General features: G+C 71.7%; 58 protein-coding genes, 1 tRNA gene and 1 riboswitch (2 of these 60 cut by a window edge). Of the genes, 30 read left to right on the top strand and 29 right to left on the bottom strand.

Annotation, left to right across the window (positions count from 1 at the left end; all coding sequences use genetic code 11):
* On the top strand, positions 1–395 hold the end of the coding sequence (locus FH610_RS35825) for an NAD(P)H-quinone oxidoreductase (RefSeq protein ID WP_139579667.1). The gene continues 568 nt to the left of window position 1, outside the view; only the last 395 of its 963 coding nucleotides appear in the window; its start codon lies beyond the left edge, outside the window; the stop codon is at positions 393–395.
* Between the two features lie 58 nt (positions 396–453).
* Entirely contained in the window at positions 454–981 is a 528-nt protein-coding gene (locus tag FH610_RS35820) for a bacterial proteasome activator family protein (RefSeq protein WP_041952877.1), read from the top strand.
* A 19-nt stretch (positions 982–1,000) separates the two neighbouring features.
* Here FH610_RS35820 and FH610_RS35815 read toward each other — a convergent pair whose 3' ends face one another.
* Entirely contained in the window at positions 1,001–1,798 is a 798-nt protein-coding gene (locus tag FH610_RS35815; RefSeq protein WP_139579666.1) for an HAD family hydrolase, read from the bottom strand.
* Between the two features lie 240 nt (positions 1,799–2,038).
* Here FH610_RS35815 and FH610_RS35810 point away from each other — a divergent pair, with 240 nt between their 5' ends.
* Positions 2,039–2,242, top strand: a complete 204-nt coding sequence (locus FH610_RS35810) for a cold-shock protein (RefSeq protein WP_041952879.1) — start codon at positions 2,039–2,041, stop codon at positions 2,240–2,242.
* A gap of 349 nt (positions 2,243–2,591) precedes the next feature.
* Here FH610_RS35810 and serS read toward each other — a convergent pair whose 3' ends face one another.
* The 7 genes from serS to FH610_RS35775 form a co-directional block, all read right to left on the bottom strand.
* On the bottom strand, positions 2,592–3,857 hold the full coding sequence (serS, locus tag FH610_RS35805) for a serine--tRNA ligase (protein ID WP_139579665.1): 1,266 nt from the start codon (positions 3,855–3,857) through the stop codon (positions 2,592–2,594).
* A 38-nt stretch (positions 3,858–3,895) separates the two neighbouring features.
* Complete coding sequence (gene pheA / locus FH610_RS35800) at positions 3,896–4,816, bottom strand: prephenate dehydratase (RefSeq protein ID WP_139579664.1); 921 nt, start codon at positions 4,814–4,816, stop codon at positions 3,896–3,898.
* Between the two features lie 88 nt (positions 4,817–4,904).
* Positions 4,905–5,324, bottom strand: a complete 420-nt coding sequence (locus FH610_RS35795; RefSeq protein ID WP_139579663.1) for a DUF4446 family protein — start codon at positions 5,322–5,324, stop codon at positions 4,905–4,907.
* A 22-nt stretch (positions 5,325–5,346) separates the two neighbouring features.
* Entirely contained in the window at positions 5,347–6,600 is a 1,254-nt protein-coding gene (locus tag FH610_RS35790) for a glycosyltransferase 87 family protein (protein ID WP_139579662.1), read from the bottom strand.
* 2,103 nt (positions 6,601–8,703) lie between these two features.
* Positions 8,704–10,164 (bottom strand): polyprenol phosphomannose-dependent alpha 1,6 mannosyltransferase MptB, encoded by a 1,461-nt coding sequence (gene mptB, locus FH610_RS35785; RefSeq protein ID WP_240809394.1) that lies wholly within the window; start codon positions 10,162–10,164, stop codon positions 8,704–8,706.
* A gap of 99 nt (positions 10,165–10,263) precedes the next feature.
* Positions 10,264–11,001, bottom strand: coding sequence for a glycosyltransferase family 2 protein (locus tag FH610_RS35780; RefSeq protein WP_205826313.1), 738 nt, complete (start codon positions 10,999–11,001; stop codon positions 10,264–10,266).
* A 13-nt stretch (positions 11,002–11,014) separates the two neighbouring features.
* Positions 11,015–11,365 (bottom strand): STAS domain-containing protein, encoded by a 351-nt coding sequence (locus FH610_RS35775; RefSeq protein WP_030511009.1) that lies wholly within the window; start codon positions 11,363–11,365, stop codon positions 11,015–11,017.
* Positions 11,366–11,589: 224 nt separating this feature from the next.
* On the opposite strand from FH610_RS35775, the gene FH610_RS35770 reads away from it, so the two are divergent.
* The 8 genes from FH610_RS35770 (at position 11,590) to FH610_RS35735 (ending at position 18,257) form a co-directional block, all read left to right on the top strand.
* Positions 11,590–12,027: a hypothetical protein gene (locus FH610_RS35770; protein ID WP_231532205.1), complete on the top strand. Its 438-nt coding sequence runs from the start codon at positions 11,590–11,592 to the stop codon at positions 12,025–12,027.
* A gap of 168 nt (positions 12,028–12,195) precedes the next feature.
* Positions 12,196–12,666, top strand: a complete 471-nt coding sequence (locus FH610_RS43070) for a hypothetical protein (protein WP_161628156.1) — start codon at positions 12,196–12,198, stop codon at positions 12,664–12,666.
* 10 nt (positions 12,667–12,676) lie between these two features.
* Positions 12,677–14,233, top strand: coding sequence for a multicopper oxidase family protein (locus FH610_RS35760; RefSeq protein ID WP_139579659.1), 1,557 nt, complete (start codon positions 12,677–12,679; stop codon positions 14,231–14,233).
* A 284-nt stretch (positions 14,234–14,517) separates the two neighbouring features.
* Positions 14,518–14,715, top strand: a complete 198-nt coding sequence (locus FH610_RS35755; RefSeq protein ID WP_041952886.1) for a hypothetical protein — start codon at positions 14,518–14,520, stop codon at positions 14,713–14,715.
* Between the two features lie 175 nt (positions 14,716–14,890).
* On the top strand, positions 14,891–15,445 hold the full coding sequence (locus FH610_RS35750) for a MauE/DoxX family redox-associated membrane protein (RefSeq protein ID WP_139579658.1): 555 nt from the start codon (positions 14,891–14,893) through the stop codon (positions 15,443–15,445).
* A 2-nt stretch (positions 15,446–15,447) separates the two neighbouring features.
* Positions 15,448–15,924: a S26 family signal peptidase gene (locus FH610_RS35745; protein WP_205826312.1), complete on the top strand. Its 477-nt coding sequence runs from the start codon at positions 15,448–15,450 to the stop codon at positions 15,922–15,924.
* Positions 15,925–15,951: 27 nt separating this feature from the next.
* A complete protein-coding gene (locus tag FH610_RS35740) occupies positions 15,952–16,479 on the top strand; it encodes a TlpA family protein disulfide reductase (RefSeq protein WP_139579657.1) in 528 nt (175 codons plus the stop codon).
* On the top strand, positions 16,476–18,257 hold the full coding sequence (locus FH610_RS35735) for an ABC transporter ATP-binding protein (RefSeq protein WP_139579656.1): 1,782 nt from the start codon (positions 16,476–16,478) through the stop codon (positions 18,255–18,257). The genes FH610_RS35740 and FH610_RS35735 overlap by 4 nt, the downstream gene beginning before the upstream one ends.
* A gap of 112 nt (positions 18,258–18,369) precedes the next feature.
* Here the strand turns inward: FH610_RS35735 and FH610_RS35730 are convergent, their stop codons facing one another.
* From FH610_RS35730 to FH610_RS35720, 3 genes are all read right to left on the bottom strand, one after another.
* Positions 18,370–19,485 carry a sensor histidine kinase gene (locus FH610_RS35730; RefSeq protein ID WP_139579655.1) on the bottom strand — a complete coding sequence of 372 codons (1,116 nt, stop codon included), beginning with the start codon at positions 19,483–19,485 and terminating at the stop codon, positions 18,370–18,372.
* Complete coding sequence (locus tag FH610_RS35725; protein WP_139579654.1) at positions 19,482–20,195, bottom strand: response regulator transcription factor; 714 nt, start codon at positions 20,193–20,195, stop codon at positions 19,482–19,484. Before FH610_RS35725 ends, FH610_RS35730 begins: the two co-directional genes overlap by 4 nt.
* 97 nt (positions 20,196–20,292) lie before the next feature.
* Entirely contained in the window at positions 20,293–20,841 is a 549-nt protein-coding gene (locus tag FH610_RS35720; protein WP_139579653.1) for a nitroreductase family protein, read from the bottom strand.
* Between the two features lie 271 nt (positions 20,842–21,112).
* Here FH610_RS35720 and FH610_RS43360 point away from each other — a divergent pair, with 271 nt between their 5' ends.
* From FH610_RS43360 to FH610_RS35705, 4 genes are all read left to right on the top strand, one after another.
* Positions 21,113–21,280, top strand: coding sequence for a hypothetical protein (locus FH610_RS43360; RefSeq protein WP_167538815.1), 168 nt, complete (start codon positions 21,113–21,115; stop codon positions 21,278–21,280).
* 1 nt (position 21,281) lies between these two features.
* Entirely contained in the window at positions 21,282–21,563 is a 282-nt protein-coding gene (locus tag FH610_RS35715; protein ID WP_205826311.1) for a DUF6412 domain-containing protein, read from the top strand.
* Positions 21,564–21,636: 73 nt separating this feature from the next.
* Entirely contained in the window at positions 21,637–22,299 is a 663-nt protein-coding gene (locus FH610_RS35710; RefSeq protein WP_139579652.1) for a YidC/Oxa1 family membrane protein insertase, read from the top strand.
* Between the two features lie 25 nt (positions 22,300–22,324).
* The gene (locus tag FH610_RS35705) at positions 22,325–22,834 is read left to right on the top strand and encodes a GNAT family N-acetyltransferase (protein ID WP_139579651.1); all 510 of its coding nucleotides are present in this window, start codon (positions 22,325–22,327) and stop codon (positions 22,832–22,834) included.
* 9 nt (positions 22,835–22,843) lie between these two features.
* Here the strand turns inward: FH610_RS35705 and FH610_RS35700 are convergent, their stop codons facing one another.
* Both FH610_RS35700 and FH610_RS35695 read right to left on the bottom strand, forming a co-directional pair.
* Positions 22,844–23,296, bottom strand: a complete 453-nt coding sequence (locus FH610_RS35700) for an ATP-binding protein (protein ID WP_310738906.1) — start codon at positions 23,294–23,296, stop codon at positions 22,844–22,846.
* Positions 23,297–23,445: 149 nt separating this feature from the next.
* Positions 23,446–25,419 carry a sensor histidine kinase gene (locus tag FH610_RS35695; protein ID WP_276607726.1) on the bottom strand — a complete coding sequence of 658 codons (1,974 nt, stop codon included), beginning with the start codon at positions 25,417–25,419 and terminating at the stop codon, positions 23,446–23,448.
* 104 nt (positions 25,420–25,523) lie between these two features.
* Between FH610_RS35695 and FH610_RS35690 the strand changes: the two genes are divergently transcribed.
* Positions 25,524–26,084, top strand: a complete 561-nt coding sequence (locus tag FH610_RS35690; protein ID WP_139579650.1) for a methylated-DNA--[protein]-cysteine S-methyltransferase — start codon at positions 25,524–25,526, stop codon at positions 26,082–26,084.
* Positions 26,085–26,285: 201 nt separating this feature from the next.
* Here FH610_RS35690 and FH610_RS35685 read toward each other — a convergent pair whose 3' ends face one another.
* On the bottom strand, positions 26,286–27,626 hold the full coding sequence (locus FH610_RS35685; protein ID WP_139579649.1) for a purine-cytosine permease family protein: 1,341 nt from the start codon (positions 27,624–27,626) through the stop codon (positions 26,286–26,288).
* Positions 27,617–27,733, bottom strand: a riboswitch (TPP riboswitch). Its footprint overlaps the gene before it by 10 nt.
* Positions 27,734–27,788: 55 nt before the next feature.
* Positions 27,789–28,112, bottom strand: a complete 324-nt coding sequence (locus FH610_RS35680) for a rhodanese-like domain-containing protein (protein WP_139579648.1) — start codon at positions 28,110–28,112, stop codon at positions 27,789–27,791.
* Between the two features lie 194 nt (positions 28,113–28,306).
* Here FH610_RS35680 and FH610_RS35675 point away from each other — a divergent pair, with 194 nt between their 5' ends.
* The gene (locus tag FH610_RS35675) at positions 28,307–29,185 is read left to right on the top strand and encodes an alpha/beta fold hydrolase (protein ID WP_139579647.1); all 879 of its coding nucleotides are present in this window, start codon (positions 28,307–28,309) and stop codon (positions 29,183–29,185) included.
* A 24-nt stretch (positions 29,186–29,209) separates the two neighbouring features.
* On the opposite strand, the gene FH610_RS35670 is transcribed toward FH610_RS35675, so the two are convergent.
* The gene (locus FH610_RS35670) at positions 29,210–30,088 is read right to left on the bottom strand and encodes an Fpg/Nei family DNA glycosylase (RefSeq protein ID WP_139579646.1); all 879 of its coding nucleotides are present in this window, start codon (positions 30,086–30,088) and stop codon (positions 29,210–29,212) included.
* Between the two features lie 22 nt (positions 30,089–30,110).
* The gene (locus FH610_RS35665) at positions 30,111–30,716 is read right to left on the bottom strand and encodes a TenA family protein (RefSeq protein ID WP_139579645.1); all 606 of its coding nucleotides are present in this window, start codon (positions 30,714–30,716) and stop codon (positions 30,111–30,113) included.
* 43 nt (positions 30,717–30,759) lie between these two features.
* Here FH610_RS35665 and FH610_RS35660 point away from each other — a divergent pair, with 43 nt between their 5' ends.
* Positions 30,760–31,410 carry a GOLPH3/VPS74 family protein gene (locus FH610_RS35660; RefSeq protein WP_139579644.1) on the top strand — a complete coding sequence of 217 codons (651 nt, stop codon included), beginning with the start codon at positions 30,760–30,762 and terminating at the stop codon, positions 31,408–31,410.
* Between the two features lie 52 nt (positions 31,411–31,462).
* Here the strand turns inward: FH610_RS35660 and FH610_RS35655 are convergent, their stop codons facing one another.
* Positions 31,463–32,716 (bottom strand): LCP family protein, encoded by a 1,254-nt coding sequence (locus tag FH610_RS35655; RefSeq protein WP_205826310.1) that lies wholly within the window; start codon positions 32,714–32,716, stop codon positions 31,463–31,465.
* A gap of 254 nt (positions 32,717–32,970) precedes the next feature.
* Between FH610_RS35655 and FH610_RS35650 the strand changes: the two genes are divergently transcribed.
* Positions 32,971–34,455, top strand: coding sequence for a hemolysin family protein (locus FH610_RS35650; protein ID WP_139579643.1), 1,485 nt, complete (start codon positions 32,971–32,973; stop codon positions 34,453–34,455).
* Positions 34,452–35,456: a hemolysin family protein gene (locus FH610_RS35645; protein WP_139579642.1), complete on the top strand. Its 1,005-nt coding sequence runs from the start codon at positions 34,452–34,454 to the stop codon at positions 35,454–35,456. The genes FH610_RS35650 and FH610_RS35645 overlap by 4 nt, the downstream gene beginning before the upstream one ends.
* Positions 35,457–35,907: 451 nt before the next feature.
* On the opposite strand, the gene FH610_RS35640 is transcribed toward FH610_RS35645, so the two are convergent.
* Positions 35,908–35,990 (bottom strand) — tRNA-Leu (locus FH610_RS35640).
* 157 nt (positions 35,991–36,147) lie between these two features.
* Here FH610_RS35640 and FH610_RS35635 point away from each other — a divergent pair.
* The 7 genes from FH610_RS35635 to pknB all read left to right on the top strand — a co-directional run bounded on the left by FH610_RS35635 (position 36,148) and on the right by pknB (position 44,939).
* Entirely contained in the window at positions 36,148–36,888 is a 741-nt protein-coding gene (locus tag FH610_RS35635) for an FhaA domain-containing protein (RefSeq protein ID WP_139579641.1), read from the top strand.
* Between the two features lie 17 nt (positions 36,889–36,905).
* On the top strand, positions 36,906–37,370 hold the full coding sequence (locus tag FH610_RS35630) for an FHA domain-containing protein FhaB/FipA (protein ID WP_139579640.1): 465 nt from the start codon (positions 36,906–36,908) through the stop codon (positions 37,368–37,370).
* A complete protein-coding gene (locus FH610_RS35625; RefSeq protein ID WP_139579639.1) occupies positions 37,367–38,641 on the top strand; it encodes a Stp1/IreP family PP2C-type Ser/Thr phosphatase in 1,275 nt (424 codons plus the stop codon). The genes FH610_RS35630 and FH610_RS35625 overlap by 4 nt, the downstream gene beginning before the upstream one ends.
* A 26-nt stretch (positions 38,642–38,667) precedes the next feature.
* Positions 38,668–40,017: an FtsW/RodA/SpoVE family cell cycle protein gene (locus FH610_RS35620; RefSeq protein WP_139579638.1), complete on the top strand. Its 1,350-nt coding sequence runs from the start codon at positions 38,668–38,670 to the stop codon at positions 40,015–40,017.
* Positions 40,014–41,471, top strand: a complete 1,458-nt coding sequence (locus FH610_RS35615; protein WP_139579637.1) for a peptidoglycan D,D-transpeptidase FtsI family protein — start codon at positions 40,014–40,016, stop codon at positions 41,469–41,471. The genes FH610_RS35620 and FH610_RS35615 overlap by 4 nt, the downstream gene beginning before the upstream one ends.
* Positions 41,468–42,955, top strand: a complete 1,488-nt coding sequence (locus FH610_RS45375; protein ID WP_276607725.1) for a serine/threonine-protein kinase — start codon at positions 41,468–41,470, stop codon at positions 42,953–42,955. The genes FH610_RS35615 and FH610_RS45375 overlap by 4 nt, the downstream gene beginning before the upstream one ends.
* A 67-nt stretch (positions 42,956–43,022) precedes the next feature.
* Positions 43,023–44,939 carry a Stk1 family PASTA domain-containing Ser/Thr kinase gene (gene pknB / locus FH610_RS35605; RefSeq protein ID WP_139579636.1) on the top strand — a complete coding sequence of 639 codons (1,917 nt, stop codon included), beginning with the start codon at positions 43,023–43,025 and terminating at the stop codon, positions 44,937–44,939.
* A gap of 203 nt (positions 44,940–45,142) precedes the next feature.
* On the opposite strand, the gene FH610_RS35600 is transcribed toward pknB, so the two are convergent.
* On the bottom strand, positions 45,143–45,721 hold the full coding sequence (locus tag FH610_RS35600) for an anthranilate synthase component II (RefSeq protein ID WP_041952911.1): 579 nt from the start codon (positions 45,719–45,721) through the stop codon (positions 45,143–45,145).
* A gap of 195 nt (positions 45,722–45,916) precedes the next feature.
* Between FH610_RS35600 and FH610_RS35595 the strand changes: the two genes are divergently transcribed.
* A complete protein-coding gene (locus tag FH610_RS35595; RefSeq protein WP_139579635.1) occupies positions 45,917–46,162 on the top strand; it encodes a cell division protein CrgA in 246 nt (81 codons plus the stop codon).
* Between the two features lie 131 nt (positions 46,163–46,293).
* On the opposite strand, the gene FH610_RS35590 is transcribed toward FH610_RS35595, so the two are convergent.
* On the bottom strand, positions 46,294–46,500 hold the full coding sequence (locus FH610_RS35590; RefSeq protein WP_139579634.1) for a 4-oxalocrotonate tautomerase family protein: 207 nt from the start codon (positions 46,498–46,500) through the stop codon (positions 46,294–46,296).
* 65 nt (positions 46,501–46,565) lie between these two features.
* Positions 46,566–47,300 carry an SDR family oxidoreductase gene (locus tag FH610_RS35585; RefSeq protein ID WP_139579633.1) on the bottom strand — a complete coding sequence of 245 codons (735 nt, stop codon included), beginning with the start codon at positions 47,298–47,300 and terminating at the stop codon, positions 46,566–46,568.
* A gap of 113 nt (positions 47,301–47,413) precedes the next feature.
* On the opposite strand from FH610_RS35585, the gene FH610_RS35580 reads away from it, so the two are divergent.
* Complete coding sequence (locus FH610_RS35580; RefSeq protein ID WP_139579632.1) at positions 47,414–48,127, top strand: TetR/AcrR family transcriptional regulator; 714 nt, start codon at positions 47,414–47,416, stop codon at positions 48,125–48,127.
* On the opposite strand, the gene FH610_RS35575 is transcribed toward FH610_RS35580, so the two are convergent.
* A complete protein-coding gene (locus FH610_RS35575) occupies positions 48,120–48,983 on the bottom strand; it encodes a rhomboid family intramembrane serine protease (RefSeq protein WP_139579631.1) in 864 nt (287 codons plus the stop codon). The two genes, FH610_RS35580 and FH610_RS35575, sit on opposite strands and share 8 nt — an antisense overlap.
* A gap of 122 nt (positions 48,984–49,105) precedes the next feature.
* Positions 49,106–49,639, bottom strand: a complete 534-nt coding sequence (locus FH610_RS35570; RefSeq protein ID WP_139579630.1) for a peptidylprolyl isomerase — start codon at positions 49,637–49,639, stop codon at positions 49,106–49,108.
* A gap of 140 nt (positions 49,640–49,779) precedes the next feature.
* Between FH610_RS35570 and FH610_RS35565 the strand changes: the two genes are divergently transcribed.
* The gene (locus tag FH610_RS35565; RefSeq protein WP_139579629.1) at positions 49,780–50,280 is read left to right on the top strand and encodes a hypothetical protein; all 501 of its coding nucleotides are present in this window, start codon (positions 49,780–49,782) and stop codon (positions 50,278–50,280) included.
* Positions 50,281–50,338: 58 nt separating this feature from the next.
* Here the strand turns inward: FH610_RS35565 and FH610_RS35560 are convergent, their stop codons facing one another.
* From FH610_RS35560 to FH610_RS35540, 5 genes are all read right to left on the bottom strand, one after another.
* Positions 50,339–52,603, bottom strand: a complete 2,265-nt coding sequence (locus tag FH610_RS35560) for a HelD family protein (RefSeq protein WP_139579628.1) — start codon at positions 52,601–52,603, stop codon at positions 50,339–50,341.
* 448 nt (positions 52,604–53,051) lie between these two features.
* Entirely contained in the window at positions 53,052–54,227 is a 1,176-nt protein-coding gene (locus FH610_RS35555; RefSeq protein ID WP_139579627.1) for a zinc-dependent alcohol dehydrogenase, read from the bottom strand.
* Positions 54,224–54,700, bottom strand: coding sequence for a hypothetical protein (locus FH610_RS35550; RefSeq protein WP_205826309.1), 477 nt, complete (start codon positions 54,698–54,700; stop codon positions 54,224–54,226). Before FH610_RS35550 ends, FH610_RS35555 begins: the two co-directional genes overlap by 4 nt.
* A gap of 125 nt (positions 54,701–54,825) precedes the next feature.
* Complete coding sequence (locus FH610_RS35545; protein WP_139579626.1) at positions 54,826–55,209, bottom strand: STAS domain-containing protein; 384 nt, start codon at positions 55,207–55,209, stop codon at positions 54,826–54,828.
* Positions 55,209–55,238, bottom strand: the 3' portion of a protein-coding gene (locus FH610_RS35540; RefSeq protein WP_139579625.1) for a PP2C family protein-serine/threonine phosphatase. The gene runs 1,515 nt beyond the window's last position; 30 of the gene's 1,545 nt are visible here — the last part of the coding sequence; the start codon falls outside the window, past its right edge; it ends in the stop codon at positions 55,209–55,211. Before FH610_RS35540 ends, FH610_RS35545 begins: the two co-directional genes overlap by 1 nt.

Raw genomic sequence — 55,238 nt, 5'->3', positions numbered from 1 at the left:
ACTACCGCGAGGAGGACTTCGCCGAGCGGTTCGAGGGCCGGGCCGACGTCATCCTCGACATCATCGGCGCGAAGTACCTGCCCGGGAACCTGCGCGCCCTCGCCACCGGCGGCCGTCTGGTCGTCATCGGCATGCAGGGCGGCGCGAAGGGCGAGCTCGACCTCGGCACGCTGCTCGCCAAGCGGGCCTCGGTCCACGCGACCGGGCTGCGCAACCGCCCGGTCGACGACAAGGGCGTGATCTGCCGGGGCGTGGTGGACAACGTGTGGCCGCTCGTCGCCGCCGGAGCCGTACGGCCCGTGGTGCACGAGCGGATCCCCCTCGACCAGGCCGCCCGCGCCCACCGGACCCTCGAAGAGGGTGAACACATCGGAAAGCTCCTGCTGGTCAGGTGAGTTAGGTTGATGGGGTGAGCACGGTGTGCCCCGGCGAATCAGGAGTTGTAAGCGATCGATGAACGCAGACGAGAGCACGCCGCAGATCGTGGTCGTGGGGCCGCAGGGCCTCTCGGTCTCCGGCGGCAACGGTAAGGGCGAGCACGAGGAGCGGTCCGTCGCCGACCTGGTGGAGCAGCCCGCCAAGGTGATGCGGATCGGCAGCATGATCCGCCAGCTGTTGGAGGAGGTGCGGGCGGCTCCCCTCGACGACGCCAGCCGCAAGCGGCTCAAGGACATCCACCAGAGCTCCATCAAGGAGCTCGAGGAGGGTCTGGCCCCCGAACTGGTCGAGGAGCTGGAACGGCTGTCCCTGCCGTTCAGCGACGAGAGCGCGACCCCGCCGAGCGACGCGGAGCTGAGGGTCGCGCACGCCCAGCTCGTCGGCTGGCTGGAGGGCCTCTTCCACGGCATCCAGACCACGCTGTTCGCCCAGCAGATGGCCGCCCGGGCGCAGTTGGAGCAGATGCGCCGCGCACTCCCCGGCGGCATGGGCCAGGCCGCACAGGACGACCAGGGCCACCGCGCGGGCGGTCCCTACCTGTAGATCCCCGACACCCGCCGACTCAGAACAGGGTTTCGAGCACGACCGCCACACCGTCGTCGTTGTTGGCCGCCGTCACGTGATCGACGGCGGCCAGCACGTCGGCGTGGGCGTTCGCCACGGCGTACGACGTGCCGGCCCAGGTCAGCATCGGCAGATCGTTCGGCATGTCGCCGAACGCGACCACCTCCGCGGGCTTGATCCCCCGCTCCTCGGCCAGCGTCGCCAGCGCTGTGGCCTTCGTCACACCGAACGCGCTCATCTCGATCAGTGCCCGCCCGCTGGAGTGGGTCGGGGTCACGATGTCGCCGACGATCTCCAGCACCCCGCGGTGCAACTCGTCGGGGTCCATCGAGGGGTGCTGCGCGAGCAGCTTGGCGCACGGACGGGACGTCAGCGCCGCGATGGCCACCATCCGCCCATAGGCCAGCTCCCGGGCGTCCCAGCGCCCCAGCGCGTAGTCGGACTCGTGCGCGAAGCCTCCCTCGTACTCCACCGAGAACGTGAGGTCGGGCACCTGCCGCCGCAGCCGGGCGACGCACTCTTCGAGCACGTCGGAGTCGATCAGGTGCGACTCGACGATCTCCTCGGTGTGGAGGTCGTACACGAGCGCGCCGTTCGCGCAGATGGCGAGCCCGCGGTGCCGTACGGCTCCCGCGACGGTGTGCATCCACCGGGGCGGCCGCCCGGTCACGAAGACGAGGGTGCCGCCGGCCTCCTCCACCCGGGCGAAGGCGGCGGCGGTACGTGGAGAGACTGTTCCGTCGGTGCGCAGAGCGGTGCCGTCGAGGTCCGTGGCGACGAGGCGGGGGCAGGTCATGACAGGTTCCAGTGTGCACCGAGATAGGCCATGCCATGCCCTCGGCCACACCTCGGGCGAGAAATCTCCCCCGGACGTGGAACACCAACGGGCTACATAGTGTTAGATGTGAAGGCGTTGTATTAGCTGTTCCCGTAGCGAAAACCAGTTTGACTGTATGAGCCACCCGGGGAGCTGTGCGACACACCCGGGGTCCACGAGGTGTGGTCCCCAAGATTCACTTCCTTAGGGAGAGCAGTAATGGCTCAGGGAACCGTCAAGTGGTTCAACGCTGAGAAGGGCTTCGGCTTCATCGCACCGGACGGCGGCGAGCCCGACGTGTTCGTGCACTTCTCCGCCATCACGGGCAGCGGCTACCGCAACCTGGAGGACGGCCAGCGGGTCGAGTTCGAGGTCATCGCCGGTCCGAAGGGTCCGCAGGCGTCGAACGTCCGTGGTCTCTGACCTGACCTGACGAAGGCGGGGTTCGCCGTGGCGAGCCCCGCCTTTCGCATGTCCGGGGGCGTCCGGCCGTAAGCGTGGGGCGGACCCGTGGAAGGCCTGCGCGCATGAAAGTTTCACGCGCGGAGGCCTTCTGCGCACTCGGACGCCGTCCGAACCGAGAGATTTACATCACATCTGACGGGCCCTGCCGTCAAAGGTGCCGATTGCACTTCTGCCGGACATCTAAGGCATTCGATGCCAGCCGAGCGCCGCCGCCGCAACCCGCCACAGAACGTCACCGTGAGACACGAAGACCTCCGGACGCGGTGGGCGGCACCACGCCGGAGGTCCTCGATCGGGGCCTGTGGATCTACCGGGACAGCGGCTCCAGGACGTCGAGCCCCACGTACGGCCGCAGCGCCTTGGGGACGACCACCGAGCCGTCGGCCTGCTGGTGGTTCTCCAGGATCGCCACGATCCAGCGGGTGGTCGCGAGCGTGCCGTTGAGCGTCGCCACGTGGTGCGGCTTGCCGTCCTCGTCCTTGTAGCGCACCTTCAGGCGGCGGGCCTGGAAGTCGGTGCAGTTGGAGGTCGAGGTGAGCTCGCGGTAGCGGCCCTGCGAGGGAATCCACGCCTCGCAGTCGTACTTGCGGGCCGCCGAGGTGCCGAGGTCGCCCGCCGCCGTGTCGATGACGCGGTAGGGCAGCTCCACCTTCTCGAGCATCTCCTTCTCCCAGGCGAGCAGCCGCAGGTGCTCCTCGTGGGAGTCCTCCGGCCGGCAGTAGGAGAACATCTCGACCTTGTCGAACTGGTGGACCCGGATGATGCCCCGGGTGTCCTTGCCGTACGACCCGGCCTCGCGCCGGAAGCAGGACGACCAGCCGGCGTACCGCATCGGCAGCGACGCCCGGTCGAGGATCTCGTCGGAGTGGTAGGCCGCCAGCGGCACCTCGCTGGTGCCGACCAGGTAGAGGTCGTCCTCGGGCAGGCGGTAGATCTCCTTGTCGTGGGCGACGTGGAATCCGGTGCCCTGCATCGACTCGGGCTTCACGAGCACAGGGGTGATCATCGGCGTGAAGCCCGCCTCGATCGCCTGCTGCATCGCCATGTTGAGCAGCCCGAGCTGGAGCCGCGCGCCGACGCCCCTCAGGAAGAAGAAGCGGGCGCCCGAGACCTTCGCGCCGCGCTCGATGTCGATCGCACCGAGCAGTTCGCCCAGCTCGACGTGGTCGCGGGGCTCGAAGTCGAAGACGGGCTTCTCGCCGATCTCCTCCAGCACCACGTAGTCGTCCTCGCCGCCGGAGGGCGCGCCCTCCTCGACGATGTTCGGGACGGTCATGAGCAGCTCGTCGAGCTCGCTCGCCAGCGCGGCGGCCTCGGTCTCGGCCGCCTTCACCTGCGCGGCCAGTTCCTTCGCGCGGTCGAGCAGCGCCTGGCGCTCGTCTCCGGACGCGCGGGACACCGACTTGCCGATGCTCTTCTGCTCGGCGCGCAGCGACTCGAAGGTGTTGAGCGCGGCACGGCGGCGCTCGTCGAGCGACAGCAGGGTCTCCACGATCGAGTCGTCCTCGCCGCGGACGCGCTGCGACGCCCGGAGCCGGTCAGGGTCCTCACGAAGGGTTCGCAGGTCAATCACGGCTCAAAGGCTACCGGAGCCTGTGCGGCTCCCGCCCGTCAAGCGAGACCGGCGCGGATCTTTCCGAGCCATTCGGCGGCCTCGGCGAAGTCCGCGTCGGCCGTACCCTCCTTGATCTGCGTCGGAACCCGGTCGGCCCGCGGATAGCTGCCGAGGAAACGCAGGTCGTCGCAGAGCCGGTGGAGCCCGGCGACGGCCTCCCCGACCCGGGCGTCGGCGATGTGCCCCTCGAAGTCGAAGTGGAAGAAGTAGCGGCCGATGCCGTCGCCGGTGGGACGCGACTCGATGCGGGTCAGGTTGACCCCGCGCACCGCGAACTCGCTCAGCATCTCCAGCAGCGCGCCCGGGTGGTCGTCGCGCAGGAAGGCCACGAGCGAGGTGCGGTCGGCGCCGGTCGGCTCGGGCAGCCGCCCGGGGCGGTTCACCTTGATGAACCGGGTGACGGTGTCGGAGCGGTCGCCGATGTCCGAGGCGATCGCGTCGAGCCCGTAGTACTCCCCGGCGATGGCCGGGCTGATCGCCGCGTCGTACGGAGACTCGGGAGAGGCGACCTCCTGCGCGGCGGCGGCCGTCGACGAGGCCGCGATCACGACGGCGCCGGGCATCTCCCGCTCGATGAACCCGCGGCACTGGGTGTGGGCCGCCGGGTGGGTGATGATCCGCTTGATCTGGGCCAGCTCGGTGCCGGGCCGCACCAGCAGGGAGAACTCGACCGGAAGCAGCCACTCGCCGGTGATGTGGAGCGGCCTCCCCCCGGCCAGCTCGTCGAGGGTCTGGGTGATCGCCCCCTCCACCGAGTTCTCCAGCGGGACCACCGCGCCGTCCGCCTCGCCGTTGCGGGCGGCGTCGAGCGCGGCTCCGACGTTGGCGCAGGGCAGGCGCTCGGCATCCGGCTCCAGGAGCCGCAGGGCCGCCTCACAGAAGGTGCCCTGAGGCCCCAGGTACGCGAGCTTCGACATGTCCCAAGGGTATCCGCAGGTAGGTGTGGCGGGCATGCGGAGACACTCCTGCGCCGACCGGCTTCCGCCCGTGCACCGCCGTCCCGGCTCAGCGGGGGAGGCGTTGCGGCTCGACCTCCGGCCCGATGCCGAGCCTGGCGGCCCGCACGGCGTGCTCCTCCTCCGGCGACATCGGCTGCAGCCCCTTCCCTCCGCGTACGGCACGGGCGTACGTGCGGGTCTCGGTGCGTCCGTTGATGGACGTCAGCACGACCCCGTCGCCGAAGCCGTTGATGAGCGCGAGCGAGAACGACAGCCTGCCGGTCATCTCGTCGAGCGCGTCGTACCGATACAACGCCACGTCGCGGATCGCCCTGCTGTCCACCGGGCCCTCGACGGCGGCCCGCCGATCCAGGGCGTCCAGGCACACCCGCACGGAACGGCGGGCGGCGCGCAGCGCGATCAGGCCGACGGCCACGCCGGTCACCCCCGCCAGGACACCGGCCATCTCCACAACGGTAACCAGCACGGCACCGAGCGTAATGAATTGGTCAAGTGGCCGCAGCGGGAACGGCGACAGCGGCCCGCCGCCGGGGCAACCAGGATCCGAGGAGCCAGACGAGGCCGATCGCGCCGAGGCCGAACGCGTTCTGCACGATCTTGCCCGCTACCGGGCTGAGCACGGGGATCTCCAGCGCCTTGAGCGTCACGCCCCACCACGGGATGGGCAGCACGTAGTAGAGCCACACGCCCGCCGCGACCAGCAGCCGGACCCGGTCGCGCCCGGGCCCCGCGAGGGCCGCGAGCACGACCACGACCCAGGCGATGTGGTGGATCCAGGCCACCGGCGACAACAGCACCGCCATCAGTCCCGTGAGCGCCACCGCGGTCGTGACGTCGCCGTCCAGGTACGCCCGCCGGGCGCGGCGGAAGCCGTACCAGCCGATCACTGCGACGGCGGCGAGCCAGAGCACCGTGGTCAGCCAGCCGGGCAGGTAGAGCCTGAGCAGCATGCCGCGCAGCGACTGGTTGGTGGTGGCGGCGTTCGCGCCGAGGCGCTCGGAGTCGAGCAGCGCCCCGAACCAGAAGTCCCGGGCGTCGTCGAAGATCACCAGGAACGGCAGCAGCGTGAGCAGGGCCGCCGTGAACACCGCCATGAAGAAGGCACGGCGCTGCCTTGTGTCCCCCTCCCGGGCGGGGAAGGCGGTGATCGCCAGGTAGACGAGGAACACGCCGGGGGTGAGCTTCACCGCCGTGGCGAGGCCGATCAGCATCCCGCGCGGCCACCACGGCCTGCGCGCCACGCAGTCGAGCAGGCACAACGCCAGGAGGAACAGGTCGACCTGGCCGAACCTGAACTGATCCCTGATCGGCATGAGATAGGTGCACGCGGCGCACAGCACGGCGAACAGCAGCGGCGCGGCCAGGGCGCCGCGCACCCCGTCCAGGAAGGCCCGGAAGGCGTGCCGGACCGTCACGGCGAGGACGGCGACGATGGCGACCGTCCACACCCACTGCGCGACCGGCCACGACATCATGGCGAGCGGCACCGCCAGCATCGCGGCCACCGGCGGATATGTGAACGGCAGCAACTGGGGAGCCGGCGTGATCACGTCGTAGACGGGCAGACCCCGCAGCAGCGCCCAGCCGCCCGTACGGTAGACGTCCAGGTCCACCAGACGCTGGTCCTCGGGGTTGGTCAGCCAGTAGGCGATCAGCGGCGACGCCGCGGCGGCCAGCGCCACCAGGGCGAGCGCCCACGCCCAGGCGGGCCGGCGGGCCCCCGCGATCCGGCCAGTCGTCATGACCAGGCAGGCTACCGTGGACCGTGTCCGCACCGTTATCGATCATGAGGGAGCTCGGGACAGTGCCACCTGGATCAGCGACGGCTCCGGGCCCGGCGGCCCGAGCCGCGGCGGGGCTCTTCGCGTCGATCCTGGTGCTCGTCGTGGCGGCCCTCGTCCTGCCCGCCGCTCCCGCGTCGGCTTCACAGCAGGGCGCAGCGGTGACGGGCCGGGTCGTGGTGATCGGGGTGCCCGGCCTCCGCTGGGACGACCTCGACCCGCGGCGGACCCCCGCGCTGTGGGAGCTGGCCGCCCGCGGCTCCAGCGCGTCGCTGTCCACGAGGACGGTCCCTCCCGAGGGGCTGCCGGTGACCTGTCCGGCCGCCGGCTGGCTGACGGTCTCCGCGGGCCAGCGGGCGGGAGCTCCCGGCACCGGGTGCGGGCCCCTTCCCGAACCCGTCACCGGCGCCGACGGCACGGCGGCGATCCCGAACTGGTCCGAACTGGTCGCCGTGCAGCAGGAAAGTCCTTTCAAGGCCCGGCTCGGGCTCCTCGCCGACGCCGTGAACGCCGCCGGGGGAAAGATCGCGGCCATCGGCCCGGGGGCCGCCCTGGCCGCCGCCGACCGGTCCGGCAGGATCGCGACGTATGCCGCGACACCCGCCGCGCTGCCCGATCTCACGCCGTACGCCCTCGTGGTCGCCGAGGCGGGGGAGATCACCGGGGCCCAGCCCGACGACCCGGCCGACGACGGGCGAGGACAGGCGCGGCGGGCGGCCGTGAGCGCGGCCGACCGGACCGTCGCCGAGGTGCTCGCCAAGGTGCCCGCCGGTTCGACCGTGCTCGTGGCGGGGCTGTCCGACTCCCCCGGCCGCGGCGAGGGTTCCATCGCCCACCTGCACGTCGCGATCGCCGCTGGCGGGCCGTACGGGCACGGGTGGCTGACCGCCGCCTCGACCCGGCAGCGGGCGCTGGTCACGATCACCGACGTCACGACGACGGTCACGCACCTGCTCGGCCTCCCCACTCCCGAGGGCGCGGTCGGCAGGGCGTGGTCGGGCGGAGGCGCGGCGCCGCCGGTCAGCGAGGCGGCCCCCGGGCTCGCCGACGCCGACCTGGCGAGCCAGGTGCTCAGGGAGGTCAGGGAGCCGTTCTTCATCACGCTGGTCGCCGCGCAACTGCTCTTCTACGGCCTGGCCGCGCTCGTGATCAGGCGCCACCGGCGGATGCTGACGACCACGCGGGTCGTCGCGACGGTCAGCGGCGCGCTCCCGGTGTCGATCTTCCTGGCGCAGCTCGTGCCGTGGTGGGGCTTCACGCACCCGATGCCCGCCCTGCTCGGCACGATCCTGGGCTTCGCCGTCCTGGTGGCCGGGCTCGCGTACGCCGGGCCGTGGCGCCGCCACGTGCTGGGGCCGCCCGCCGTGGTCGCCGGGATCAGCTCGCTCGCGCTCCTCGCCGACGTGGTGACGGGCTCGCGGCTGCAGGTGAACGCGGTGGCCGGCTACGAGCCCGTGACCGGCGGCAGGTTCTACGGCTTCGGCAACATGGCGTTCGCCGTCTACTCGACGGGCACGATCCTGCTCCTGGCGGCCGTCGCCTGCGCGCTGCGCCGCCGGCCGAGGCTCGCCGTGGCCGTCTGCGTGGCGTACGGCCTGCTTGCTATCGCCGGGGACGGCTGGCCGACCTGGGGCGCGGACTTCGGCGGGGTGCCGTCGTTCGTCCTCGGCGTGGCGGTGTGCGTGCTGATGGTCACGGGCAGGCGGGTGTCGGTCCTCCGGCTGGGACTGGTCGCCGTGGCGGGGGTCGTGCTCATCATGCTGATCGCGGTGGCCGACTGGCTGCGCCCCGCCGACCGGCGGACCCACCTCGGGGCGTTCGTCCAGCAGATCATCGGCGGCGAGGGCGGCTCGGTCGTCGGGCGCAAGCTCGGGGCGATGCTCCACACGCTGGGCAATCTCCCGCTGACGCTGCTGTCGGTGGTCGCGCTGGCGTTCCTGTTCCTCGTGCTGGCCCGGCCGTCCCGGTGGGGCGCGCCCGCGCTGAGCCTGGCCTACGAGCGGGCGCCGGAGCTGCGGGCGGGGCTGTTCGGCGCGCTGACCGCGGCGTTCACCGGGTTCCTGATCAACGACTCGGGGATCGCGATTCCGGCGATGGCCCTGACGGTCGCGGTGCCGCTGACGCTGGCGGCGTCCGTACGCGCGCTCCAGACCACGCCGCCCACCACAGCAGCGCGATCGTCAGCGCCAGCAGGAGCGACGGCGCCACCCAGCCCCTGACCACGTCGACGAGCCACCCCAGGTCGTCCGGCTGATCCGCCTGACGCGCGGGCAGGTAGGCCGACGCGAGCACGGCGAGCCGGGCGACCAGGAACGCCTCCAGGCCCGGCCAGGCGACCAGGGCCAGCAGCGCGAACCCCAGCCCGTCATACCAGGGCAGCGCGTACGGCGTGGCGAACAGCCAGGCCACGGCGACGGCCAGGGCGACCACCGGCCCCTCGCGGCCGGCCGCAGGACGTCCGCGCAGGAGGAGGGCGGCGAGCGCGGCCAGCAGGAGCAGCGACCCGGCCTGAATCCAGGCCCGGTAGGCCCCGGGTCCGAACACCCCCTGCAGCGCCCTTTGGGCCAGCTTCCACGGCGTGGCGAGCGAGACCGACTTGCTGGCGTTGACGAGCTGATCGAGCGAGTGGGGCCCGGCGAGCAGGTATGCCACGAGCACGGTCAGCGCCGCCGTCCCGGCGACCAGGGCGAGCCGCCGAGGGCTCCTGCGCAGCTCCCACGCCGTGCCCAGCGCCACCAGGCCCACGGTGGCCTTGACCGCGACGCCCAGGCCGAGCGGCACGCCCCGGCGGGCGACCAGCCCGGCCACGACGAACGCGATCGCCACGGTGTCGAGGTGCATCCCGGCCACGAGCTCGTAGACGATCAGCGGGTTGGCCGTCCACAGCAGAGCCGCGCGGCGCTGCCCTACGGGATCGCCGGCGGTGGCGCGGTGGAGCAGCAGGCCGGTGGCGACGAAGGCGGCGGCGTTGACCAGGGCCATCACGAAGACCGTCAGGCGGACCGACTCGCCCCCGACGTGGCTCGCCAGCGCCTGTACGGCCGTCGCGACCGGGCCGTACACGCTGGGCGTCCTGGTCCACTCCTCCACCCGCCCGACGACGGGATCGGCGGGAAGGTCGGCGGGCACGGTCGCGTACGGGTCGTAGCCGAGGGCCGCCATCCGGCCGTACGCCGCGTAGTTGAGGTGGTCGGCCGACCCGGAGGGCGGCAGGAACGCGAGGACCGCGGCGGCGGCGCACCCGGCGACGACCAGCGTGCGCGCCCGCGGCATCCGGTCGGCGTACGCGAGGCCGGCGGCCAGGCCGACCGTGCCGAGGACGAGCGCCGCGGCGGCCAGCGCGACGACGAGATGACCGTCGGGTGCGAGACCGAGCGAGTAGGGGGGCTGCCAGGACCGCCCGGGCAGGTCGGGCACCATCGAGGACGGCCCGAGGACGCCGATCGTGATCGTGAGGACGACCGAGAGGCCGCCGGCGGCCGGGGCCAGCCGGGCGGCGATCCGTGCGCGCCCCCGCGAATCCACCTCAGAATTCCACCACATCAGCCCGCCGTCACCGGCCGGCCGCCGTGCCCGGCGGCAGCGGCCGCGCCTCCGGGCGCGGCACTCGTACGACGCTGAGGCTCAGCGGCGCGGCGGGCGGAGGGCGGCGCGCGCCTGGTCCACCGCGGGTTCGCGGGCGGCGAGGGCCAGGCCGACGTCGCGGAGCTGCTTGGCCCTGTGCAACTGGGAGCGCCAGTCTGTGCCGGTCGCCCGGTGCGACATCTCGACCTCGGCCTCGATCACCCGGAAGCCCTTCCTGAGCAGATCGACGGTCATGCCGGTCTCGACGCCGAAGCCGTGGGCGAGCGGCCGGGCCGCCTCGAACGCCGCCCGGGTGAGGCATCGCTGCCCGTTGAGCGGCTGGGTGGCCTCCCAGCCGGTGAGCCGCTTGATGCCGTCGCGGGCCAGCCGTACGACGATGCCGTGGCCGCCGAGCTTCACCCTGGTCGCGAACTTCGCGATGGTCATGTCGGCCTCGCCCGAGCGCACCGGCGCGATCAGCGGGAGGGCCGCCGCCGCCGTCTCGCCCAGGTCGGCGTCGAGGAACAGCAGGTGCCGGGGATGGTCCTCGTCCAGGAGGCGCACGGCCTCGGCGCCGCTCTCCATCGCCGCCGCCTTGCCCCGGTTGCGGCTGTGCCGTACGACCCGGGCGCCCGCCGCCCTGGCCACCCGGCCGGTCTCGTCGGACGAGCCGTCGTCGACCACGACCACGAGATCCACGCCGGGCAGCTTCAGGGCGGCGGTCACGGTGGCGCCGATCCGGTCGGCCTCGTCCTTCGCCGGGATCACCACCGCGGTGTCCGGCTCGGGTACTGCCATCTCCCCCATGCGCCTAGCCCTGATGCTCGGCCGTGAGCAGGTCGGCGGGCACCGTGTCGTGCACGGTGAACACCGAGTCCAGACCGGTGACCTGGAGAATCTTGCGTACCGCCGGTCTCGGCGCCGCCACCTCCAGCGTGCCGCCCCGCTCGCGCAGCCGTTTGAGCGCCGACAGCAGCACGTTCATGCCCGTGGAGTCGCAGAACTCCACTCCGGACATGTCGATGACCACCCGATCGGGCCCGGTCTCCAGCAGACGGGTGAACTCCGCCTGCAGCCGGGGCGCGGTATATAGGTCGATTTCGCCGAAGACGGCCATGACGGCCTGACCGGCGTGGGATTGCGTCGCGACTTTGAGCTCCACGAGGCGCACACTAGCGTCGTCCCGGCCCCGGGTCACGCTCCATCGGATTCGTCGAAGAGTCGTCCGCCCTTTGTCCCCGATTCCGGCCCCACGTAAACGCCGAGTGCGCGAAGCTTGACGCTATGCGACACCGGCGTCGCCGGATGGAGGGCCCGGAACCTCCGCGTCTTGGTCGTCACTTCGCAAAGGAGGGCGGGCGCCGAGCACAGCGGGCCCGAGAGCAGATGAACAGTGAAATACCCGAGGATCCACAGCGGCGCGTGCTGCGCGAGCATCTGGAGACCATCCAGGTGCGCACGGAGAAGGCCTCGTCGTGGCGCGACGCGGCCGAGCCGCTGCGCGGCCTGGTCAACCGCGAGGGGTACGTCCCGGTCAGCGCCCGGTTGGCGGCCGAGGACCTCGACTTCCTCGCCGAGGCGCGCGAGGAGCTGCTGAGCTTCTCCGAGCTCGGCATCCGGCTGCTCGATCTGCACCAGCCCAGGGACGCGGGCGGCATCTCGAGCGACCCGGCCAACCCGATCCTGCGGTGCCGGAGCTGTATGTGGCGCTGGCCGTGCCCCACGTTCCGGGCCATGGCGGAGGCGTTCACCCCGCGCCAGCGGGAGGCCGCACCGGACGTCCCCTCCTGGCGCGGCCAACTGGAGCACCAGCGCGACCTGTGACCCGGGCGGCCAGAGCCGCGCCGAGCTGGGCTCTCGTGCCGGGGTCCGGCGACGCCAAGAGTTACAAGTCATCATTAAGTGTTCTCCATGGAGGCGTCCCTACCTTCCTCTGTGTAAGGGCCGGCGCGCGCAGACGTGCGCCGGCCGACACAGGAGGGGAAGAGCGTCATGAAACTGGTCTACAAGGTCCTGGCCTCACTCGTCGCGGCCGAGGTCGCCGTGCAGGCGATGATGGTCGTGCTCGGCGACGCCGGGCTGTTCAAGTACGTCGAGCAGGGCGGCGTGATCGACAAGGCGAGCGCGGAGAGCGGAGGGATGGACTTCCCCGAGTTCTTCGCCTTCATGGTCCACGGCATCAACGGGATGATGGTCATCCCCGTGATCGCCCTGCTCCTGCTGATCTCCTCGTTCTTCGCGAAGGTCCCCGGAGCGGTCAAGGGGGCCGTCCTCGTGGTCCTGCTCGTCGCCGTCCAGGTCTCCCTGGGCCTCCTCGGCCACCAGATCCCCGCCCTGGGCGCCCTGCACGGCCTCAACGCGCTGCTGCTGTTCAGCGCGGCCGTCCACGCCGCGCTTCGCGGCCGCGGGGCGGCGGCGGGCGCGACCGCCCAGCCCCACGCCCGTGTCGAGACCGCCGTCTGAGACATCTCGCATGGACGCGACTCGCCGTCGCGGCGCCCGCCTCCGGCTCGCCCTGGCGGGCGCCGCGACCATCGCCCTGCTCGGCCCGCTGGCCTGGATGTGGCAGGACAGTCTCATGCCCGGGGCGTACTCCGTCATGGACATGGGGTACGCGGACTACGGCGGCGCCCTCACCCACATGGCCGCCGACACCTCCGCGCACTCGGAGCACATGCACTCGGAGCAGAGCGGGCAGCCGGAACACAGCGGGCACTCGGCGCACACGGCGTCGGCGCGCAGCCTGACCTCGCTGACGGCCGATCCGGACCACGCGGCCGACGTCTCGATCACCCTGGTCGCGCGCAGGCAGCGGTTCCGGCTGGCCACCGGCCGCCCGGTGGACGGGTACACGCTGAACGGCACCTCGCCCGGCCCGGTCATCCACGCGACCGTCGGGCAGTTGGTGCAGGTCCGCCTGGTCAACGAGTCGGTGCCGGACGGCATCACGCTGCACTGGCACGGCGTCGACGTGCCCAACGCCGCGGACGGGGTCGCCGGTGTCACCCAGGACGCGGTCGGCGTGGGCCGGTCGTTCACCTATCGTTTCGTCGCCGGCCAGGCCGGCACCTTCTGGTACCACTCCCACCAGGTGTCCCACGAGCAGGTGCGCCGCGGTCTGCTGGGCGCCCTGGTGGTGACCCCGGCGGCGCGACCGCCCGCGGGCACGGCCGACGTCGTGGCGCTGCTGCACCTCTACGACGGAGCCCGCACGATCAACGGGCGTGAGGGAGACGTCCGCACCGAGGCGCGCCCCGGCGAACGGGTGCGCGTGCGGGTGATCAACACGGAGAACGGCCAGACGCCCATATGGGTCGGCGGCGCCCCGTTCCGGCTCGCCGCCGTCGACGGCACCGACCTGCACGACCCCGCTCCGGTACGGGACACCGCCGTGACGGTCACGGCGGGAGGCCGCGCCGACATCGAGGTGACGATGCCCGAGGACGGCTCGCCGGTGCGGGTGCACGTCGGCGGCCCGGCCGGCGTCGTGCTCGGTTCGCGGTCGTACGACGTGCCCGCCGTCCCCCGGCCCGCGACCTCGCTGGACCTGCTCCACTACGGCACGCCGGCGCCGCTCGGGTTCGACCCGGACCGGCCCGATCGGCGGTTCGACTACGAGATCGGGCGCCGCCCTGGCTTCCTCGACGGACGTCCGGGGATCTGGTGGACGATCAACGGCCACATGTTCCCCGACGTGCCGATGTTCGTCGTCGCGGAGGGCGACGTGGTGCGGGTGCGCATCGTCAACGACAGCGGCGAGCCGCACCCGATGCACCTGCACGGCCACCACGCGGTGGTGCTGAGCCGCGACGGCGTGCGCGCGACGGGCGGCCCCTGGTGGGTGGACTCGCTCGAAGTCGGCACCGGCGAGTCGTACGACATCGCCTTCGTCGCCGACAACCCGGGCATCTGGATGGACCACTGCCACAACCTGCCGCACGCCACGGAGGGTCTCGTCGCCCACCTCATGTACGAGGGAGTCACCACGCCCTTCACCGTGGGCGGGACGGCCGGGAACGAGCCGGAGTGACTCCCGGCCGAGGCGAGCCCCGCGAAGGCCGCCCCACACCACGACCTGGTCTCGTGATGTGGAACGGTCCGGCCTGCGGCCGTGAACCTTTCATGACAGGCGATGTCACCCGCGCCGGATCGGGTTCCGGTGCGGGCGGCGCCCCGCATGTCACCGCGCCGGGATCCCTGACTGCGAGAGCCACCGGACCACATCGCGACGTCTCATCGGTTGATCTCCGTCGCCGCGATGAGAACGTGAGGACGGCTGCTCGCATGATCAGCCCGCGAAGGGAGGAGTCTCGCATGGTTCGCACGTTCCAGTCCTGGGGCGACCGCCTGCTGGCCCGCCTGGTGCCGAGGACCGAGGCGTCGGCCGCCGTGCCGTGCTGGTGCCCGGGCTACAGCCAGGCCGGCCCGAACTGCCCCTGCAACAACGGCGTACGGCAGGTGTGCTGCTACGGCGGCAACTACGGCTACTACTGCTACAGCCAGGCCTGCTGAGGTTCCGGCGCGGCGGGTCACGCGCGGGCGACGCCCGCGCGCGGCCTCGGCCGATCCGGCCCGAGGAGGGTGTTGCGGGCGAGGTCGGCGGCGCGCCCGTCCGGTCCCTGCCGCCGGGTCACCTCTCGGCGATCACGTGTGGTGCGCGGCGGAGTCCGAGCCGAAGGGGGAATCCATGAACTACCTGCTCCTCGCCTGCCGGATGGCCATCGGGCTGACGTTCCTGGTCTCACTCGCGTCGAAGCTGCGCGGGCGGGAGTCGTGGCTGCGGTTCGCCGACGCCACGGCGCGGCTGCTTCCCGCTCATACGGGGGCCCTGCGAGCGGAGCGGCGCCACGCGCTCGCGACCGTGGTGGCCGTCGCGGAGGGGGCCGTCGTCGTGCTGATGACCGTCCCGGCCACGGCGTCCGCCGGCTTCGCGGTGGCGCTGGCCGCGCTGGCGGCGTTCTCCTTCGTCATCCACGCCGCGATCCGCAGGGGGCTCGCGGTCCCCTGCCACTGTTTCGGCGGCAGGAAGCTTCCGGTCGGGCCCGCCGACCTCGCCCGCAACGCCCTCCTCGGGCTGATCGCCCTCACCGGCCTGGCGCTGACGGTCCTCGTTCCCGTACGCGGGCCGGCCGAGTTCGCGGGAGCGGCGGTCGCGGCCCTGGCCGCGCTCCTGGTGACGGTCCTGGTCGTGCTGACGGGAGAGATCGCCGACCTGTTCGGGCTCGCCCGGGAGAGCAGGTAGCGGTGACCGACCCGGTCCGGGGGCGGCTGATCCTCCTTCCTGTCGTGGCCGTGGCGCTCTCCGGTCTGGCCGTGGTCGCCTGGCTGCGCCGGCGGTTCGTCCTGGTCGAAGTGTCCGGCACGAGCATGCGGCCGAGCTTCCGCACGGGAGATCGCGTCCTGGTGCGGCGTGTCCCATCCCACGGCGTACGGGTGGGCGAGGTCGTCGTGATCGAGGCGCCGCGGCCGCGCGGTCACCAGCCGGGGCCGGAACGGAAATGGCACATCAAGCGGATCGCGGCGGTCGGAGGCGATCCGGTGCCCGCACGGGTGGCGGACGCGCCCGCGCTCCGGGGCGCCGACCGAGTGCCCGTCGGCCACCTGGTCGTGCTGGGCGACGACCCGCGCTCGAGCCTCGACTCGCGCCAGCGCGGCTTCGTGCCCGCCGACCGGGTCCTCGGAGTGGTCCTGCGGCGGTTGCCGCCGGACGGCAGTCGCTGAAAATCACGGCCCAAGCAGGGAGATCTCATGCCGTTCCTCATCGCCTACGTCGCGGTCGTCGGGGTCTTGTGCGCCGTGGACCTCGTCCTGTCCGTGGGCGTCATCCGAAGGCTCCGTGAACACTCGGAGGCGTTGGCGGCGTTGCGCCGCGGGCCCGAGGTCATGGCCCCCGCGGGGTCGGCCGTCGGCCCGTTCACCGCCGTGACCACGGACGGGGAGACGGTGTCCGACGACACCCTCCCCGGGACGCCCACGCTCGTGGGCGTCTTCTCGCCGGGCTGCCCCGCCTGCGCCGAACGCATGCCGTCGTTCGTCGACGCCGCCAAGAACCGCGCGGGCGGGAGGTCGTCGGTCCTCGCCGTACTGGCCGGCCGCGAGGAGGACGTCGCGGCGGAGCGTGCCGCGCTCGAACCCGTCGCCCGCGTGGTGATCGACGGCTCCGGCGGCGGCCTCACGAGGGCGCTGTCGGTGTCCGGGTTCCCCGCCTTCGCGCTGGTCGACGCCTCCCGCACGATCCTCGCGAGCGGCACCAGCATGGAGGGCCTGGGCGCGTGAAGGCCGTCTGGGCGGCCGTACGGCTGGCGTGGCAGGCGGGCAGGGCGAGGCTGGCGGCCTACGGCGCGCTGATCGCGGCCGGCGCGGTGGTCCCACCGGCCATCGCCTGGCTGACCAAGGCCGTGCTCGACCTGGTCGCCCACGGGACGGCGACCCCGGCGTCGATCGCCTGGCTCGGCGCCGCACTCGCCGCCTGCGGGACCACGGCGGCCGTCGTCCCCCAGATCACCCTGTATCTGCGGGAGGAGATCGGCCGGAGGATCGGCGTCGTCGCGCAGGACCGCCTGTTCCTCGCCACCGAGCGGTTCGTCGGCCTGGCCAGGTTCGAGGATCCCGCCTTCCTCGACAGGTTGCGGCTCGCGCTGCAGTACGGCGGCGGCACGCCCGGCATGGTGGTCATGGCCGCCTTCGGGATCGTCAGGTCGCTGCTGGCCGGTGTGGGCTTTCTCGGCGCTCTCGCCCTGATCAGCCCGTGGATGGCCGTCCTGGTGGCGGCCACCGCCGTGCCGGGCCTGGCGGCCGAGGTCTGGCTGTCCCGGCGCCGTGCCGCGATGCTGATCGGCATAGGCCCCAACGAGCGCAGGGAGTTCTTCTTCCAGGACCTCCTCCTGAGCGCCCAGGCCGCCAAGGAGATCAGGCTGTTCGGCCTCGCGGGCCACCTTCGCGGCCTGATGCGCGAGCAGCGCACGGCCGCCGACGCCGAGCGCCGCCGCTCGGACCGCCGGGAGACGGCCGTCCAGAGCGTCATGGGGGGCGCGAGCGCGCTGCTGGCGGGGGCGGGTCTGGTCTGGGCCCTGCTGGAGACGCTGGGCGGAGGACGGACCGTGGGGGACGTCTCGCTGTTCGTCGCCGCCGTCGCCGGAGTCCAGGCGTCGATCACCGGTCTCGTCGGCGAGATCGCGACGATCCACCAGCAGGCGCTGCTCTTCGGCCACTACCTGTCGGTGCTGACGGCCCCGCCGGACCTCCCCGTACGGCCCGAGCCGGGATCGGTGCCCGGGCTGCGGCGGGGGATCGAGTTCCGCGACGTCTGGTTCCGCTACTCGGCCGAGCACGAGTGGGCCCTGCGAGGCGTCTCGTTCACCATTCCGTACGGACACTCGGTCGGTCTCGTCGGCCGCAACGGCGCGGGCAAGAGCACGGTGGTCAAGCTGCTGTGCCGGATGTACGACCCGGAGCGGGGTGCGATCCTCTGGGACGGCGTCGACCTCAGGGATGTCGATCCCGCGCGGCTGCGGCGGCGGATCGGCTCGGTGTTCCAGGACTACATGACCTACGACATGAGCGCGGCCGACAACATCGGCCTCGGCGACCTCGACGCGATGGGGGACCGGGAGCGGATAACCGCGGCGGCCGTCCGGGCCGGAGCCGACGGCTTCGTCGGCGCGCTGCCCCGCGGCTACGACACGCTGCTGTCGCGGATCTTCCTCGACGGCGGCGAGGCGGGCGTCCACCTGTCCGGCGGTCAGTGGCAGCGTCTCGCGCTGGCGCGCGCCTACCTCAGGGGCGGACGCGACCTGCTGATCCTGGACGAGCCCAGCTCGGGCCTGGACGCCGAGGCCGAACACGAGATCCACAGCGGGCTGCGGCGGCATCGGGCGGGACGGACCAACCTGCTCATCTCGCATCGTCTCGGCTCGATCCGGGAGGCCGACCTGATCGTGGTCCTGGACGAGGGACGGGTGGCCGAGCACGGCTCGCACGGCGACCTGCTGCGCCTCGGCGGCCTGTACGCGAACCTGTTCGCGATCCAGGCGGAGGGGTACCAGGTCGGCTGACGCGGCCACCCGGACCTGCGGGCCCATGCCCGGCATCCCGCCGGCGGCGTTCCCGATCACGCCGTGAACGCCGGAACTCGCCGAGCGGGCGACCCGCCCGGGAAAGGCGCTGTCAGGCCAGTGGCAGCGTGATCGTGAACAGGCAGCCGGGGCCCTCGTTGACCACGCCGATCTCGCCCTCGTGGGCCTCCACGATGCCGCGCGCGATCGCGAGGCCGAGCCCGGCGCCGCCGTCGGGGCCGGGCGTCCGCGCCGCCTCGCCGCGGAACGCGACGTCGAAGACCCGGGGAAGGTCCTCCTCCGGGATGCCGCCGCAGCCGTCCAGCACGGACAGGCGGGCGGTCGTCCCTTCCGCCACCGCCCGTACGACGACCGTGCCCCCGGCGGGCGTGTGGCGGATGGCGTTCACCACCAGGTTGCGTACGGCCCGGCCGAGTTGCCCGGCGTCCGCGTACACCGGGACCCGCGGGTCCGCCTCGCCGGTGAGGTGCACACCCTCGGCGCGGGCCAGCGGTTCGACGGCGGCGAGGGTGTCCGCGACGAGGTCGCCGAGCCCCGTGCGGGTGAGCGCGGGCCGCAGTGTGCCCGCGTGGATGCGCGACAGCTCGAACAGGTCCTCCACCATCCCGGCGAGCCGGTCGACCTCCACCCTGATCTGGACGTGGTAGCGCTTGACGGTGTCGGGGTCGTCGGCCACCCCGTCCTCCAGGGCCTCCACCATGGCCCGCATGCCCGCGAGGGGAGTGCGCAGGTCGTGGCTGACCCACGCGACCAGTTCACGCCGCGCGCTCTCCAGCGCCCGCTCGCGGTCGCGACCCAGCCGCAGCCGCTCGTACGCCTGCTCAAGCGCGGTGCTGATGGTCTGCAGTTCGGCGGGGAGCGGCGCGGGCGGCGGGGTGAACCGGCCGGAGGGCGGCACGCTCTCCAGCGCGCCGACGAGGCTCCTGCTGGCGCGCACCACCGTGCGGGCGTTCACCAGCGCGACGCCGAGGCCCACCAGGCCGCCGATGCCGACGACGGTGAGCACGATGTTCTTCGGCCGCCCGTCGATGATCATGGCGAGGGTGATGGCGACCACCCCGGCGAGCGTCGCGGAGACCGTCACGGCCGCGACGACCGCGAGCATCACGCCGATCGACCGGCGGCGCAGCACCCGCAGCAGCGCCAGGCCGAGGGCCGCGATGACGAGACCGAGCCCGGCGGCGACCGCGACGATCTGAACGATCATGACAGCGGCTCGTAGCGGTAGCCGACGCCCCAGACCGTGACGATCCGGCGCGGGTCGGTGGGGTCGTCCTCGATCTTCTCCCGCAGTCTGCGCACGTGGACCGTCACGGTGGAGGAGTCGCCGAACGACCAGCCCCAGACCTGGTCGAGCAGGGCCGTGCGGCTGAACGCCTGACGGGGGTTGCGCAGCAGGTAGACGAGCAGGTCGAATTCCCGGGCGGTCAGTGTGATCTCCTTGCCGCCCAGGCGCACCTCGTGGGCGCCGACGTCCACCACCAGGTCGCCGTCACGCAGCACGCCGGTGCCCGTCGGCACCAGCGCGCCGCGGGCCCGCCGCAGCACGGACTGCACGCGCAGCGCCAGCTCGCGCGGGCTGAACGGCTTCGTCACGTAGTCGTCGGCGCCGGTCTCCAGGCCGACCACCCGGTCCATCTCCTCGCCGAGAGCGGTCAGCATGATCACCGGGACGGGCCAGCGCTCCCGCAGCTTCCGGCAGACCTGCAGGCCGTCGAGCTTGGGCAGCATCAGGTCGAGCACCATCAGGTCGGGCGGGTCGGCCAGGGCCCGCCGCAGCGCCTCGGCCCCGTCGCCCACGCACTCGACCTCGTGCCCGTCCCGCTCCAGATAGCGGGCCACCACCTCGGCGACGGTGGGGTCGTCGTCCACCACGAGGACACGGGCGGGATTCGGGGAAGACTTCGAGGAGGACACGCCCTCAACGGTAAGTCCGCCGGACGACCCGGCCGAGCCCCGTCATCGTCTCGTAAGAACCGGCCGCTCGCGTCGCCCCGCACGCCGCGTATCCGCATCAGGGAGACGAGACTCCTGCGGTGCGCAGGTCCACGATGCTCCGGCGCTCTCGCGGAGGAGGTGTTCCGTCGTCCCGGAGCGGCACGCCGATGGCGGTCATCGTGAGGATGCGCCAACCGGGCCTGACGCCGAGCAGGGCGTGCAGCCCTTCGAGATCGAAGGCGCGAAACTGCCTGCAGGACAGGCCCATCGCATGGGCCTGCACCGTCATGTGGGCCACCGCCTGGCCGAGGTCGTAGTCGGCGAACTCGGAGTAGAGCATGCCGCTGTCGTCGACTTCGTGATGGGCCAGGTTGACGACCAGCGCGCTGGCGGCAGGCGCCCACCGTCGCGAGCTGCCGGCGAGGTGTGCGACGAGATGCTCGTGCCCGTCCTCTCCCCGGCGGCGCAGATGGAACGACCAGGGCTGCGCGTTACCGGCGGACGGAGCCCATCGGGCCGCCTCCAGCAGGGTTTCGACGTCCGAGCCGGACAGCCGGTGGTGCGGATCGAAGCGCAGAGGACTGAATCGCCCGTGGAGGGCCGGTGTGAGTTGTGGAACGTTCATGCCTCAGCCTGTGGACCGGGTCGTGTGCGCCGAGCAGCCGCGTCAAGATCGCCACGAGTGGGATGATTTCTTGCAGAGATCATGTGGAGTCTACGGCGCACACGGTGAGGACCGCCGGTGGGGCCACCTGGGCCGGCAGCGGAGTCACGGCCGTCTGGCGGCGAACTGCCGCCGTACACGATGATTCACGTGAAACCTCATGGATCGCGGGTATGCGAACCGATTCTGGATCAAGCTCGCGGTTGTCGGTGTCACCGCGTACCTTGGGGCCATGGCCCGTACCGTACTGACCGTACTGGGGATCCTCCTGGCCGTCTGGCTGGTGATCGGATTCGTGATCCCCGCGCTGTTCGCGACGCTGAAGTTCCTGCTCATCATCGGGATCATCGCCCTCGTCGCCGTCGTCGCCGTCACCGTCGTCGGGAAGCTGTCCCGCTGAGGTGAACGCTCTCCAGGCCGCCGTCGGATCGCTCGTCTGGCTGCTGGCCGAGGTGGCCGCGGGGTCTTCCGGCCCCGGCGCGCTGACCGCGGTCGGCCTGGCCGGCGTGGCCGTCCTGGTGTTCGCCTGGATGCTCTGCCGGCTGACCGGCGTCCCCGTTCTGCGTCGGGGGCCGGGCAGGCCGTCGTACAACGGTGAGACGGCGATGGTCAGGCTGCGCGATCCCGGCGCGCCTGGCCGTCCCCGTCCCCGCGCACCATCCGGAAGCCCCGCGCTCGCCTGACCGGCCATCCGGTCACGAGCGCTTTCGTCATGCCCTCATCCCTCGGCAAAAGGTCACAGACGAAAGGCTTCCCATGTTCGACTTCGTGCTCGACCCCGCCTACCGGCTCATCGAGGCACTCAGCCATGTCACCGGCGCCGGGCTCGCGATCGTCCTGGTCACCCTCGCCGTACGGCTGTCGCTGCTGCCGCTGAGCGTCCGCGTCGCCCGTGCCCAGCGGATCAGGACGCGGCTCGCTCCCCAGGTGGACAGGCTGCGCACGCGGTGGAAGAACGATCCGCAGCGGCTCCTGCGTGAGGTGAACGCGTTGTACGCCAAGGAGGGCGTCGGCCAGTTCACCGGCTATCTTCCGGCGTTCGCGCAGTCGCCGTTCTTCATGGTGACCTACCGGCTGTTCACGGCCGCCGTGATCGCGGGACACCCGAACCTGCTGCTGGCGCAGAGCGTGCTCGGCGTGCCGCTGGGGGAGCACCTCGCGGCCGCGGTCGCCGGCGCGGGCCTGGTCAGCCCGCCGGTCCTGGTCTTCGCCGGGCTGCTCGCGCTGCTCGTGGCCGTGGCCGTGATCGCCGCTCGCAGGGTCGAGCCCACGGCGCCGCTGCGGCGCGTCCAACTCCTCACACCGTTCTGGACCGTGGCCGTGGCGGCCTTCCTCCCGCTCGCGGCGGGCGTCTACCTGCTCGTGAGCAGCGCCTGGACGACGGCCGAGCGGGCCGTGCTCTACCCGCGCACCGCGTGACACCGGGGGCTGGAATGCTGACGGCATGACCCGTGACCACGTGATCGTGTCCTGGGCGGCCGGGGACACCGGCGGGGACGACCTGCGGGCGCTCCTGGCCGCCTACCACCTGCGGACCGAGGCCGAGAAGGGCGTCCCGGCGGCCGGCCCCGCGCACCTGCCCGAGCGCTATCGGGTGGAGGTCGAGGACCCGGGCGCGGCGTTCGCGGACGACGTCGTGCTGGTCGCGCGCCGCGGGGACGCCGCGATCGGCTGCGTGGTGCTCGCGGCGCCCGTCGAGGGGCGGGCGGAGATCAAACGGCTGTGGGTCGACCCGGGCGAGCGCGGCAGGGGCGTGGCCGGTGCGCTCGTCCGCGCCGCGCTCACCCGGGCGCACGCGACCGGCCTGCGGTCGGTACGGCTGTCGGTGTGGCGCTGGCGGACGACGGCGATCGCCCTCTACGAACGGCTCGGCTTCGTCGTCACCGAGTCGTGGGACTCCCGGGACGACCTGGTCTGCATGGAGCACACCTTCGGCGGCGGAGGCGGAGCGTAGCGGCGGGCCTCAGCCGACCTCGCGCAGCACCGGGGTTTCGGACAGCTCGGGATGCCCGTTTCGGGCGGGCCATGAGGCGGAGACGACGGCCCAGACAGTGGTCGCCTCCTCCTCGTGCCTGACCCCCCAGCGCTCGGCCAGGTATTCGACGATGCCGAGCCCACGGCCGCCGAGGGACGACAGTGTCGGGCGACCGGCACGGGGTTCCGTATACGCGCCGCCGTCGCTCACGGCCACCTCGACCTGGGTGTCCGAGCAGAGCCACGCCACTTTGAGCTGGCCGGACGGGAGAGGGTGGGCGTGGCGCAGCGCGTTGCTCAGCAGTTCGCTCATAATCAGAACGACGTCGTCGACGGCGGTGGCGAGCAGCCCCGCGTTCGAAAGTTCGGCGCTGAGGCGCTGACGTGCGACGGCGACGCTCGACGGTGCGTACGGCAGCATCACGACGCTCGACGCACTCACCTCCCCGTTCCCCCGTTTCTGCTGCACAAGCCAGTACGACCGAAATGCCCCGCTTACTCGGCCGGGAAACCGTGCCCCGCATCACAGCTTGTGCACATTGGACAATAGTTCAGTCCTTAAGTGGTGACGCCACGCTCCGATCTGTCTTATCAGGATGAAGATCCTGCCGAGGTCAACACCAGCCGCATGCGGGTTCCCCCGCCGGATCGGGGCAGTGCGGCGACGTCTCCGCCCTGGGCGCGGGCGAGGTTGCGCACGATGTAGAGCCCCAGCCCGACCCCGCCGAATCTGCGCCGGTTGCCGCTGTCGGCCTGGACGAAGCGCTCGAAGATCCGCTCCCGGTCACCCTCCGCGATGCCCACTCCCTCGTCGTCCACCACCAGCACGACCCGGTCGTCCTCCGGCCACGCCTCGACCCGGATCAGGCCGCCGTCCGGGGAGTACTTGAACGCGTTCTCCAGGAGCTGGGCCAAAAGGATGTCGGTGGCCAGCGCGTCCCCGTACACGAAGGGGAGATCGGGCGGGATGTCCACCTCCAGCCGGTGCCGGTCGGACAGGACCGGCAGCCCGAGCGTCGCCGCGTGCACCCGGGCGGCCAGGTCGAAGGGCTCGACCCTGACCTTCAGCTCCTCCGCCCCCGCCCGCGCGCCGAGCAGCAGGTGGTCCATGAGCTGCCCGAGCGAGCGGGCGCGCTCGGCGATCGTGTGGACCGCCGACCGCCGCCCCTCGTCGGACAGGTGGTCCCAGCGGGAGTCGAGCGTGCTGGCGAAGCCGTGGACGATCGTGATCGGCGTACGCAGCTCGTGGCTGGTGGTGGCGAGGAACAGGTCCTTGGCCTCCTCCAGCTCCTTGGCCCGGGTCACGTCGCGGAAGTCGACGACGGTCTCGCCCGTCTCCCGGATCTCCGCGCACAGCACGTCGAGCCATCGGCCGGACGGGAGCTGGAAGGTGAGCTTCTCCCCCGGCGCCGGCAGCGGGAAGGGCGGCGGCCCTCCGATCACCCGGTCCGCCGGGTGGCCGGTCAGCTCGGCCGCCGCGGGGTTCCACCGCACGACCGCGCCCGAGCCGTCCAGCACCGCGATGCCGTCGGCGCTGGCGTCGAAGACGGCCCGCTCGTGGGCGCGCTGCCGCACCGCGTCCTGGTACGCCATGGCGTTGGCGACCGCGATCCCGGCGTGTCCGGCCAGCAGTTCGAGCAGTTCGAGCTCCAGATGGCTCGCCTTGCGCCGGGCGAACAACGCGTAGAGCGCTCCATAGGGACGCCCGCCCACGGCGGCGATGCCGACGGCGATCGTGTGCAGGCCGGGCAGACGCGCCCAAATCAGGTCCTGGAAGCCCTCCGGGCCGGTCTCGAGCAGCACGGTCTTGCCGGTGCGCAGCAGCTTGGCGACCAGGCTGGTGTGCAGCCCGGCGGTGGCCCCGCGCAGCGTCTCGGGCAACTGGTGGACGCCGACCAGGCGCAGCCGCTCCCCCTCGATGGACACGAAACCGCCGGCGTCGGCGCCGGTCAGCTCGGTCAGGCTCGCGGCGATGCGGTCGAGCACGACGGGCAGGTCGAGCTCGGCGTTGATGTCGCCGACCACGTCGGTCAGCCGCCGCACCAGGCGGGCGCGGCGCACCATCCTGCCGTGCGCGGCGTCGTCGTCCTCGGCGGCGTGGTAGACGCTCACGTATCCGAGCAGGGCGCCGCCCGGCGAGCACAAGGCGCTCGTGTCCACCCGCAGGTCGAGCAGCCGCCCGTCGCGGTGGAGGCGCTTGGTGGTCAGCGACACCCGGCCGCCCGCGCGTACGCGTTCGAGCACGGCGTTGTGCTCGGCCATCAGCTCGTCGGGCACGATCGGGGCCCGCCTGCCCAGCAGATCGGACGCGGGCCAGCCGAACAGCCGCTCGGCCGCGGCGTTCCAGCTCAGCACGGCCAGGTCGCGGTCGAGCGCGACGATCGCGTCGGGGGAGCCGGCCAGGACCGCACGCGCGAGGCCCTCCTCGGCGTCGCCGAAGACCGCGTCACCGAAGACCGCATCACCGAAGGCCGCGTCACCGAAAGCCGTGACGTCCGCAGCCACGGCGTCCGGGACCGCGGGGGCGAGGTCCGCCGCCCGGCCGTCCACGCTGCTGTCACCCACGTCCCCATCGTGCCTTCTTTCACCTTTTGATCTTGGGGTTTTCCGTCACCTCGCGACCGCTCCGATACGCTGCCTGCACGCAGAGAAGAGAAAGTGGGGCGCCCATGTCCACCGAGGACCTCGAAGCCCTGCTCCGCGTGACCTCGCCGGGCTACGTCGGCGTGGCCCCGCCCGAGGTCGCCTTCGGCACCATGGACGCGCCGGTGGGCCGCCTGGTCCTCGCGGTGACCGCACGTGGCGTGCTGGCCTGCACCTACGAGGACGAGCACGAGGTCTTCGCCCGGGTCTCCCGCGCCGTCGGCTCGTTCATCGGGCCCGACCCGCGCCGCCTCGATCCCCTGCGCAGGGAACTGGACGCGTACTTCACCGGCAGGCTGCGCACCTTCTCCCTCTCGGTGGACCTGCGCCTGGTCACCGGCTTCAGCCGTACGGTGATCCAGCTCATGCCGGCCGTGCCGTACGGCAGCGTCACCACCTACCAGGAGATCGCCGAGCGGATCGGGCGGCCGCAGGCGCCCCGCGCGGTGGCCAACGCCCTGGCCGGCAACCCCGTCTGCCTGCTCCTGCCGTGCCACCGGGCGGTGGAGGGCCCCGGCTCGCTCGGCGGGTACGCCGGCGGCCCGGCGGCCAAGGAGCACCTGCTCCGCCTGGAAGGCGCCCTCTGACCGCTCGGACGCGAGGGCGAGCATGCGAGGCCCGTTCACGGCGAGCAGGAGGGATGGAGGGGTCACCTCAGGGGCGGCGCCTCGGGCCGGTCCGGGTCGAGCTGCGCCTGTGCCCGGCGCCCGCTGCGGCTCGATGACACGACGCAGGCTCGGCACGTGGACGTGGATCGATGCCGACGGGGGGTGGAAGGCCGAGCGCTTCTAACGGCGCGACCGCAGGCGGCGGCCCGGGAGGGACAGCGCCACGGTCGCCAGCCCGGCGACGAGGAACGCGGCGAGCGCGGCGTTCATCCACGGCTGGTGGACGAACCCGAGGGCGAGGCGGACCTCGGTCCAGATCCCGTCCCACCAGCCGACCGTCGGGGTGGAGGTCACGATCCAGTACGCCGCGAACCCGAGGATCCACGGCACGATCATGAGCCAGCGTGAGGGGGCGTCCTCGGCCGTGTTCCACCGGGCGGCCCCGCCGAGCAGGAAGTAGTCCACCACGAGCACGGCGAACATCGGCACGAACACGGCCCCGATCACGCTCAGGAACGCGCCGTAGGAGTTCACGTCGGCGAACAGCGCGATCAGGGTCGTGAGCAGGCCGATCACGACCGAGATCACCCGTCGGTCCCAGCGCGGCGCGAGGTTCTGGATCGACACGGTCGTCGAGTAGACGTTCGCGAACGACTGGTCGGCCTCGCGCAGCACCAGGATGCCGAAGAACACGACCCCGAGAGGGGCGGCCACGAACGGGTCCCACACCTTGTCGCCGTCGTTGCCGACCAGGGCGAGCGCGGCGATGCCGAGGGCCAGGCAGGCCACCTGGGCGATCGTGTATCCGACGACCACGCCGGTGAACGCCGCGCCGCTCGACCGCGAGTGCCTGGCATAGTCCGCGGCCATCGGCACCCACGACACCGACAGCGCGATGACGTAGTCGACGGCGGGGGCGAAGGCGTCCCATGAGCCGCCCCCCACGGACGGCCCCTGCCGGAACAGGGCGACCGACAGCCAGATCATCGCGATCACCACGCCCGCCGTGACGTACCGCCGCAGCAGCCGCAGCGCGCCGAGCGGCCGGATCGTCAGCGCGATCGTCAGCGCGCCCGCCACGACCGCCCACACCGCGTACGGCACCGCCGTGCCGAACAGCGCCTGCGCGCCGTTGGCGATGACCCACAGCTCGAAGGCGCCCCAGCCGAGCATCTGCACGATGTTCAGCACGGTCGGGATGTACGAGAGGCGGGCCCCGAACAGGCCGCGCAGCAGCACCATCGCGGGCCGCCCGGTGCGTACGCCGGGGATCGCGGCCAGGCCGACCATCGCCGTCCCGAGCAGGCTGCCGACGACGGCGGCGAGCACCGCCGCGGTGAAGGTCAGCGGCTTGCCGCCCAGCGGGTCGAGCAGGAACAGTGCCCCCGAGAAGCCGAGGAGGCTGACGCCGAGGTTGGCCCAGAAGGCGCCCTGGTCGAGCACGCCCAGGGTCCTCGGAGCCTCCTCGTCCAGAGTGAGCGGAACCTCCGCGTGCGCGTCGTCGACGACGGCAGAAGTCATCACACGCTCCCTACGCCGGCATTATCCGGACAGGTTCATGCGGTCGGCGGCACGATGTGGATCCGCCCTCTCAGCCCGGTCACGCCCGAGCTCCCGCGGGTATTGATGATGTCTTTGGGATTATGACACTTCTTTGACCGTTTTCCTACGCCGACCCTGTCCCTACGCCACGTAGGGCGCCTCACCGGTCTCGCTCACCATCGGACGCCCGACGGCGGCCCAGGACCGCATGCCGCCGTCCACGTTCACGGCGTCCCTGCCGATGTGGTTGAGCCACATCGCGGCGTGCGCCGACCGGCCGCCGACCCGGCATACCACGTACACCGGCCGGTCGTGCGGCACCTCGTCGACCCGCACCTGCAGTTCGCCGAGCGGGATGTGGACGGCGCCGGGAGCGTGGCCGGCCACCCACTCCTCGTTCTCGCGGACGTCCAGCAGGTACGCGTCCTCGGGCAGTGCCTCGGGGGCGATTTCCGGCAATGTCATGCGCCCATTCTGACGGCACAGCGCCGATGCCCGGGCCCATGCGGCGAGCTGTGACCCACGGTGATCCGCGGGCGGCATCGACACGGTCCTTTATTGTCCAAGCTTCCCTATCACTCCCTCAATCACGTATGTTAAAGAGCGATGAGTGACGATCGAGGCCGCTATGTGCGGTCCGCTCCGACGGGAGGCCGACTATGACCGATGTGGTGCGGCGTGCGGCCGGCGGTGCGGGCGTCCTTACGATCTACAAGTCCGAGGCCGGTCGGCGCGCGCTCCTCGACCACTACCGGCAGGTGCTGGACGCCTGGCCGATCCCGGCCGAGCACGTACGGGTGCCCACTCGCGAGGGTGAGACCTTCGTCCACGTCTGCGGCCCCACGGACGCGCCGCCTCTCGTGCTGCTGCACGGCTCGGGCGCGAACGCCTCGATGTGGCGGGGAGACGTCCCCATCTGGTCCCGGCACTTCCGCACATACGCCGTCGACATGGTCGGCGAGCCGGGCCTGAGCGCGCCCTCGCGCCCCGCCCTGGACTCCGACGCCGTGTCACTCTGGCTCGACGACGTGCTGCAGGGGCTCGGGATCGCCGGCGCCGCGTTCGTCGGCACCTCCCTCGGCGGCTGGACGGCCCTGGACTACGCCATCCGCCGTCCGGAACGAGTGACTCGACTGGCCCTAATTTGCCCCGGCGGCGTGGGGCGGCAGAAGGTCGGCTGGATCTTCAAGGCCCTGCTGACCGGCCCGTTCCGACGTGGTGGACTACGCGAATCGGCGATGGCCGTCGCGGGCCTCGACGGGGAGAGGGACCGGCAGGCGCTCGACGCCGTCGTCCTGACGTTCACGCACTTCAACCCGCGCAGGGAGAAGCTCCCGGTGTTCCCCGACGACGCGTTGCGGGGCCTCACCATGCCCGTACTCGTCATCGCCGGCGACCGCGACGCCATGATCGACTCTCGCCAGACCGTGCGGCGCGTCCGTGAGTGCGTCCCGCACGCGACCGTGAACCTGCTCCCCCGGACCGGTCACGCCATCTTCGGCCAGGCCGAGCCGATCGCCGAGTTCCTCCGGGCCTGACGTGAACTCGCTCAAGGCGCAGGCCTACTTGAGCAGGCGCGACAGGCGGCGGTCGGCCAGCGGCTTGCCGCCGGTCTGGCAGGTCGGGCAGTACTGCAGCGACGAGTCGGCGAACGACACCTCCCTGATCGTGTCGCCGCACACCTCGCACGCCTCGCCCGTACGGCCGTGCACGCGCAGGCCCGACTTCTTCTCCGACTTGAGGTCCTTGGCGGCCAGCCCCCTGGCCCGCCCGACCGCGTCCCGCAGCGTGCTCACGATCGCGTCGTGCAGGTCGGCGACCTGGCCGTCCGTCAGCGTTCCGGCGATCTTGAAGGGGGACATCTTCGCGACGTGCAGCACCTCGTCGGAGTAGGCGTTGCCGATGCCCGCGATCACCTTCTGGTCCCGCAGCAGGCCCTTGATCTGCGCGCGGCTCCCGCCCACGATCGTCTTGAGCAGGTCCGGCGTGAAGTCCTCGGCCAGCGGGTCGGGCCCGAGCCCGGCGACGCCGGGAACGTCCTCCGGATCGCGCACCACGTAGACGGCCAGGCGCTTCTGCGTGCCCGCCTCGGTCAGCTCGAACCCGGGGGCGCGGCCGTCCTCGCCCGGCGACAGCCGCACCCGCACCGCGAGCGGGCCCTTGCCCGGCCGCACCGGTTTGGCGCCGGTGAGGTCGTCGCGCCAGCGCAGCCAGCCGCCGCGGGCCAGATGGGTGACGAAGTGCAGGCCGTCGCAGTCGACGTCGAGGAACTTGCCATGCCGCGCCACGCCGGTGACGAGCAGTCCGGCGAGCGCGGTGACGGGCGGGTCGACGGTCTTGAGCGCCTGGAAGGCGGTCACGTCGACCCCGACGACGGCATGGCCGACGGCGTGCTCGCGAAGGAACTCGGCGAGCGCCTCGACCTCGGGCAGCTCCGGCATGCCCTCACACTAACCCCGCCGGTTAGGGGACGTCCCAGAACGCGAGTTCGTGCTCCATGCCGCGGACGAACAGCTCCCGGGCGCGCGCCGGGTCCGGAGCCGCCTCGTCGATCATGACGGCGATGCGCGCGGCGAGGGCGGCGAACCCGGGGTCGGCGTAGGTGTCCACCCAGGCCCGATAGCGCGGTTCGGCGGGCGGGTCGGCGGCCAGGATCAGGCCGAGCGTCGAGTAGCCCCACATGCAGGGGTAGAGAGCCGCCAGCCCCTCGCCGTAGTCCGCCGCCGACTCCAGCAGGAACGAGGTGTACGCCGCGCAGGCCGGGCCCTTCACCGCGCCGTCGAGGTCGGCGCCGAAGCCGGCCGCCAGCGACCGGTGCAGGTCGAGCTCGTCGTGCCACGTCGCGTGGGCCAGGTCGACCAGGTCGCCGAGGTGGGCGTCCGGAGCCTGCCAGGCCAGCCGCGAGAACACCCGGACGTAGTCGAGCAGGAACAGGTAGTCCTGCTCCAGCCATGACCGGAAGACCGTCTCGGGCAGGTCGCCCGCCGAGATGCCGCGTACGGTCGGGTGCGCGAGCTGGGCGTCCAGCATCGGCCGCCCGATGGCGTGCAGGTCCGCAGAGATTCCCATAAGGGCTCATTGTGACCGTAAGCCGCGAGTTAGGCTCGACTGCGTGACACTGACGATCGCCGAGGAAGTGCTGCTGCTGGCCTACCGGGAGGACACCGGCAAGCCGATCATCGGGTCGGTGGAGCTCGACTGCGCCCTGGCCGGGGCCCTGCTCGCGGATCTGGCCGTACGCCGCCGGGTGGACCTCGACGGCGCGAAGGTCGTGCCCGTCGATCCCACCCCGGTGGGCGATGAGGAGCTGGACGCGGCGCTCACCCGCATCGCCGAGGAGCGCGGTCCGCGCAAGGCCGACTGGTGGGTGGGCAAGCTCCGCGCGGGCAGGCTGCGCAAGCGGCTGCTGACCCGTCTGGCCGCCCGGGGCGTGCTGAGCGAGCAGGAGGGCAAGATCCTTGGGATCTTCCCCACCACGCGCTATCCCGAGCTCGACCCCAGCCACGAGCAGGGCGTGCGGGAGCGCGTCCAGAACGTGCTGACCGGAGCCGAGCCGGACGAGCGGACGGCGGTCCTGATCGCGGTCATGCACGCGGCCAAGCTCGACCGCAAGGCGTTCCCCGACGCGCAGAAGGGCCGGATCAAGGAGATCGCCGAGGGACAGTGGACCGCCGAGGCGGTCCGCAAGACGATCGCCTCGATCCACGCCGCCGTGGCCGCCGCCACCACCGCCGCGACGGTCGCCGCCACCGCGGGGAGCTGACCCCTGCCGCTCGTGCCGCGCACGTCGTGCGCCCGCGCGAGCGGCGGTCCCCCTACTTGGTGATGACGTCCTTGGGCACCTGCTTGTCGGCGGCGAGCGCCTCGAACAGGCGCAGCGCCTTCTGGGTGTCCCACTTGACCACCGCCTGGCCGCCGATCGTCGGCAGCGAGCCGATCGGCACGGCGGTCGCGACGGGGCCCTCGCGCATGGCCATGCCGACCGACAGCAGGTCGAACAGGCCGCTGCCGGGGTCGACGGAGACCGAGTCGGCCGCGCTCAGCGCCAGCGGGACCGAGGTGAACGGGTTGATCAGCGTGCCCGGGCTCGCGGCCTTCTGCACGACGGCCGAGAAGAACTGGCGCTGCCGCTGGGTGCGCTCGAAGTCGGGTATGGCGCCGGTGGCCCTGGTGCGCACGTAGCCGAGCGCGGTGCCGCCGTCCATGTCCTGGCAGCCCTTCTTCAGGTTGATCCCGGCCTTCGGGTCCTTGATGTCCTGCTTCACGCAGATGTTGACCCCGCCGATCGCGTCCACGATGCCGACGAAACCGCCGAAGCCGATCTCCATGTAGTGGTCGATTCGGATGCCGGTCACCCGCTCGACCGTCTTGGCCAGCAACTCCGGGCCGCCGAAGGCGTACGCCGCGTTCAGCTTGCCGCTGCCGTGCCCCTCGATCGGGACGTACGAGTCACGGGGCAGGCTGACCAGGGTGGGCCGGCCGCTCTCGGGGATGTGCAGCAGCATCATCGTGTCGGTGCGCTTGCCGACCGCCTTTCCTGTGGCCAGCTTCTTGCGCTGCGCGGCCGTCAGGCCCGCCCGGCTGTCGGACCCGACCAGCAGCCAGTCCTGGCCCGGAGTCTCGGCGGGCCGCCCGTCGTAGTCGGTCAGCGACTCGACCGGCCGGAGCCGGGAGCCGATCAAGAAATATCCGGCGACGGCGGCGACGAGCAGGAGCACGACCACCACGACGACGACCCGCAGGACGATCCTGCCGGTCCGGCGCGGTCCGCGTCCGCCGCCGCGCACGGAGCCGTCGCGGCCCGTCGGCCCGCCGCCCCCGCCGTGCGAGGCGCTTCCCTGGTCCTCGGCCTCGTGCCTGCTCCCGCCGAGCGGGCGGACCGGGGCGTTGCCGGGACGGGGCTTGCCGTACACCTTGGACCGGGCGCGGGGGACCGTGTCCTCCCTGCCGGACCCCGCCGGAGCCGCCGGCTGAGGCTGTGCCGTCCGGGACGGGGCAGCCGGGGGCGGTGCTGCCGGGGGTTGGGCCGCACGCCGATAGGCGCGGGTCGCCTCGTCCTCGTCGGCCACGTGAACCCCCAGCCCTCAGCGTCCTTGCGACTGCTTTGACCGCAGCGGCGAAAGTCTTTGCCGATGCGTCCCCTTCTTCACGGTACCCAGACACCCTCTAAGCAGTCAGTAAAGGCTGCCGGGAAACACAGGAGAGATTCCAGCCGTTACGGTGGTATACCACCACGCGAAAGGATCGTCGTGTCCGTTCCGGACCCCTGGAGTACCTGCCCGTGCCCAGGCACGGGATCTCATGATCGCACGGCGGGCGCCCGATGAGCGCCGCCCTCGGCCTCGTGGCCGTCCTCCTTCTGACCCTGGCCACCGGATTCTTCGTGGCGCAGGAGTTCGCCTTCGTGGCCGCCGACCGGGGCACCCTTCGCGAGCAGGCGGCGGCCGGTGACGGCGCGGCGCGCCGGGCCCTCGACATCACCGGACGGCTGTCGTTCATGCTCTCCGGCGCGCAGCTCGGGATCACCGTCACCACCCTCCTGGTGGGCTTCATCGCCCAGCCCGCGATCGCCGGCGTGCTGCGCGGCCCTCTGGAGGCCGCCGGGCTGCCCGGCTCGGCCGTCCCCGGTGTCGCGGTGGCCCTCGGCGTCGCGATCGCCACGGTCGTGCAGATGATCCTCGGCGAGCTGGCCCCCAAGAACCTCGGCATCGCGCGGCCCGAGGACGTCGCGAAGGTCCTCTCCCGCCCGACGCACGTCTATCTCGTGGTCACCGGGCCGGTCATCCGCCTGTTCGACGCCGCGGCCACCCGGCTCGTGCGCCTGTTCGGCATCGAGCCCGTGGAGGAGCTCGAACACGGCGCCACCCCCGAGGAGCTGTCGCGCATCGTGACGGAGTCGGCCGCGGCCGGCGAGCTGCCGCCCCGGCTGGCCGACACGCTGGAGCGTGCGCTGGAGTTCGGCGACCGTACCGCCGAGGACGTCATGGTCCCCCGCCCGCGCGTGGTCTCGCTGCGCGCCGAGTGGCCGGTCGGCGAGTTCCTCGACGCCCTGCGCACGCACGGTCACTCCCGCTATCCGGTCCTGGGCACCGACGCCGACGACGTCGTCGGGGTGGCCGGGCTGCCCGAGTATCTGAAGGCCGGCTCTCCCTCCGGCGGGCTCGTCGGCGGCATCACCCGCGCGCCGCTGCTCGTCCCCGCGACCCTGCCGCTGCCCGAGCTGCTGCGGCGGATGACCTCCGCCGGTGAGACGTTCACCTGCGTGATCGACGAGTACGGCGGGCTGGCCGGCGTGGTGACGCTGGAGGACCTGGCCGAGGAGCTCGTCGGCGAACTGGTGGACGAGAACGACCCCGAACCGCTCGGCGTCGTACGGCACGGCGAGGGCGTCTGGGACGTGCCGGGCACCCTCCGCCTCGACGAGGTCGAGCGCGCCACGCACGTACGGCTGCCCGAGAGCGAGGACTACGAGACCGTGGCCGGTCTCGTCCTCGCGCTCCTCGGCCGGATGGCCGAGCCCGGCGACCAGGTCGTCTCCCCCCTCGTGCCCGAGCCCCATCTCTTCGACGACGAGGACGACGACGCCGAGCGGGCCGTGCTCACGGTCCTGAGCGTGCGCCGCCGCGTCCCCGAGTGGGTGCGGGTGTCGACGCAGGCGCCGGCGGACGCACCGGCCGAGGCACCGGCGGACGCGGATGCGGAGGAGCGGCCGGAGCGGGAGAAGGCCCGCGCGGCGGCCCGCGGCGCGGGCGGCGCCGACTACGCCCCGGAGCTGTTCTCCGCGCTGTTCCAGGGCAGGCCCGCATGAACTCTCTCACCGGCGTTCTGCTCGGCATAGTCCTGCTCGCCGTCAACGGGTTCTTCGTCGCGGCCGAGTTCGCCCTGGTCTCCGCCCGCCGCCACCGCCTGGAGGAGATCGCCGTCAGCGGCGGCCGGCTGGCCAAGGTCACGGCCCGAGCGGCGGTCAGGGGCGGGCGCGAGCTGTCGCTCATGCTCGCCGGGGCGCAGCTCGGCATCACACTGGCCTCCCTGGGCCTCGGCATGGTCGCCGAGCCCTCCATCGAGCATCTGATGGAGCCGGTGCTCACGCTGCTGCCGGAGACGCTGCGCACGCCCGTGGCGTACGTCGTGGCGCTCGCCCTGGTGACGTTCCTCCACATGGTCGTCGGCGAGATGGCGCCCAAGTCGCTGGCGCTCACGCACCCCGAGCGCGCCGCGATGGGGCTGGCGCTGCCGTTCCGCAGCTTCGCCTGGCTCGTCCGCCCGATCCTGGCCCTGCTGAACGCGCTGACCAACGGCATCCTGCGGCTGGCCGGCGTGCGGCCCCGCGACGAGCTGGCCACCACCCGCACACCCCGCCAGCTCGCCATGCTGGTCGCCGAGTCGGGCCGGATGGGCATGCTCGACCGCGACGAGCACGACCTGCTCACCCGCGCGCTGCGGGTCCACTCCCAGCCGGTCGAACGCCTGATGGTGCCCGTCGGCGAGGCGTCCTCGGTGCCCGCGAACGCCGACGACCTGCTCGTACGCCGGACGGCCGCGCGCGGCGGGAGCCTGCGCATGCTGGTCGTCACCCCCGACGACGTGGTCGGCGTGCTCCACGTGCGCGACGCGGTCCTTCAGCCGGGACACAGGGCCGGCGAGCTGGCGACCCCCGTCCCCCGCATGGCGAAGGACACCACGATCTCCGACGCCGTGACCCTGCTGCAGGAGGCCCGCGCGCAGCTCGGGCTCGTCACGGACGCCGGCGGCACGCCCGTCGGTGTGATCGATCTCACCACTCTGGTCGGCGAACTGCTGGTCGCCTGACACCTGTGTCTCCCGCTTCGCTCATCGGGGCGCTCGGGAGCGGCGCGCCCGTCGCGTGAGCGGGCGCGCCGACCTGGCACGTCACGGCGCGGCCCCGCGCCTGCGGCTTCACCGAAAATCTTCCATCGCGAGACGCCTGTGCTCACGAACTGGGACAGAAGGTAAAGGTCGCCCCTGCAAGCGCGGGGAAAGTGGTTTGAAAGGCGGCCTCCTGAGAATGTGCAGTGCGCGACGGAGGGGCCCCGATGTTCGGGGCCCCCGCCGCGACATCGCCAGGAGGGCCCGTGCCGTACGGGCCGGGAGGGGAGGCCGGACGTGGAAGCTTCGCTTGCGTCCACGCGAGGTTGCCCATCTGCCCGGGGGTTCCAGGGGGTTGCCCCCCTGGGCGGCGCAAAGAGAAAGCCTCGCGGGAAGGAAGCTCTGCTTCCGACCACGCGAGGCTGCGTTCTCGTGGGCAAGGGGGGAGTTGAACCCCCACGTCCTTTCGGACACACGGACCTGAACCGTGCGCGTCTGCCATTCCGCCACTTGCCCTTGCGGTTGGCCCCCATCTCTGGGTGCCTGGAAAGGTTAGCACGTATCCGCCCGTGCTTACGAACCCGGATACGATCCTTCTAAACGACGATGCGAAGGGGCTCAGTGCAGCACCGGAGCGGTCGCGACCGTAGTGGCAATGGAAGGGAGGTATCCGGTGGGAGTCCTTCAGCGCTTCGAGCGCAGGCTCGAAGGGTTGGTTGAAGGGGCCTTCGCGCGGGCGTTCAAGTCCGACCTCCAGCCGGTCGAGGTTGCCAGCGCCGTGCAGAGGGAGATGGACGAGCGCGCCGCGATCGTCGCTCAGGGTCGCACGCTCGTGCCGAACGACTTCGTGGTGGAGCTGTCGACGACCGACAGCGAGCGGCTGGAGGTGTACGCCGACAGCATCAGCCACGAGCTGGCCACTCTCGCACGGGAGTACGCCAAGGAGCAGGGCTACTCGTTCGTCGGGCCGGTGCGGGTGCGTTTCGAGACCGCGGACGACCTCGCGGTCGGGCTTTTCCGCATCCGGTCGGGGGTGATCCGGGGCGCCACGGTCGAGCAGGACGAGATCCGTCAGCCGCCGAGCGACGTGCCCGCCGGCCGCCCCAGCGCGTTCCAGGGCCGCCCCCGGCTGCTCGTCTCCACCCAGGACGACCCCCAGGGCCAGCGCTCGTACGAGCTGACCACACCGGTCACTTTGCTGGGCCGCGGAACCGATTGTGATCTTCGGCTGGTGGATCCCGGCGTATCACGGCATCATGCCGAGCTAAGAGTGGAAGGCCCGCAGGTCGTGCTCGTGGACCTGGGGTCGACCAACGGCACCTTCATCAACGGCCAGCCGGTCCGCAGGATCGAGATGCAGGACGGGACGAGGGTGACGCTCGGCCGCACGACACTGGTGTTCAGGCGCGATTAGAGGTAGACAAACGGTCCATGTCCGAGCTAACGCTGCTGCTGATCCGGCTCGCCTTCCTGGCGGTGCTGTGGTTCTTCGTGATCGCCGCGGTCGGCGTCATCCGGACAGACCTGTTCGGTCCGCGTACGGCTCCCGCGCCCACACGCAAACCGGTCAAGCAGCCCCGACCGGTTTCCAAGCCCAAGAAGGGCGAACCCCGCCAGCTGATCGTCACCGGTGGCCCCCTGCAAGGGACCATCATCAACCTCACGGAGACGCCAATCACCATCGGCCGGGCGAACGACGCCACGCTGGTTCTCAGCGACGACTACGCTTCGAGCCGGCACGCCCGGCTCTTTCCCCAGGACGGCCAGTGGATCGTGGAGGATCTCGGCTCCACCAATGGCACGTACCTCGAACGCTCTAAAGTGACCCGCCCGACCCCGGTGCCCCTCGGAGTTCCGATCCGCATCGGCAAGACCGTCATCGAATTGCGCAAATGACCATCGCACTCCGCTACGCCGCTCGCTCGGACGTCGGGCTCCTCCGTGAAGGCAACGAGGACTCGGCGTACGCCAGCGGCCGCCTGCTGGCCGTCGCAGACGGCATGGGCGGGCATGCCCACGGCGAGGTGGCCAGTTCGGTCGCCATCGCCGCACTGTCGTCCCTCGACCGGGACGCCTCCGGCGGTGACCTGCTCAGCGCCATCGAGGTGGCGGTCCGGGACGCCAACCACCAGCTGCACGCCATGGTGGCCCGGGACCCGAGCCTCAAGGGCATGGGCACCACCCTCACCGCGATGCTCTGGAGCGGCTCACGCTTCGCGCTGGTCCACGTGGGGGACTCCCGCGCGTACCTGCTCAGGAACGGCGAGCTGTACCAGATCACGCACGACCACACGCTCGTGCAGTCACTGGTGGACGACGGGCGGATCACCCAGGAGGAGGCCGCCAACCACCCCCAGCGCTCGATCCTGCTGCGCGCGCTGGACGGGAGCGGCGAGGTCGATCCCGACCTGCAGGACCGGGAGGCCCAGGTGGGCGACCGTTACCTGCTGTGCTCGGACGGCCTGTCCACGGTGGTCAGCGCCGAGACCCTGCACCACACCCTGACCACGATCGACGATCCCGAGGACGTCGTCCGGCAGCTCATCGACCTCGCCAACCGGGGCGGCGGGCCGGACAACATCACCTGCGTGGTCGCCGACGTGATCGAGGTGGACGACCTGCAGCCGCCCCTGGGGGTGGCGGCGGTCGTCGGTGCGGCCGGCTCCGGCCGGGCCCGCTCGGCGCCGCCCGACACCCCCGCGGGCCGGGCCACCACGGTCACCGCGCCCCAACCCGTGCTCACCGACGACGATCTGGACGACGAACCCGTGCGCGAGGCCCAGGCCTCCGCGCGGCGTTCGCGCAAAGGCCGATCGGGTCCGAAAGCGGCCGTCGGGGTGCTGGTCGTCGCCGCCGCGCTCGGGGTCGGCGGCTATTTCGGCTACCAGTGGACCCAGAGCCAGTTCTACATAGGCGCCAAGGGAGACGAGCTCGTCGTCTTCCAGGGCGTCGACGCGGAGGTCGGGCCTGTGTCCTTCAAGAAGGTCGCCTACACCGACCACGTACGCGTCTCGTCGCTGCCGGCGGTGCAGCAGGACCAGGTCCGCAGCGGCATCCCGGTCGACAACCTGCAGGCCGGGATAACCAGGATCAAGAGCTTCGGCGACTCGGCGACGCCCGCGCCGGACGCCAAGTCGACGCCGACCCCCACGAGGTCCAGTAAGTGACTGCTGTCGAAGCCACGCCCGTACCGATGACCGCGAAGAGGCGCGGCGCCCAGTTGGGCATGCTCGCCTTCGCCGTGCTGATCGTGATGGGCGCGTACGCCGGCGTCGGGCTCGGGATCAACGGCAAGATCCCGTCCGGCATGCTCGGCTACGGCCTCGGCCTCGGCGGTCTGATGCTCGCGGCCTACCTGGTGCTCGCCAAGTGGGCGCCGTGGGCCGACCCCCTTCTGCTTCCCCTCGTGACGCTGGTCAACGGCCTCGGCCTGGTCATGATCTACCGGATCGAGCAGGCCGGGCAGCCCGGCGCGTCCGCGACGAGTCAGCTCATGTGGACGGCGCTCGGCGTGGTGATGTTCTCCGCGACCCTGATCGTGTTGAAGGACCACCGCACCTTGCAGCGCCTCACCTACACCGCCGGGTTCGTCGGCGTGGTGCTGCTGGCAATCCCGGCGCTGCTGCCCGGGTCGCTGAGCGAGGTCCAGGGTGCCAAGATCTGGATCCGCATCGGCGGGTTCTCGATCCAGCCCGGTGAGTTCGCCAAGCTGGCCCTCGTCGTCTTCTTCGCGGGCTATCTCGTAGCCAAGCGCGACGTGCTCGCCCTCGCCGGCCGGCGGCTGCTGTTCATCGACCTGCCCCGCGCCCGCGACCTCGGGCCCGTGCTCATCACCTGGGGCTTCGCGATCGCCACACTGGTCCTGGAGAAGGACCTCGGCACCTCGCTGCTGCTGTTCGGCGCGTTCATCGCGATGCTCTACATCGCCACCCAGCGCACCTCCTGGGTGCTCATCGGCATCCTGTTGTTCGTCGGCGGCGCCTTCCTCGCCGGGCAGGTCTTCAGTCACGTCGAGGCCCGCTTCAACGTCTGGCTCCACGCGGAGGACCCCGCGCTGTACGACGCGGGCGGCGGCAGCTACCAGCTCATGCAGGGCATGTTCGCCATGGGCTCGGGCGGCATCCTCGGCACCGGGCTCGGCCAGGGCTACCCCAAGCTGATCCCGCTGTCGTTCTCCGACTTCATCTTCACCGCGACGGGCGAGGAACTGGGTCTCACCGGCCTGATGGCGATCCTGATGATCTACGCGCTCATCGTCGAGCGGGGGCTGCGCACGTCGCTGGCCGCCCGTGACCCGTTCACCAAGCTGCTCGCGGGCGGCCTGTCGTTCATCCTCGCCTGGCAGGTGTTCATCATCGTCGGCGGCGTGACCCGGCTGATCCCGCTGACCGGTCTCGTGACGCCGTTCATGTCCGCCGGAGGCTCGGCGCTGCTGGCCAACTGGATGCTCATCGCCCTGCTCGTACGGATGTCCGACGCGGCCCGCCGGCCGCCGCCGCAGGCGATCCAGGACGAGGGACTCACGCAGGTGATGCAGCGATGAACAGCACGCTCAAACGCGTCTCCGTGGCCTGCCTGCTCATGTTCGGCCTGCTCATGGCCAACGTGACCTACATCGGCACGGTGAAGGCCGACGGGCTGCGGACCGACTCGCGCAACGTCCGGGGCTTCTACGCCCGGTACGCGATCGACCGCGGCTGGATCACCGCCGACAACGGCAAGACGACGCTCGCAAAGACCGTGGACAGCGGGGACAAGACGTTCCGGTTCGAGCGCGAGTACCCGCTCGGCAAGCCGTTCACGCACGTCGTCGGCTGGTTCGCGCCGGAGAGCGCCTCGGGCATCGAGGCCGCGATGAACCGCTACCTCGACGGCAGCCACCCCGACCTGGTGGTCCGCCGGGCCATCGACATGGTCAGCGGCAAGCCCGCCAAGGGCGCGAGCGTCGACCTCACGCTGAACACCAAGGCCCAGGAGATCGCGTACAAGGACCTGGCCGGCACCGGCAAGCGCGGCGCGGTCGTCGCGCTCGAGCCGAAGACCGGCAAGATCCTCGCGATGGTGTCGGTGCCGTCGTACGACCCGAACCCGCTGGCCCAAGTCAACAAGGCCAAGGTGAACGCGGCGTACAACAAGCTGGACAAGGACGACAACAAGCCGCTGCTCAACCGGGCCATCGACCTGACGTTCGCCCCGGGGTCCACGTTCAAGACGGTCACCTCTGCGGCCTACCTCAGCGACGACACCTCTCGCGACGAGAACACGCAGGTCGACGCGCCCGACTCGCTGCCGCTGCCGGACACGAACATCTCGCTGCCCAACTACCACGGCGAGTCGTGCGGCGGCCGGGCGACGCTGGTGCAGGCGCTCACCATCTCCTGCAACACGCCGTTCGCCATCATGGGCATGGACGTCGGCTACGACAAGCTCAAGGAGCAGGCCGAGAAGTTCGGGGTCGGCCAGCCGCTGGAGATCCCCCTCGGCGTCGCGGCCAGCAACATCGGCCCGGACGAGGGCAAGGCTGCTCTCGCCAAGACCGCGATCGGCCAGCAGAGCAACCAGATGACCCCGCTGCAGATGGCGATGGTCGCGGCCGGCATCGCCAACCAGGGCACGGTGATGAAGCCGTACCTGGTCAACAAGATCATGGGACCGGACGGCGCGGAGATCGACGGGACCGACCCCGACGAGCTGGACGAGGCCGTCACCCCCGAGGTGGCCGGCGAGCTGACCAAGATGATGATCGGCGTGATCGAGCACGGCACCGGCGGCGCGGCCAAGCTCCCCGGCATCACCGTGGCGGGCAAGACGGGCACGGCGGAGACCCTGCCGGGCAAGCCGTCGCACGCGTGGTTCATCTCCTTCGCCCCGGTGGAGGACCCGAAGGTCGCCGTGGCGGTCTTCGTGGAGTCCGGCAGCGCCGGCAACGACGCCACCGGCGGTGCGGTGGCCGCGCCGATCGCCCACGACGTCATGCAGGCGGTGCTCGGACAGTGACGGACACGGTGCTCGGCGGGCGGTACCGGCTGACCTCCCCCATCGCCGCGGGCGGCATGGGCGAGGTCTGGCGGGCCGACGACGAACTGCTCGGCCGGGAGGTGGCGATCAAGCTGCTCGGCCGCCATGTCGCGGGCGACGCCACCTTCCGCGACCGGTTCCGCTCCGAGGCCAGGATCACCGCCGCCCTGACCGACCCCGGGATCGCCCAGGTCTTCGACTACGGCGAGAGCGACGGCCTGGCCTATCTCGTGATGGAACTGGTGAGGGGCGAGCCGCTGTCGGCCATCCTCGCCCGCAACGGCGTGCTCGGGCCGGACGTCACGCTCGACCTCGTCGAGCAGACCGCCCGGGGCCTGCACGCGGCCCACCGCGCCGGGGTGATCCACCGCGACGTCAAGCCCGGCAACCTGCTCGTCACCGAGACCGGCCAGGTAAAGATCACCGACTTCGGCATCGCCCGCGCCCTGGAGGCCGCGCCGCTGACCGCGACCGGCACCATCCTCGGCACCGCCCAGTACGTGAGCCCGGAGCAGGCGTCGGGCACCACCCTCACCCCGGCGAGCGACGTCTACTCGCTCGGGGTGGTGGCCTACGAATGCCTCGCGGGCCGCCCGCCGTTCACGGCGGAGACCCCGGTGGCGCTCGCGCTGCGGCACCTCAACGACACGCCCCCGCCACTGCCGGGGAACGTGCCCGCGCCGGTGGCGGCCCTCGTGATGGCCATGCTGGCCAAGGACCCGGCCGCGCGGCCGGAGACCGGGCCGATGCTCCTCGACAGGGTGCGGGTGCTGCGCGAGACCCTCGCGGGCACGGCGGCCTCGACGGCGTTCCTCGGTTCACTGACCGACCCCCAGGGCTTCCCCGCGGCAGGCGGCGCCGGCCGCACGATCCCTCCGGCCGCGCCCGGCCTGACGGCGCCCCTGGGTGAGCCCGCGGGAGCCGACGCCCCGCGTCCCGGCGCCACCGCGCCGCTGGGCCCGGTTCCGGCCGCCGCACGCAGGGCTCCCGCTGGCGCCCCCGACGCCCGAACCCGGCGCCCCGCTGGTCAGGGGCCGGTCGGCGGGCGACGCCGCCGTCGCGCGACCCTGCTCCTCGCGACGGCCGGCTGCGCCGCCGCGGTGGGCATCGGGGTCCTGGCCTTCACCGCCGCCCATACGGGCGAATCGCCGCCGGACCCGGGTGAGACGGCCGCGCCCGTCTCGCCGTCCCCCTCGCCGTCGCCATCGCCGTCGCCGGCACGTACGAACAGGTCAGAGGTTCCGCGGACGCATCAGCCGACAGCTCCGGCGACGTCGGACGAGCCGAGCGCCGTTCCGTCGGCTACCGTAAGCAGGTCGGCATCAACCACCCAGACGCCCACACCGGCTTCGTCCCCGACCTCGACCCCGACTCCGACGTCCACCCCGGCCACGGAACCCAGTGAGACTCCGCCCCCTACGGACGCCCCACCCGACACGAGCCCTCCGGATGAGGGGGAGTGATGAGAAGAGGGGTCGATGATGGAGACCGGTGGCACCCCACGATGAACGGCAAGGGACAGTGCAGGAAATGACTCAGCCACGACTTCTCGGCGGACGCTACGAGCTGGACGGCGTCGTTGGGCGTGGCGGCATGGCCGAGGTGTATCGCGCCCGGGACATCCGGCTGGACCGTGTCGTCGCCATCAAGACGCTCCGCTCCGACCTCGCCAGGGACCACACGTTCCAGGCGCGCTTCCGGCGTGAGGCGCAGTCCGCCGCCTCGCTCAACCACCCGTCGATCATCGCCGTGTACGACACCGGCGAGGACATGATGGACGGCACGCCCGTGCCGTACATCGTGATGGAGTTCGTCGACGGGCGGACGCTGCGCGACCTGCTGCGCGCCGACCGGCGGCTGCTGCCCGAGCGGGCCATGGAGCTGGTGGACGGCATCCTGCGAGCGCTGGACTACAGCCACCGGGGCGGCATCGTCCACCGGGACATCAAGCCGGCCAACATCATGTTGACGGTCAACGGCGAGGTCAAGGTCATGGACTTCGGCATCGCCCGGGCCATGGCCGACTCCGCCGCCACGATGACCCAGACGGCGCAGGTGATCGGCACCGCGCAGTACCTGTCCCCCGAGCAGGCCCGCGGCGAGCGCGTGGACGCCCGCAGCGACATCTACTCGACCGGCTGCGTGCTGTACGAGCTGCTCACCGGCCAGCCGCCGTTCACCGGCGACTCACCCGTGGCGATCGCCTACCAGCACGTGCGGGAGGACCCGATCCCGCCGTCGCGGATCGACCCCGAGATCCCGCAGTGGGCCGACGCGATCGTGCTCAAGGCGATGGCCAAGGACCCGCTCCACCGCTACCAGAGCGCCACGGAGATGCGCGGCGACATCCAGCGGGCCCTGTCGGGCATGCCGGTCGACCCGCAGACGATGGCGATGGCCACCCAGCAGTACAACGGGTATGGCTCGGCGGACCGCACGCGGACGATGACCACCGCAGGCGGCGCTCCCATGACGCAGAACACCCGCGCCATCCCCGACTACGAGTACGCCCAAGAGGAGCGCGGCGGCGGCCGGTACGACGGGCGACGGCGCAGCGGCGGCGGCAACACCGCGCTGAAGACCACCCTGTGGATCCTGATCCCGCTGGTGGTGATCGGCGCCATGATCGGTATCGGTTACGCGTTCCTGGGGTCCGGCGGCTCCTCCACGGCCGACAAGGTCGAGGTGCCGAGGGTGACGAACCAGACGAAGGCGGCGGCCGAGCAGGCGCTGCAGGCGGCCGGATTCAAGGTCGCCTTCGGACCGGAGGAGTACAACAGCGACGTCCCCAAGGGCGCCGTCGTGAGCACCGACCCCGCCGGGGGCGAGCAGACCGACCGCGGGGCCACGGTCACCGTCGTCGTGTCCAAGGGCGAGGAGAAGGTCACCGTCCCCGAGGACCTGATCGGCAAGACGCCGGAGGAGGCCAGGGCCGAACTGGAGGCGCTGGAGCTGAAGGTCAGCATCGTGCCGAAGGCCTCCACCAAGGAGCAGGGCAAGGTCTTCGACAGCAGCCCCAAGGGCGGCGAGAAGGTCGAGAAGGGCGCCCTGGTCCGGCTGTACGTGCCCAAGGACATGACGGAGGTCCCGAGCGTCGTCGGCCTCACGCTCGAGGACGCGACCCAGACGCTGAAGGGCGCCGGCTTCAAGGTCAAGACGTCGCCGCAGCCGAGCGACGTGGTGCCGGAGGGCAACGTCATCGACCAGTCGCCGCAGGCGGGGGCGAAGCTCAACCCCGGAACCACAATCACGCTGACGGTCTCCAGCGGCCCGTCGCAGCAGCAGCAGCCGACCGGCGAGCCCACCGACACGCCGACGGACGGCACTGGAGACGGTGGCGGTGACGGCACCGGAGGCGGTGGTGACGGCGGCGGAGACGGCGGGGACGGCGGCGGCGTGCAGATCGGGCCGCCCGGGGAGGGCGGGGACAACCCGTTCGGCAACTAGAACGAGATGAGCGGACGGCGGTCACCGCGAGGCGGTGGCCGCCGTCGGCGTTTCATCGGCGTTCCGGCCGGCCCGGCCGCGACAGCACGCTCTGGCCTCCAGCCGGCCGGACGAACCGACGCAGGGCATGAAGAAGGGCTTCCGCCACTCGGGGGCAATGGCGGAAGCCCTCACTCTTCTAGTCGTAACGAGAGCGGAAAGCGTTACACGATCTGCGCGAGCCAATTTCCGAGCAGCCGATGGCCGTGCTCGGACACGACCGACTCGGGGTGGAACTGCACGCCCTCGATGGGGGCATCGCGGTGGCGCAGGCCCATGATGACACCGTCCGGGGTGGTGGCCGTCACCTCCAGCGCGTCCGGCACGGTGCCGGGGACCACGGCGAGCGAGTGGTAGCGCGTCATCGTGACCGGCGACGGGAGCTCCCGGAACACGCCCCGCCCGTCGTGGGAGATCAGGCTGGTGCGGCCGTGCATGAGCTCGGGCGCGCGGTCCACCGCGGCCCCGTACGCCACGGCGATGGCCTGGTGGCCGAGGCAGACCCCGAGTAGCGGCAGGCCGCGCTCGGCGCAGTGCCGTACGAGGGACACCGACACCCCGGCGGCCTCCGGCGTGCCGGGCCCCGGTGACACGAGCACGGCGTCGAAGCCGTCGGCGTCGCCCACGGCGACGTGGTCGCGCGGCCGTACGTCGCAGTCCGCGCCCAGGCCGCGCAGATACTGCACGATCGTGTGCACGAAGCTGTCGTGATTGTCGACCACGAGCACCCGGATCGGGCTCATAGGTGTCTCCCGCTTCACCGGGGTGGCTGGGTGTGCCGAGCGGAAATCGGACTTTCAGCGTACGGCAATCCCGCATGGGGGATCGCCCGGTGGGGTCCGCGCCGACTATCCTTGCTCGGGACTTCACCGCCACAGCGATTACGCTATTGACACCAGCCCGCACGACCGCGCGGGTACCCACCAGGAGAAGCTCCCGTGCCCAAGTCGAAGACCCGCAAGAAGGCCGTTTACACGCCGCCGCAGAAGTCGCAGACGGTGAAGGTCAGCCCCCGTTGGCTCGCCCCCGTCATGGTGGTCTGCTGGATCATCGGTATCGCCTGGATCGCGATCTACTACATCGCGCCGACCGTTCCCGGCATCTCCAGCCTGGCGAACTGGAACCTGCTGATCGGTTTCGGGCTCATCATCGTCGGCGTCGTACTCTCGACGAAGTGGCGTTAGGCTGCTTTCTTTAGATTCTTTCCACAGCCTTTATCCACAGCCTGTGGGCAGCAGGCGCCGAGCGGCCCCCTGGCCGGGTCGGCGCCGGGTTCGGGCCGGGCGACGAATGCCCGGCCCGGCCGCGAGGAGGGTCAGCTTCGGCCGAGCATCTCGGCGGTGAGGACGTTCCCGCCGAGGCCCCAGCCGCCGTCCGGCACCTCCTCGAGAAGGACCAGGGTGGTTGCCCGGGCCCGCTCGCCGTACACCTCGGCGTAGGCGTCGGTGACGGCGTCGATGAGCTTCTTCTTGGACTCGGGGGTCAGGGTGTCGGCGGGCACCTTGAGGTTGGCGAACGGCATGGTCGTTCCTTTCGGATTGTTTCGGGCGTTTCCGGGCCGGAATGTGGCGGAGGAGTGCGGCGGGGTCAGACGATGCCGCCGTTGGCGCGCACGACCTGGCCGTTGATCCAGTGCCCCGCGGGGCTCGCCAGGAAGGCGACGACCTCCGCGATGTCCTCGGGGGTGCCGAGTCGTTCGAGCGGGGGCTGCTTGGCCATCCGCTCGATGGTGGCCTCGTCCTTGCCGTCGAGGAACAGTTCGGTGGCGGTCGGGCCGGGCGCCACCGCGTTGACCGTGATCTGCCGCCCCCGCAGTTCGCGGGCGAGCACGAGCGTCATCGCCTCGACGGCGCCCTTGCTGGCGACGTACGCCCCGTAGGTGGGCAGTTGCAGGCCCACGACGGACGTGGACATCGTGATGATCGTTCCCCCGTCGCGCACGCGGCGCGCGGCCTCCCGCGCCATGACGAAGGTGCCGCGGATGTTGGTGCGGTGCAGGGCGTCCAGGTCGTCGAGGTCGAGCTCGGCGATCGGGGACAGCGACAGGCGCCCCGCCGAGTTGACGACGACGTCGACCCCGCCGAACTCCTTGTCCGCCGCCTCGAACATCGCCGCGACCGCGTTCTCGTCCGCGACGTCGGCCTGCACCGCGATCGCCCGGCCTCCGGCCGACGTGACGGCGTCGACCACCTCGGCCGCTGCGGAGGCAGCTCCCTGGTATCCCACGACGACGGCGAAGCCGCGCGCGGCCAGCGTCGTCGCGACCGCCCGGCCGATCCCGCGGGAGCCGCCGGTGACGACGGCCACGCGCTGATCACTCATTGGAGGACCCCCTTGATTATATCGTCGATACGGCTTGCCCGTATCGGCGTTACGAGACAGACGTTAGCACGATGTCCGTATCGGCGCTAGCGGACTTCCGTATCATTGGTTACATGGCAGATGCGGACACCCTACGTGCGGCGATGATCGAGGCCGCAGAGAAGCAACTGGCGACGTCCGCGGACAACGACATCGCCACGCGGGCGGTCTGTGAAGCGGTCGGCGTGACCCAGCCCGTGCTCTACCGGCTGTTCGGCGACAAGCGAGGGCTCCTCGACGCCGTCGCCGACCACGGGTACGAGCGCTACGCCGCCCTAAAGGCAGCGCAGGAGCGGACGACCGACCCGGTGGCCGACCTCCGGGCCGGCTGGGACGGCCACATGGCGTTCGCCCGGGAGAACCAGGCCCTCTACCAGCTCATGTTCACGCCTCGGCCGTGGTCCCGGTCCACGGCTCGCGACCGGGTGTTCGAACTTCTGGAGGCGACGCTCGTACGGTGCGCGGCGATCGGCGCGCTGAGAGTGGAGCCGCCGCTCGCCGCCCGGCTGATCCTGTCCGCGAGCGTCGGGGCCGCGCTCGACCACATCGCCAGTCCTGAGCTCTTCGACGACCCGGCGCTGTCCCACCGCATGCGCGACGCCGTGTTCGCGCACGTGCTCACCGAGGCGACCGTGCGGGAGGACGCCGATCCCCTCCACGAGGCCGCGCTGCGCCTGCGCGCGCAGCTCGACCTCGCCGGCACCGACGCCCTCGAGCCGGTCGAGACCGCCCTGCTCCGGCGCTGGCTCGACCGCATCACGCAGCCCGGTGCGGGGAGCGTCAGGTGATGGCGCCCTCCAGCAGGCCGTACGGCGGGAGCATGGTGACGAGCAGGACCAGTGCCACCAGCACCGCGGCGGCGACGCCGGCCTGTACGAGGGTGCGGTTGCGCGGCGGAGCGTAGGCGAAGCCGGCGGCGAGGATCGTGCCGGTCACGAGCCCGCCGAGATGGCCCTGCCAGCTGATGCCCGGCACGACGAACGTGAGCACCACGTTGATGCCGATCAGCCAGAGAGCGCCGCGGGCGTCGTAGCCCAGTCTGCGGGCGACGACGAACAACGCGCCGAACAGGCCGTAGATGGCGCCGGAGGCGCCGACGGCCGACGTGCCGAACAGGTAGATGGCGACCGAGCCGCCCAGCGCCGACAGCAGGTAGAGCGCGGCGAACCGGCCGGCGCCGAGCCTGCGCTCCAGCTCGGGGCCGAGGGCGTAGAGCGCCCACATGTTGAACAGGATGTGCCAGAACGACGGCGGCGGGGAGTGCAGGAAGGCACTGGTGATCAGCCGCCACCACTCGCCCATGTGGACCCCGAGCGACCACATCGCGAACCGCTGGACGACCTCGTCGGGGCGCAGGACCTCGGCCCCGTACGCGAGCACGTTGAGGATCAGCAGGGTCCACGTGACGCGGGGCGTGGCCACGGCGGCACCGCCGAAGGTCGCCTGGGCCTGCCGCACCTCGCGACTGCCCTCGCGGACGCATTCGGGGCACTGGTGGCCGACCGCCGCCTCGCGCATGCAGTCGGGGCAGATCGGGCGCTCGCAGCGCTGGCAGCGGACGTAGGTCTCGCGCTCGGGGTGCCGGTAGCAGGTGGGCACGGCTTGCGCCCCCGGCTGCGGGGGCGGCGGAGGCTGGGAGGTCATGGGGTCCTTCCTGGGCGGGTCCCTGTGCGGGGGCGCATCCACCAGCCAGCCTATAAGCCGGAAACGCCCCGGCCGCGTGTTCGCGGGGCCGAGGCGTCTCCGGAGCGTCGGAAGGGGCGGCGTCAGGACCGCTCGATGGTGACCTCTTCGAGGACCACGTCGTTCGCCGGCCGGTCGTTGCGGCCGGTGGGGGTCTTCGCGATCGCGTCGACCACCTCGGTGCCCTCGATCACCTCACCGAAGATCGTGTGCCCCTGGTTGAGGTGCGGCGTCGGCGCGACGGTGATGAAGAACTGGGAGCCGTTGGTGCCCTTGCCGAACCGCTTGCCCGCGTTCGCCATGGCGAGCAGGTAGGGCCGGTTGAACTGGTTCTCGGGGTGGATCTCGTCGTCGAAGTCGTAGCCGGGGCCGCCGATGCCCTGGCCGAGCGGGTCACCGCCCTGGATCATGAACCCGTTGATGACGCGGTGGAAGATCGTGCCGTCGTAGAGCTTGACGTTCGTCTGCTTCTCGCCGGTCTCCGGGTGGGTCCACTCCCGGGTGCCCTCGGCGAGTTCGACGAAGTTGCGCACGGTCTTCGGCGCCTTGTTGGGGAAAAGCTGCACACGGATCGTGCCGTGGTTCGTGCGCAGATTCGCGATGAGGTTGTCAGCCACGAGGGCCGCCCCCTTTGGTAGCTCGTGTTAGTTGTCCGGTGAACAGGGTATCGAGCATGCCTTCAAGCACCGCTCGTGATTGAGCCACAACCATCCGGGAAGGGGTCGTTCCGGGGCCCCGTCGATTGGGGAGGTTGATCGTGTCCCTGACAATGAACAGAAGGCGCCGCGCCGAAGTGGTCATCCCGCAAACGTGGCTGAGCAGGATGAGAGAACAGGCGACGAAGGCCGGCGGCCGGATGAGCCCGGTGGCGGAGACCGCACGGGATCTCGCCACCCATCGGATCGAGGACGCCAGGATCTGGGCGGCGCCGAAGCTCGACCAGGCGGCGCAGTCGGTCGAGGAGCAGATCGCTCCGATCGTGAGCGCGTTCCTGACCGAGCTGGCCCGCCGGATCGACGTGAGCAGCGCCAGGAAGACCCGCAGGCGCTGGCCGGTCGTCGCGTTGCTGGGCGGCGTCGCGATCGGCGCGGTGGGTGTGGCGATGTACCGCAACAACGCCCAGCGCTGGACCGAGACGATGCGGGAGAGCATGCGGCACACCGGCTCCGACGCCAGCAAGTGGGTCGGAGACAAGGCCGGGGAAGTCGGCGAGAAGGCCGACAAGGCCGCCGACGAGATCTCGGGAAAAATGTCCTAGCACGTCCCTCACAGCCACCAGTACGGCCGGCGTTCCCCCAACGCCGGCCGTATTGCGTCTAGGAGGTCTCCAGGCGGTGCAGTACGGCGGGGAGACGGTCCTCGTAGACCACGGTGAGCCTCCGGGTCGCCCGGGTGATGGCGACGTACAGGTCCTGGCCGCCCTTCGGCGACTGACGCAGGATGCCGTCGGGATCCACGACCACCACGGCGTCGAACTCCAGGCCCTTCGAGCCGCGCACGGTGAGGACGGCCACCGGGCTGTCCAGGGGATCGACGGCCTCGGGGAACAGCGCGGCGACCTCCGCGTGCCGGGCGTCCGGAGTGACGAGGCCGACCCGCCCCTCCCCGATCTCGCGCAGCTCCGACTCCACGAGCTGCCGCAGGTCGGTGCCGTCGGCGGGCACGGCGCGGGGGCGGGCGCCGCCGAACCGGACGGACTCGGGCGGCTCCTCCCCGGGCGCCACGGCGCGCAGCACGTCGGCCGCGACCTCCATGATCTCGGCCGGCGTCCGGTAGTTGACCAGCAGGCGCTCCTCGCGCCAGCGTCCCTTCACGTACGGGTCGAGCATCTCGCCCCACGACCGCGCGCCCGCCGCCGAGCCGGTCTGGGCGATGTCGCCGACGACCGTCAGGGAGCGGGCCGGGACCCGCCGCATCACCGTCCGCCAGGCCATCGCCGACAACTCCTGCGCCTCGTCCACGATCACGTGCCCGTACGCCCAGGTGCGGTCGCGGCCGGCCCGGTCGGCCGTCGTCACGTACGGCCCGTCGTCGCGGTTGCGGCCGGCCAGCAGGGACGCGTCGAGCACCGGGTCGACGTCGGTGATGGTCAGGACCTCCCGCGCGTACAGTTCCTCCTCGCGGCGCTCGTCCTCCGCGCGGCGCCGCCTGGCCCCCGCTCCGTAGTCGTACTCGCCGAGCAGTTCGGCGGCCTCGTCCAGCAGGGGGACGTCGCCGACCGTCCACGGCGCCTCGCGGGGCCGCAGCAGGAGCGCGCGCTCCTCCTCCGTCAGGTAGGGCCCGGCCGCCGTACGCAGCCGCTCCTCGTCCGACAGGAGTTCGCGGACGAGCCGCTCGGGGGTGAGCTCCGGCCACAGGGCGTCGAGCGCGTCGCGCACCGACCGGTGCTCCCACAGGGTCGTGGCGGCATAACGCAGGTCGCCGTCCTCAAGCGGCCGGTCGAGCGTGACGGCCTCGTCCCGGGCCAGCGCCCGCAGCACCTGGTCCACGAACGTCCACCGGGCGATGTTGTGCTGCCGCCGCAGGCCGCGTGCGCGGTCGCGGGCCCGCAGGCAGGTGGCGTGGTCCACCCGCAGCGTCATCTCCTCGACCACGACCTCCACGCCGCCGCGCACCGACGTGCGGATCGGGATCTTCACCTCCAGGTCGCCCGCCGGCACGCGCTCGCGGTCGCGGACCGCCTCCTCGACCACCCCGGCCATGCGCGGGTCGCCCTTGACGACGGCGACGGCCGGCTCGTCCTCGGCGGTGGCCCGCACCCCCGGGTGGAGCCCGCTGATGCTCGTCAGCACCACCTGCGTCTCGCCCAGCGCGGGCAGCACCTGGCCGATGTAGCGGGAGAAGGTCGCGTTGGGGCCGACGACGAGCACGCCGCGCCGCTCCAGCGTGTCGCGGTGGGTGTAGAGCAGGTACGCCGCGCGGTGCAGGGCGGCGACGGTCTTGCCCGTGCCCGGCCCGCCCTGCACGACGAGTGCCCCCGCCAGGCCGGAGCGGATCACCCGGTCCTGCTCGCGTTGGATGGTGGCGACGACCTCGCCCATGCGTCCGGTGCGCCCGCGGCGCAGCGCCGCGAGCAGCGCGGCCTCGCCGACGAGCGTACGGCGGTCTCCGTCGGCCATCCGGTCGAGGTCGAAGACCTCGTCGTCGATGCCCACGACGTCGCGGTGCCGCGTGTGCAGGTGCCGGCGGCGTACGAGGGAGCCCGGGTCGCTGGGGGTGGCGACGTAGAAGGGGCGGGCGGCGGGGGCCCGCCAGTCGACGAGCACGGACGTGTGGTCGTCGTCGCGCAGCCCGATGCGGCCGATATAGAGGGTCTCGCCCCCGGCGTCGTCGATGCGGCCGAAGCACAGGCCGCGTTCGACGGCCGACAGTTGCGCGAGGCGGCGGGCGTGCTCGGCCGCCGCCACCTCCCGCTCCACGACGGCCTGCCGGGTTCCCGCGCCGCCGCGGGCCAGGACTTCCCGCATGCCGCGCTCGGCCCGTTCGCGGGCGATGTCGAGGCGGCCGTACACCATGGAGACATGAGACTGCTCGATCCGCAGGGCCTCGGCGCGAGCGGAGTCGGATTGACGGTCACCCATTCCTGTGATAAACTCCTAGTGAGAGCGTCTGACTTTCAGATAACTGGGAATCTCTCACTATACGGCATCGCGCCCCTGTGGTGCGGCACGCCTCCGTCCACTCCGCTCTGGGGTGGATTTTTTGTTTTCCGAGACTTATGTGACTGATGTGAGTGATGTCGCGTCCGTCCTGGGTAACCGGCGTACGGCGCGATCGGCGGGACGCATCGCCACATTTCGTCCGGATTCGCATCGCGCCATGGTCAACCGTCGCGCGCCGCGGGACGTCTTTGGAAACAAGGAGGCCCGGATGGACGTCCTCGAGAGCCTCGTGGACGACAAGCTCCGCCTGGAGCTCGTCCTCATCGAGGCACTGCACCACGAGGCGGAACGGCTGGCCGCCCCGGCCGTACGCTGAGATCACCGGCCCGCCGCCTCCTCACGGAGGCGGCGGGCGCTCTCCCACGGGTCAGGCCCAGGGGCGGAAGACGGCGCGGACGCAGCCGTCCTTCTTGTGCTTGAACATGTCGTAGCCCTTGGGCCCCTCGTCGAGCGTCATGGTGTGCGTCGCGAGGTAGGAGGTCTTCAGATCGCCCTTCGCGATGCGGTCGAGGAGCTTCGGGATGTACCGCTGGCCGTGCTGCTGCGCACCGCGCAGCGTGAGGCCCTTGTTCATCAGCGCGCCGAGCGGGAACTTGTCCACGAAGCCGGCGAAGACCCCCAGCACGAACACCGAGCCGCCCTTGCGGCAGGCGTGGATCGCCTCCCGCACCGCGATCGGGCGGTCCTGCTCCAGGCGCAGCTGCTGCTTGACGCCGTCGTAGACGCGCTGGATCCCGGTGCTGTCGGCCTCCATGCCGACGGCCTCGACGCACACGTCCGGGCCCCGGCCGCCGGTGCGCTCGCGCAGCTCGGCGGTGACGTCGGTGCTCGTGTAGTCGATCACCTCGCAGCCGACGTGCCGGGCGGTCATGGCCAGCCGTTCCGGGTAGCGGTCGATCGCGACGACCCGCTCGGCGCCGAGGAGCATGGCGGCCCGGGCCGCCATCTGGCCGACTGCGCCGCACCCCCACACCGCGACCACGTCTCCCGGCCGTACGCCGCCGAGCTCGGCGCCCATCCAGCCCGTGGGGGCGGCGTCGGAGGCGAACAGGGCGTCGAGGTCCGAGACGCCCTCGGGAACGGTGAACGCGTTGTAGTCCACGAAGGGCACCCGGATGTACTCGGCGTGGCTGCCGCGGAAGCCGCCCATCGCGTGGGAGTAGCCGAAGATGCCCGCGGTCGTGCCGCCCCACATCAGGTCCGTGACGCCCGGATTGGGGTTGCTGTTCTCGCACAGCGACCACTCGTCGTGACGGCAGGCCCAGCAGCGGCCGCATCCGATGATCGAGCAGACCACCACCCGGTCGCCCGGCCGGTGCCGGCTCACCTCGGGGCCGACGTCGACGATCTCGCCGATGAACTCGTGCCCGATGACGTCACCGGCCCGCATGGCCGGGATGTAGCCGCCGAGCAGGTGGAGGTCGGAACCGCAGGTGGTGCTCGCCGTCACCTTCACGATCGCGTCCTGGGCGTTGAGGATCGCGGGGTCGGGCACCTGCTCGACCGACAGTTCGTTCACGCCCTGCCAGCACAGCGCCTTCACAGCCGCCCCCCTTCGGAGGCACGTCCCAGCGCCATGTCGAGGACCTTGCCCGGCAGGGTCGGCCGGGTCGTCGCGATCTCCTCGTCCGAGCGCAGCACGTCGCCGGTCTCCAGCAGGGACTTCGTCTCGCGCAGCGCCGTACGGATCTCCGTGCGGGGGTCCTCACCCCGCAGCCGGGCGAGGACGCCGTCGGCGCCGGCCCGGTGCTCCCTCGGCCGTGCGTAGATCTCCGTGCCCCGGTCGCCGGGCGCCCGGTTCATCCGCACCTCGGCGTCCACCCGGGCCAGCGGCTCGGGCAGGTGCCCGGCCGGGGCGACCTCGTCCGGCGGCCGGTTGACGGTGACGCCCATCCAGCGGCTGGATTCCAGCGGGTCCTTCGCCGCGGCCGGCACCCGGGCACGCGCGGCCGCCCATCGCGCCATCCCCAGGCCGGCAACCGCGAGCGCCGCCGCTCCGGCAACGAGACGTTTCATGGCTTCGCCCCCTCCACGGCCGACTTCTCGGGTGCTACCCCCGCTCATGGGCTCTATCCGCCCGTGGCGGGCATGTGAGGAGGAGTTGGACGCCAGGTGACGGTCTCGGGACGACGCCCCGCGGGCTATTCGGCGTCGGGAGAGGGCGCGGCGGAGAGGGCGTCCGCGACGGTGGGGAAGACCGGGACGTGCGACGCCAGCCCGGTGATCCACAACGCGCGGGCCGCGCCCTGCTCGACCGCGACGAGGGCCAGCCAGCCTCCCTCGTCCAGCGCGCGCTTCCAGCAGTTGACCAGCAGGCCCGTCGCCCTGGAGTCGAGGAAGCCCAGTTCGAGCAGGTTCACCACGAGGTGCGGCCCGAACTGGGCGAAGGCCTTGTCGAAGAAGTCCGTGGCCGCCTCGTGGGTGGTGAAGTCGAGCGTCCCCCGCACCGTCAGCAATCCGAGACCTCCGCTGCTCTCGGCGGCGAACGTGGTCTCGGCGGTCGAGATGTTGCGCAGATCAGACATCAGGACACTTCCGTGGAGTTCGGCAGGAT

The sequence above is a fragment of the Microbispora catharanthi genome (genome assembly GCF_006334915.2).
Classification (GTDB): Bacteria; Actinomycetota; Actinomycetes; order Streptosporangiales; family Streptosporangiaceae; genus Microbispora; species Microbispora catharanthi.
The sequence above is the reverse complement of the archived record's forward strand: the minus strand, read 5'-3'. Positions and strand labels throughout refer to the sequence as shown.

What these genes read in the sequence shown, in the direction of transcription:
- FH610_RS35815 (WP_139579666.1), bottom strand. Translation starts at nt 1,798, where the DNA reads ATGACCTGCCCCCGCCTCGTCGCCACGGACCTCGACGGCACCGCTCTG.
- FH610_RS35820 (WP_041952877.1), top strand. Translation starts at nt 454, where the DNA reads ATGAACGCAGACGAGAGCACGCCGCAGATCGTGGTCGTGGGGCCGCAG.
- FH610_RS35780 (WP_205826313.1), bottom strand. Translation starts at nt 11,001, where the DNA reads ATGGCAGTACCCGAGCCGGACACCGCGGTGGTGATCCCGGCGAAGGAC.
- FH610_RS35670 (WP_139579646.1), bottom strand. Translation starts at nt 30,088, where the DNA reads ATGCCGGAGCTGCCCGAGGTCGAGGCGCTCGCCGAGTTCCTTCGCGAG.
- FH610_RS43070 (WP_161628156.1), top strand. Translation starts at nt 12,196, where the DNA reads ATGAAACTGGTCTACAAGGTCCTGGCCTCACTCGTCGCGGCCGAGGTC.
- FH610_RS35600 (WP_041952911.1), bottom strand. Translation starts at nt 45,721, where the DNA reads ATGAGCCCGATCCGGGTGCTCGTGGTCGACAATCACGACAGCTTCGTG.
- FH610_RS35770 (WP_231532205.1), top strand. Translation starts at nt 11,590, where the DNA reads ATGAACAGTGAAATACCCGAGGATCCACAGCGGCGCGTGCTGCGCGAG.
- FH610_RS35690 (WP_139579650.1), top strand. Translation starts at nt 25,524, where the DNA reads ATGTCCACCGAGGACCTCGAAGCCCTGCTCCGCGTGACCTCGCCGGGC.
- FH610_RS35810 (WP_041952879.1), top strand. Translation starts at nt 2,039, where the DNA reads ATGGCTCAGGGAACCGTCAAGTGGTTCAACGCTGAGAAGGGCTTCGGC.
- FH610_RS35585 (WP_139579633.1), bottom strand. Translation starts at nt 47,300, where the DNA reads ATGAGTGATCAGCGCGTGGCCGTCGTCACCGGCGGCTCCCGCGGGATC.
- FH610_RS35650 (WP_139579643.1), top strand. Translation starts at nt 32,971, where the DNA reads ATGAGCGCCGCCCTCGGCCTCGTGGCCGTCCTCCTTCTGACCCTGGCC.
- FH610_RS35755 (WP_041952886.1), top strand. Translation starts at nt 14,518, where the DNA reads ATGGTTCGCACGTTCCAGTCCTGGGGCGACCGCCTGCTGGCCCGCCTG.
- FH610_RS35625 (WP_139579639.1), top strand. Translation starts at nt 37,367, where the DNA reads ATGACCATCGCACTCCGCTACGCCGCTCGCTCGGACGTCGGGCTCCTC.
- FH610_RS35750 (WP_139579658.1), top strand. Translation starts at nt 14,891, where the DNA reads ATGAACTACCTGCTCCTCGCCTGCCGGATGGCCATCGGGCTGACGTTC.
- FH610_RS35560 (WP_139579628.1), bottom strand. Translation starts at nt 52,603, where the DNA reads ATGGGTGACCGTCAATCCGACTCCGCTCGCGCCGAGGCCCTGCGGATC.
- FH610_RS35550 (WP_205826309.1), bottom strand. Translation starts at nt 54,700, where the DNA reads ATGAAACGTCTCGTTGCCGGAGCGGCGGCGCTCGCGGTTGCCGGCCTG.
- FH610_RS35630 (WP_139579640.1), top strand. Translation starts at nt 36,906, where the DNA reads ATGTCCGAGCTAACGCTGCTGCTGATCCGGCTCGCCTTCCTGGCGGTG.
- FH610_RS35580 (WP_139579632.1), top strand. Translation starts at nt 47,414, where the DNA reads ATGGCAGATGCGGACACCCTACGTGCGGCGATGATCGAGGCCGCAGAG.
- FH610_RS35615 (WP_139579637.1), top strand. Translation starts at nt 40,014, where the DNA reads ATGAACAGCACGCTCAAACGCGTCTCCGTGGCCTGCCTGCTCATGTTC.
- pheA (WP_139579664.1), bottom strand. Translation starts at nt 4,816, where the DNA reads ATGTCGAAGCTCGCGTACCTGGGGCCTCAGGGCACCTTCTGTGAGGCG.
- FH610_RS35645 (WP_139579642.1), top strand. Translation starts at nt 34,452, where the DNA reads ATGAACTCTCTCACCGGCGTTCTGCTCGGCATAGTCCTGCTCGCCGTC.
- FH610_RS35710 (WP_139579652.1), top strand. Translation starts at nt 21,637, where the DNA reads ATGTTCGACTTCGTGCTCGACCCCGCCTACCGGCTCATCGAGGCACTC.
- FH610_RS35680 (WP_139579648.1), bottom strand. Translation starts at nt 28,112, where the DNA reads ATGACATTGCCGGAAATCGCCCCCGAGGCACTGCCCGAGGACGCGTAC.
- FH610_RS35590 (WP_139579634.1), bottom strand. Translation starts at nt 46,500, where the DNA reads ATGCCGTTCGCCAACCTCAAGGTGCCCGCCGACACCCTGACCCCCGAG.
- FH610_RS35740 (WP_139579657.1), top strand. Translation starts at nt 15,952, where the DNA reads ATGCCGTTCCTCATCGCCTACGTCGCGGTCGTCGGGGTCTTGTGCGCC.
- FH610_RS35665 (WP_139579645.1), bottom strand. Translation starts at nt 30,716, where the DNA reads ATGGGAATCTCTGCGGACCTGCACGCCATCGGGCGGCCGATGCTGGAC.
- FH610_RS35705 (WP_139579651.1), top strand. Translation starts at nt 22,325, where the DNA reads ATGACCCGTGACCACGTGATCGTGTCCTGGGCGGCCGGGGACACCGGC.
- pknB (WP_139579636.1), top strand. Translation starts at nt 43,023, where the DNA reads ATGACTCAGCCACGACTTCTCGGCGGACGCTACGAGCTGGACGGCGTC.
- FH610_RS35620 (WP_139579638.1), top strand. Translation starts at nt 38,668, where the DNA reads ATGACCGCGAAGAGGCGCGGCGCCCAGTTGGGCATGCTCGCCTTCGCC.
- FH610_RS43360 (WP_167538815.1), top strand. Translation starts at nt 21,113, where the DNA reads ATGGCCCGTACCGTACTGACCGTACTGGGGATCCTCCTGGCCGTCTGG.
- FH610_RS35545 (WP_139579626.1), bottom strand. Translation starts at nt 55,209, where the DNA reads ATGTCTGATCTGCGCAACATCTCGACCGCCGAGACCACGTTCGCCGCC.
- FH610_RS35575 (WP_139579631.1), bottom strand. Translation starts at nt 48,983, where the DNA reads ATGACCTCCCAGCCTCCGCCGCCCCCGCAGCCGGGGGCGCAAGCCGTG.
- FH610_RS35720 (WP_139579653.1), bottom strand. Translation starts at nt 20,841, where the DNA reads ATGAACGTTCCACAACTCACACCGGCCCTCCACGGGCGATTCAGTCCT.
- FH610_RS35760 (WP_139579659.1), top strand. Translation starts at nt 12,677, where the DNA reads ATGGACGCGACTCGCCGTCGCGGCGCCCGCCTCCGGCTCGCCCTGGCG.
- FH610_RS35675 (WP_139579647.1), top strand. Translation starts at nt 28,307, where the DNA reads ATGACCGATGTGGTGCGGCGTGCGGCCGGCGGTGCGGGCGTCCTTACG.
- FH610_RS35730 (WP_139579655.1), bottom strand. Translation starts at nt 19,485, where the DNA reads ATGATCGTTCAGATCGTCGCGGTCGCCGCCGGGCTCGGTCTCGTCATC.
- FH610_RS35685 (WP_139579649.1), bottom strand. Translation starts at nt 27,626, where the DNA reads ATGACTTCTGCCGTCGTCGACGACGCGCACGCGGAGGTTCCGCTCACT.
- FH610_RS35790 (WP_139579662.1), bottom strand. Translation starts at nt 6,600, where the DNA reads ATGACGACTGGCCGGATCGCGGGGGCCCGCCGGCCCGCCTGGGCGTGG.